Annotated in this window: 34 protein-coding genes; 16 read left to right on the top strand and 18 right to left on the bottom strand. The window is 74.6% G+C overall.

Annotated features, from left to right (window positions below; all coding sequences use genetic code 11):
* Positions 1-54 precede the first annotated feature (54 nt).
* From V9U69_RS10385 to V9U69_RS10415, 7 genes are all read right to left on the bottom strand, one after another.
* Positions 55-885: a hypothetical protein gene (locus V9U69_RS10385; RefSeq protein WP_337061686.1), complete on the bottom strand. Its 831-nt coding sequence runs from the start codon at positions 883-885 to the stop codon at positions 55-57.
* Positions 882-2,936 carry an alpha-galactosidase gene (locus V9U69_RS10390; protein WP_337061687.1) on the bottom strand — a complete coding sequence of 685 codons (2,055 nt, stop codon included), beginning with the start codon at positions 2,934-2,936 and terminating at the stop codon, positions 882-884. The genes V9U69_RS10385 and V9U69_RS10390 overlap by 4 nt, the downstream gene beginning before the upstream one ends.
* Positions 2,933-3,808 (bottom strand): carbohydrate ABC transporter permease, encoded by an 876-nt coding sequence (locus tag V9U69_RS10395; protein ID WP_337061688.1) that lies wholly within the window; start codon positions 3,806-3,808, stop codon positions 2,933-2,935. The genes V9U69_RS10390 and V9U69_RS10395 overlap by 4 nt, the downstream gene beginning before the upstream one ends.
* Positions 3,805-4,686, bottom strand: coding sequence for a carbohydrate ABC transporter permease (locus V9U69_RS10400; RefSeq protein WP_442907720.1), 882 nt, complete (start codon positions 4,684-4,686; stop codon positions 3,805-3,807). The genes V9U69_RS10395 and V9U69_RS10400 overlap by 4 nt, the downstream gene beginning before the upstream one ends.
* Positions 4,687-4,787: 101 nt before the next feature.
* Positions 4,788-6,089, bottom strand: a complete 1,302-nt coding sequence (locus V9U69_RS10405; RefSeq protein ID WP_337061691.1) for an ABC transporter substrate-binding protein — start codon at positions 6,087-6,089, stop codon at positions 4,788-4,790.
* Positions 6,086-7,450 carry a cellulase-like family protein gene (locus tag V9U69_RS10410; RefSeq protein ID WP_337061692.1) on the bottom strand — a complete coding sequence of 455 codons (1,365 nt, stop codon included), beginning with the start codon at positions 7,448-7,450 and terminating at the stop codon, positions 6,086-6,088. Before V9U69_RS10410 ends, V9U69_RS10405 begins: the two co-directional genes overlap by 4 nt.
* Positions 7,447-10,884, bottom strand: coding sequence for a DUF5107 domain-containing protein (locus V9U69_RS10415; RefSeq protein WP_337061693.1), 3,438 nt, complete (start codon positions 10,882-10,884; stop codon positions 7,447-7,449). The genes V9U69_RS10410 and V9U69_RS10415 overlap by 4 nt, the downstream gene beginning before the upstream one ends.
* 106 nt (positions 10,885-10,990) lie before the next feature.
* Here V9U69_RS10415 and V9U69_RS10420 point away from each other — a divergent pair, with 106 nt between their 5' ends.
* From V9U69_RS10420 to V9U69_RS10465, 10 genes are all read left to right on the top strand, one after another.
* On the top strand, positions 10,991-11,860 hold the full coding sequence (locus tag V9U69_RS10420; RefSeq protein WP_337061694.1) for an AraC family transcriptional regulator: 870 nt from the start codon (positions 10,991-10,993) through the stop codon (positions 11,858-11,860).
* A gap of 253 nt (positions 11,861-12,113) precedes the next feature.
* Positions 12,114-12,833 (top strand): GntR family transcriptional regulator, encoded by a 720-nt coding sequence (locus V9U69_RS10425; RefSeq protein WP_374115801.1) that lies wholly within the window; start codon positions 12,114-12,116, stop codon positions 12,831-12,833.
* An 83-nt stretch (positions 12,834-12,916) separates the two neighbouring features.
* Positions 12,917-14,644, top strand: coding sequence for a GH39 family glycosyl hydrolase (locus tag V9U69_RS10430; protein ID WP_337061695.1), 1,728 nt, complete (start codon positions 12,917-12,919; stop codon positions 14,642-14,644).
* Positions 14,641-15,495, top strand: a complete 855-nt coding sequence (locus tag V9U69_RS10435) for an aldo/keto reductase (RefSeq protein WP_337061696.1) — start codon at positions 14,641-14,643, stop codon at positions 15,493-15,495. Before V9U69_RS10430 ends, V9U69_RS10435 begins: the two co-directional genes overlap by 4 nt.
* A gap of 12 nt (positions 15,496-15,507) precedes the next feature.
* Positions 15,508-16,494 (top strand): carbohydrate ABC transporter permease, encoded by a 987-nt coding sequence (locus V9U69_RS10440; RefSeq protein ID WP_337061697.1) that lies wholly within the window; start codon positions 15,508-15,510, stop codon positions 16,492-16,494.
* The gene (locus V9U69_RS10445) at positions 16,491-17,381 is read left to right on the top strand and encodes a carbohydrate ABC transporter permease (protein WP_337061699.1); all 891 of its coding nucleotides are present in this window, start codon (positions 16,491-16,493) and stop codon (positions 17,379-17,381) included. Before V9U69_RS10440 ends, V9U69_RS10445 begins: the two co-directional genes overlap by 4 nt.
* Positions 17,382-17,432: 51 nt before the next feature.
* Positions 17,433-18,881 (top strand): ABC transporter substrate-binding protein, encoded by a 1,449-nt coding sequence (locus V9U69_RS10450; protein ID WP_337061701.1) that lies wholly within the window; start codon positions 17,433-17,435, stop codon positions 18,879-18,881.
* Positions 18,882-18,967: 86 nt separating this feature from the next.
* Positions 18,968-19,732, top strand: coding sequence for an SDR family NAD(P)-dependent oxidoreductase (locus tag V9U69_RS10455; protein ID WP_337061702.1), 765 nt, complete (start codon positions 18,968-18,970; stop codon positions 19,730-19,732).
* Positions 19,733-19,808: 76 nt separating this feature from the next.
* On the top strand, positions 19,809-20,510 hold the full coding sequence (locus V9U69_RS10460) for a nucleotidyltransferase domain-containing protein (protein ID WP_337061704.1): 702 nt from the start codon (positions 19,809-19,811) through the stop codon (positions 20,508-20,510).
* Between the two features lie 77 nt (positions 20,511-20,587).
* On the top strand, positions 20,588-20,917 hold the full coding sequence (locus V9U69_RS10465; protein ID WP_337061705.1) for a hypothetical protein: 330 nt from the start codon (positions 20,588-20,590) through the stop codon (positions 20,915-20,917).
* Between the two features lie 68 nt (positions 20,918-20,985).
* Here V9U69_RS10465 and V9U69_RS10470 read toward each other — a convergent pair whose 3' ends face one another.
* Positions 20,986-22,776: an ABC transporter ATP-binding protein gene (locus tag V9U69_RS10470; protein ID WP_337061707.1), complete on the bottom strand. Its 1,791-nt coding sequence runs from the start codon at positions 22,774-22,776 to the stop codon at positions 20,986-20,988.
* Positions 22,773-24,677 carry an ABC transporter ATP-binding protein gene (locus V9U69_RS10475; protein WP_337061708.1) on the bottom strand — a complete coding sequence of 635 codons (1,905 nt, stop codon included), beginning with the start codon at positions 24,675-24,677 and terminating at the stop codon, positions 22,773-22,775. The genes V9U69_RS10470 and V9U69_RS10475 overlap by 4 nt, the downstream gene beginning before the upstream one ends.
* A gap of 129 nt (positions 24,678-24,806) precedes the next feature.
* On the opposite strand from V9U69_RS10475, the gene V9U69_RS10480 reads away from it, so the two are divergent.
* Positions 24,807-26,186, top strand: a complete 1,380-nt coding sequence (locus V9U69_RS10480) for an ATP-binding protein (protein WP_337061709.1) — start codon at positions 24,807-24,809, stop codon at positions 26,184-26,186.
* Between the two features lie 56 nt (positions 26,187-26,242).
* Positions 26,243-27,658: an ATP-binding protein gene (locus V9U69_RS10485; protein ID WP_337061710.1), complete on the top strand. Its 1,416-nt coding sequence runs from the start codon at positions 26,243-26,245 to the stop codon at positions 27,656-27,658.
* A 47-nt stretch (positions 27,659-27,705) separates the two neighbouring features.
* Here V9U69_RS10485 and V9U69_RS10490 read toward each other — a convergent pair whose 3' ends face one another.
* The 6 genes from V9U69_RS10490 to V9U69_RS10515 form a co-directional block, all read right to left on the bottom strand.
* On the bottom strand, positions 27,706-29,247 hold the full coding sequence (locus tag V9U69_RS10490; RefSeq protein WP_337061711.1) for a plasmid pRiA4b ORF-3 family protein: 1,542 nt from the start codon (positions 29,245-29,247) through the stop codon (positions 27,706-27,708).
* 78 nt (positions 29,248-29,325) lie between these two features.
* Entirely contained in the window at positions 29,326-30,570 is a 1,245-nt protein-coding gene (locus V9U69_RS10495) for a TIGR02679 family protein (RefSeq protein WP_337061713.1), read from the bottom strand.
* The gene (locus V9U69_RS10500; protein WP_337061715.1) at positions 30,567-34,667 is read right to left on the bottom strand and encodes a TIGR02680 family protein; all 4,101 of its coding nucleotides are present in this window, start codon (positions 34,665-34,667) and stop codon (positions 30,567-30,569) included. The genes V9U69_RS10495 and V9U69_RS10500 overlap by 4 nt, the downstream gene beginning before the upstream one ends.
* Positions 34,664-35,863 carry a TIGR02678 family protein gene (locus V9U69_RS10505; protein ID WP_337061717.1) on the bottom strand — a complete coding sequence of 400 codons (1,200 nt, stop codon included), beginning with the start codon at positions 35,861-35,863 and terminating at the stop codon, positions 34,664-34,666. Before V9U69_RS10505 ends, V9U69_RS10500 begins: the two co-directional genes overlap by 4 nt.
* On the bottom strand, positions 35,860-37,428 hold the full coding sequence (locus V9U69_RS10510) for a TIGR02677 family protein (RefSeq protein WP_337061718.1): 1,569 nt from the start codon (positions 37,426-37,428) through the stop codon (positions 35,860-35,862). The genes V9U69_RS10505 and V9U69_RS10510 overlap by 4 nt, the downstream gene beginning before the upstream one ends.
* The gene (locus V9U69_RS10515) at positions 37,425-38,327 is read right to left on the bottom strand and encodes an EamA family transporter (RefSeq protein ID WP_442907721.1); all 903 of its coding nucleotides are present in this window, start codon (positions 38,325-38,327) and stop codon (positions 37,425-37,427) included. Before V9U69_RS10515 ends, V9U69_RS10510 begins: the two co-directional genes overlap by 4 nt.
* Before the next feature lie 112 nt (positions 38,328-38,439).
* Between V9U69_RS10515 and pdxR the strand changes: the two genes are divergently transcribed.
* Complete coding sequence (gene pdxR, locus V9U69_RS10520; RefSeq protein WP_442907718.1) at positions 38,440-39,963, top strand: MocR-like pyridoxine biosynthesis transcription factor PdxR; 1,524 nt, start codon at positions 38,440-38,442, stop codon at positions 39,961-39,963.
* Positions 39,964-39,998: 35 nt separating this feature from the next.
* On the opposite strand, the gene V9U69_RS10525 is transcribed toward pdxR, so the two are convergent.
* Both V9U69_RS10525 and V9U69_RS10530 read right to left on the bottom strand, forming a co-directional pair.
* Positions 39,999-41,756, bottom strand: a complete 1,758-nt coding sequence (locus V9U69_RS10525) for a putative bifunctional diguanylate cyclase/phosphodiesterase (protein ID WP_337061721.1) — start codon at positions 41,754-41,756, stop codon at positions 39,999-40,001.
* Positions 41,753-42,592, bottom strand: coding sequence for an alpha/beta fold hydrolase (locus tag V9U69_RS10530; protein ID WP_337061723.1), 840 nt, complete (start codon positions 42,590-42,592; stop codon positions 41,753-41,755). The genes V9U69_RS10525 and V9U69_RS10530 overlap by 4 nt, the downstream gene beginning before the upstream one ends.
* A 169-nt stretch (positions 42,593-42,761) precedes the next feature.
* On the opposite strand from V9U69_RS10530, the gene V9U69_RS10535 reads away from it, so the two are divergent.
* The 3 genes from V9U69_RS10535 to V9U69_RS19315 all read left to right on the top strand — a co-directional run bounded on the left by V9U69_RS10535 (position 42,762) and on the right by V9U69_RS19315 (position 44,671).
* Complete coding sequence (locus V9U69_RS10535) at positions 42,762-43,028, top strand: hypothetical protein (RefSeq protein WP_337061725.1); 267 nt, start codon at positions 42,762-42,764, stop codon at positions 43,026-43,028.
* 35 nt (positions 43,029-43,063) lie between these two features.
* Entirely contained in the window at positions 43,064-43,909 is an 846-nt protein-coding gene (locus V9U69_RS10540) for a hypothetical protein (RefSeq protein ID WP_337061726.1), read from the top strand.
* 105 nt (positions 43,910-44,014) lie between these two features.
* Positions 44,015-44,671: a helix-turn-helix domain-containing protein gene (locus V9U69_RS19315; RefSeq protein WP_442907719.1), complete on the top strand. Its 657-nt coding sequence runs from the start codon at positions 44,015-44,017 to the stop codon at positions 44,669-44,671.
* Here V9U69_RS19315 and V9U69_RS10545 read toward each other — a convergent pair.
* A complete protein-coding gene (locus V9U69_RS10545) occupies positions 44,589-45,734 on the bottom strand; it encodes an NAD(P)/FAD-dependent oxidoreductase (RefSeq protein WP_442907722.1) in 1,146 nt (381 codons plus the stop codon). The two genes, V9U69_RS19315 and V9U69_RS10545, sit on opposite strands and share 83 nt — an antisense overlap.
* Positions 45,735-46,006 lie beyond the last annotated feature (272 nt).

Below are 46,006 nucleotides of genomic sequence, written 5' to 3' on the forward strand. Positions count from 1 at the left end.
GACAGCATGGCCCATCAGCACCGACATCTGAAACAGTCACTAAGAGGTTGGCTATCAGCCCTCACGGTGCGCGGTGAGCGTCAGCCGCCACGTGAGCCGGCCGCCGGCGTCGAGCACGCCGGTCTCTCCGGGGCCCGCGGTCGCCAGGTCCGCGGTCGCGCCGAGCAGCGGTTCGACGCCTACGGACCGGTAGGGCGCCGCCTGCGGCCACCCGCGGAGGTTGCGCCACACCACGAGGGACACCGGCCCGGTGCCGCGCACCACCTGCCACCGCAGGGTCAGCCGGTCGGTGCCGTCGAGGACGTCGAGGCGGTCGGTGGTGACGACGGCGCAGCGGGCGGTGCCGTCGTCGGGGCCGAGCGCGTCGAGCGTCACGCCTGCGCCGTCGGGCCAGGTGGTCCGCGCCACCTCACCGGGCGCCGGCTGGTCGAGCACGCTCACCGGCGGCGCGCCGGGGACGAGGAGGCGGGCGGCGGGGGAGAGGTCGAGGAGGGCGTGCACGGCGTACAGCACGGGCGCGCCGGGTGGGCCGGTCACGTCGTAGGTCGCGACCACCGCCCCGTCCTGCACCGACAGCGACCGCCGCAGCGACAGCGAACCCGTGCGCACGGACGCGCACCCCGGTTCCGCGGAAGTCCACAACCGCGACCACACGTCGCCGTGGTCGGGTGCGCCGCGCAAGGTGGGGAAGCACTCCTCCACCCCGCCCGCGTCGACGAACGCGTCACCTGGGCGGACGGCGGCGCGCGCGGCCGCGGGCACGGCGGGGTTGCGCCACAGCCACTCGCGCTCGGGCGTGCGCAGGGACGTCCACCGCCCTCCGTGGGTGTCGTCGGTCTCCACCACCAGCGGCCGCGGCCGCCAGTCGTTCACACCCTCGCTCACACGCGGTCCAGCACGATCACGTCGCAGTCGCCGCGCGACCACGTCACCACCAGCCCGTCCTCCACCGCGAACACCGTGGAGGGCGCCGGGCCGCCGCCACGTGCACGCAGCCGGGTGCCGGCGGGCAGGTCGCCCAGCGGCACCCGCCAGTCGGCGGGGCGGCCCGGCCGCGCCCACGCCAGCACGACCACCGCCGCCTCGCCCGTGTACTGCACCGCGTACGCGGGGTCCGCGGGGGTGCCGTGCCGGCGCACCAGGCCGCCGTGCAGGACGTGCCGCACGCAGCGGTGCAGCGCGACGAGTTCGCGCACCCGCTCCCGCTGCTCGGGGCTCCAGCGCAGCAGGCCCCCGCCCAGGCCCATCACCCCGGCCATCGCCACGACGCACCGGAAGTCGACGCTGGCGGGCACGCGGTCCAGCACGTCCGGTTCGTCGGTCACCCACGAGCTCATCACCCACGCCGGGTAGGCGGACAGGAAGCCGTGCTGCACGGCCAACCGGTCGCGCGGGCCGGTCTCGTCGCTGGGCCACACCACGTCGGTGCGGGCCAGCACCGCCAGGTCGATGCGGCCGCCGCCGCCCGCGCACGCCTCCACGGTGACGTGCGGGAACTCCGCCCGCAGCACGTCCAGCACGCGGTGGTACGCCTGGGTGTGCCGCCAGGACCAGTCGTCCCCGCCGGGTACGGCGGCGCCGCCGTCGGTGATCGCGCGGTTCATGTCCCACTTCAGGTAGCTGATCTCGTAGCGGGTCAGCAGCCGGCGCAACTGCGCCAGCACCCACGCCTCCACCTCCGGCCGGCCCAGGTCGAGGACGAGCTGGTGGCGCAACCGCACCGGGTCCCGGCCCGGCGCGCGGTGCACCCACTCCGGGTGGGTCCGGTACAAGTCGCTGTCCTCGTTGACGGCCTCCGGCTCCACCCACAGCCCGAACCGCAGGCCGCGCTCGCGCACGCCCGCGACCAGCGGCTCCAGCCCGCCGGGGAACTTCGCCTCGTCCACGTCCCAGTCGCCGAGCCCGGCGCGGTCGCAGGTGCGGCCGCGGAACCAGCCGTCGTCGACGACGAAGACCTCCGCACCCAGGTCGGCGGCCACCTCGGCCAGCGCGAGCTGGTGCTCCACCCGCACGTCGAAGCCGGTGGCGTACCAGGAGTTCGCCACCACCGGCCGGTGCTCGGGGCCGGTGGAGCGGGCCAGGGTGCGCTGGTACGCGTGCCACGCCTGCGCGGCCTCGTCCGGGCCGCCGGGCACCCACAGCCCGGCCAGTTGCGGGGTGGTCACCGACCCGCCAGGCGGCAGCGTCACCACGCCCGTCTCGTCGTCGGGGCCGTCGGCCACGCGCACGTGGTCGGTGAACGGCACGGCCTCCACCTGCAGCCGCCACGAGCCGCTCCACGCGAGCGCCACCGCGTACGTGCCGGCGTCCCGGTCGTCGCGGGCGCGGACGGTGACGACGGGGGAGGCGCCGTGCGAGGTGACGCCCTGCCGGCTGCCCAGGCTGAACGTCCCGACCGGCAGGTCCACGACGGCCTCGGTGAACTCCCGCGACCACGCGCCCGTCAGCGTCCCCACGCGCGCGCCCGGCCCGACCGGCGGGGTGAACGCGCCGCCCCAGCAGCGCAGCAGCTCCACCGCGTGCCCGGAGCGGTTGCGCACCACCGCGTGCTTGGTGACCACGTCGTGGGCGGTGCTGCTGCGCAGCACCAGCTCCACGTCCACCTCGGCGACCTCGTCGGTGAACGGCGCGCGCAGCTCGTGCACCTCCCCGCCGACCGTCAGCGTCACCTCGCCGGCGGCGCGCAGCCGGACACCGCGCAGCCCGTCGGCGCGGCGGGCGACGAGCTCGGCGGCGTGCGCGGAGCGGGTGCCCAGCGCGGTGGCCTCCAGCGGCAGCAGGTCCAGCGGCGTCTCGAAGGACGTGCGCCGCGGCGCCGGAGCCGGCTGCGCACCGCCGCGGGCGCCCCAGTGCACGCGCACCAGACCCGCCCCGTCCGGGGCGAGCGCGACGACGTGCTCCCCGGAGCGGGTCGGCATCGTCCACGAGCCGCTCACTTGTTCGAGCCCACCAGCAGCCCGGAGACGAACTGCTTCTGGAAGAGGAAGAACACGACCGCGGTGGGGATCGCCGCGACGAGCGAGGCCGCCGCGATGACGTTCCACGCGCTGGAGTAGCCGCCCATGAGGTTCAGCAGCGCCGCCGTGATCGGGAACTTCGACTCCGAGCGCAGGACCGTCAGCGCCCAGATGAGGTCGTTGAAGATCCACGTCGTGGCCAGGGCCGCCAGCGCCGCCATCGCCGGGCGGCTCAGCGGCAGGACGATCCGCAGGTAGATGCGCCCCGCGCCCGCCCCGTCCAGGCGGGCGGCCTCGAACAGCTCCTCCGGCAGCCCGCGCATGAAGCCGTGCAGCACGAAGGTGTAGAAGCCGATGCCGAAGCCCACCTGCACCGCCACGAGCGCGAAGAGGGTGTCGGCGATGCCGAGGGACTCGCTGATGCGCGCCACCGGCACGAGCAGGATCTGCGGGGGCAGCAGGTTGCCGGCCAGCATCGCCAGCAGGATCGTCTTGCGGCCCGGGATCGCGAAGCGGCTCAGCGAGTACGCCGCCCACGACGACAGCACCAGCGAGGCCAGCACGGCGCACGCGGTCACGGCGATGCTGTTGCCCAGCGCCCGCACCAGCCCGCCGCCGCTGAAGGCCGTGGTGAAGCCGTCGAGCGTGAAGGACGCCGGCAGCGCCGCCAGCCCGCGGGCGGCGATGTCGTCGAAGGAGCGGAACGCGATGAGCCCGACGTAGACGACGGGGCTCAGCCACAGCAGGGTCAGCGGCACCATGACCACGTGCAACCACGGCGAGCGGGCTCGCCGCGGCCGCCGCAGTGGCGGTGTGGCGGCGCTGCCGGGGGCGAGGGTGGTGGCGGTCACGACTGCTCCTCCGCGCGGGCCTGGCGGGCCAGGTAGGTGATGATGAAGCCGATCGCCAGGACGAAGATGACGACCGCGATCGCCGAGGCGTAGCCGAGGTTCCCCGACGTGAACGCCTGCTGGAACATGTACGTGCTCAGCAGTTGCGTCGTGTTGTAGGGACCACCGCGGGTCATCGCCCACACGATGTCGAAGGTGCGCAGCGAGTCGATGACGGTGACCGCGAAGACCACCGTGTTCACCCCGCGCAGTTGCGGCATGACGATGTGCCAGAAGCGCTGCCAGGCGCTGGCGCCGTCGACCGCCGCAGCCTCCTCCAGCGTCGCGTCGCAGCCCTTCAGCCCGGCCAGGTACAGCACCATGATGTAGCCGACCTGCCGCCACACCGCGGCCACGAGGATCGCCGCCAGCGCCACGTCCGGGTCGGCCAGCCACTGCCGCTGCAGCGAGCCCAGCCCCACCGCCTCCAGGCCGGCGTTCACCGGGCCGCCCGGCTGGTACATCACCCGCCAGAACAGGCCCGTCACCGCCATCGAGACGACCATCGGCAGGTAGATCGCGCTGCGGTAGAAGCCCACCCCGCGGCCGGGCTTGTTGAGCGCCACCGCCAGCGCCAGGCCGCCCACCACGGACAGGACGCCGAAGCCGAGCACCCACAGCGCGTTGTTGGTCAAGGCCGTGCGGAAGATCGGGTCCTCGGCCAGGTCGGTGAAGTTCTGCAGGCCCACGGGCTCGGCCGGGCTGATGCCGTCCCAGCGGGTGAGCGAGAGGGAGAAGGAGTTGGCGGCCGGCCAGAAGACCCAGAACAGCTCCACCGCCAGCGGCAGCAGCAGGAACACCCACACCAGCAGCGGCACCCGCCGCAGCCGGGCGCCCAGCGAAGGGCCGCCCGGCCGGGCGGGGCCGCGGGCGTCGCCGGCGGGACGGGGGCCGTCGGACCCCCGCCGCGCCGGCCGCGCCGCGGCCCTCACGTCGCTGCTCACTGCCCGAAGACCCCCTCCGCGGCCCGCTGCCACTCCTGAAGGATCCGGTCGCGCGAGCCCGGGTCGGCGAGGAACTGCGTCAGCGCGGTGTCCGCCGTCGTCTGCAGCGCGTCGGAGGAGTCGCGGTTGAAGAACTGGGTGATCTCCTCCGTGGAGTTGAGCAGCTCGATGCCCTTCTGCACCAGCGGGCTGAACTGCGAGGTGTCGACGTCCGGGGACGTCGGCAGGTTGGAGGACCCGGACTGCTCGATGAAGGCCTGCTGCTGCTCCGGGGCGGCCAGGTAGGACAGGAAGGCGATCGTGGCGTCGGGGTCGGAGGTGCCGGCCGCGGCGAAGTATCCGTCCGTCGGGGCCTCCTCGGCCGTCGGCACGTCCGGGTTGATCACCGGGACGGAGAAGAAGTCCAGGTCGTCGCGCTGGTCCTCGGGGAAGTACTGGGTGACGAAGGCGCCGATGAGGTACATGCCGGCCTGGTCCTGCGCCATCGGCACGGACGCGTCCTGCGCCGAGTACGAGCCCATGTTCGGGTCGAAGTAGGGGATGAGCCGCTCGTACTGCTCCATGACCGCGACGACCTCCGGGTCGGTGAAGGAGTGCTCCCCGGCCAGCAGCTCGCGGTGGTACTGCGCCCCGTTGATGCGCAGGTCCAGGTAGTCGAACCAGCCCGACGCCATCCACGGGGTGGAGCCGATGCCGTTGGCCAGCGGCGCCACACCCTGGCCCGAGAGGTTCTCGCACAGCGCGAGGAACTCGTCCCACGTCGTCGGCGGCTGCACGCCCCAGCGCTCGAAGGCGCTCTTCTTGTAGAAGACCGACCACCAGTAGTAGTTGGTGGGGACGAAGATCTGGGTGCCGTCGTCGGCGCTGGACAGGTTCTTCAGCGCCTCGGAGAAGCCCGCGCACGCGCCGTCGCCCTCCCACATGCTCGACACGTCCAGCAGCAGGCCCTGGGCGGCGTAGTCGCGGGCCACCGACCCGGCGTACCAGCTCATGACGTCCGGCGGGTCGTTCGAGCGCAGGTAGTTGGTCAGCTGGGCGCGGAACTGCTCGGTGGCGACCGAGTTCATCGTCACGTCGCCGTCGTAGCTCTGCACGATCGCCTCGAGGGCCGCCTTGGGGGCGGTGTCCTGGATGGAGTTCTGGAAGACGATGCCGCCACCGCCGCCCCCTCCACCGCCGGCGGCCGCGCCGCCGGACCCGCCGGAGCCGCTGGTGCCGACGCAGCCGGTCAGCAGGCCGGCGCCGCCGAAGCCGGCCGTGGCCGCGAGCAGGCTGCGCCGCGAGAGTCGGGAGTTCATCGTCGAACCTCCTGTGCGCCGTCGTCGGCGCGGTCGTGGTGGGTGGTGCCGGGCCCGTCGGGCTGATCGGGCCGGTCGGTGGGGGTGGTGCCGGTCAGGAGGGCCGCGCACTCGCTCTGCAGGGCGACGTCGGCCCACATGCTGTGCTGCGGCGCGGCGTTGGAGCAGACCACCGCGCCCCACGCGCCGAGGCGGTGCGCGTCGCGCACGGCGCGGCGGCACAGTTCCGCGCCGACCGGTCCCTCCTCGAAGCGTCCGCGCTTGGGGGTGTAGCCGACGTAGCCCTCCCCGAGCACCAGCGGGACCCCGCGCGCCGCGGCCCAGTCGGCGGCGACCTCCAGCCACAGCGTGAGCTTCTGCTCCACCGCCAGGCGGTGCTCGCCCCAGCGCTCGTACAGCCAGCGGTCGAAGGCCTCCGGGTCGCACCAGTCGTGCACGTACACCTCCGGCAGCGAGACGACCGTGGCGTCCAGCTTCCAGGCGTTGTCCTCGCCCGGTCCCCAGTCGGCCACCTCGGGCGCGCCCGGGCGCAGCAGCGGCGCCGCCCGCTCGCGGGAGAACTCCTCCACGGGCGCGCGCAGGCCGAACACGTCGATGAGCTCCTGCAGGTTGCCGTAGGCGTAGGGGTGCACGACGAGGACCTCGGCGCTGGGCGGGACCGCGCTCAGCGCGCCGACCGGCACCCCGGCGTAGTTCACCGTGCACAGCCGGTCGGGGTGGCGTTGCTTGAAGCGGCGGATCCCGCGCTCCAGCCTGTCCGTCAGCGCCGGCACCGCCGCCTCGCCGCGTTCCACGCCCAGGCCGTCGACGAGGAAGCCGATCTGGACCTCGTTGTGCAGCTCGGTGAACAGCACCCGGTCGTCCAGGCCCTCGGCCACCAGCAGGTCGATCAGGTCGGCGTGCGCGTCGGCCAGCACCTCCGCGCGCTGCTCGGGGTCCACCGCGTGCAGCGCCTCGTACCAGTCCGGGTCGAGCGCGAACGACGGCGACTGCTGGTACTCCCAGCTGGAGACGATGACGTGCACGCCGTGGCGCTGCGCGGCGCGGAAGAACGCCAAAGTGTGCTCGCGCGCGTCGATCGTCGTCTCGTGCGCCACGTCGTACCAGCGCACGCCCTGCCCGTACTCCCCGCCGAGCGGACCGAGCCGCAGCGCGGAGGTGTCCACGCCGGAGCGGAACAGCAGGAACGGCATCGCGCAGATCCGCACCGCGTTGTAGCCGCGCTCCACCGCCTGGGCGAAGGCGGCGTCGAGGTCCTCGAACGGCTCGCCCGGCCCGGTGCGCACGTACCAGGAGAAGTCCCACAGGCTGATGACGAGCTTCTCCGGCGCACCGGCCGGCAGGTTCCGCGTCGCGGTCATCGGGCCACCTCCTCGATCCGGGTGACGGGTCCACCGGGCTCGGCGGCGGGTACGCCCAGCAGCTGCGGGTGGGTGGCCAGGGCGTGCGCCAGGTCGGCCGCGTGCCGGCTGGCGGCCAGCCGCGGGTCGGCCAGCAGCTCGCGGGCGCGCCCGGCGTCGCCGTCCAGCAGGGCCAGCTGCGCGTCGAGCACCACCACCCGACGGTCGCGCACCACGAGCGGGTCCTCCTCGAACAGCAGCAGGTCCGGCAGCGAGGTGGCGAAGTAGTCCACCACCGGCACCGCCGCCGCGAACGCGTCGCGGAAGCGGCGCAGCGAGGCGGTCAGCGGCCCGTCGTCGCGGCCCAGCCGGCGCAGCGCCAGCACCGAGGAGAACGTCGCCTCGCTGTGCTCCTGCGTGCTCATCCCCAGGAAGTCCCCGCGGTGCTCGGCGGCCGCCCCCCACGCCGCGTGCGCCGCGCCCGCGTCGCCGGCCGCGGCCAGCGCGTCGCCCAGCAGCAGGTGCAGCTGCGCCGTCGCCGCCAGCGGGTGCCGCGCCTCGCCCAGGCACGCCGGGCTGTCCAGCGCCGCCCGCAGGTGCGCCACCGCGGCGGCCGGGTCGTCCGCGAGCGCCTCCAGGGCCAGGCGGGTCCGGGCGCGCTCCCACGCGGAGAGCACCTGACCCTCCCCGCCCTCCCACGGCTGGAACGTGCGGGTGGTCAGCAGGTGCACGGCCCGCGCCGCGCCGCCGGTGCTCACCAGCAGGTGCGCGACCTCCACGAGGGCGTCGTCGCGCTGCTCGGCCAGGTCCCAGCGCTCCCGCCAGCGCGCCAGCCGCTGCTGCGGGTCCACGCCGCGCAGCGCGTCCAGCTGGTCCACCTCGAAGCGCAGCCGCGCCTCGTCCGGGGCGGCCTCCTCCGCCCGCGCGTACGCCGCGCGGGCGGCCTCGAGGTCGCGGTGGTCGTTGACCAGCGCCAGGCCCAGGTTGCGGTGCGGCACCGGGTCGCCCGGTGTGCCCGCCGCGCCGGCCCGCCAGTCCGCGACGGCGTCGGCGTGCCGGCCCGCCGCGTACAGCCAGTGCCCGCGCAGGGTGCGGGCCCGCGGGTCGGCGGCCGAGGCGCTCAGCGCGGCCACGTCCTCGCGCCGGCCGGGGAAGCACCACGTGGTGTCGCGCGCCGCGGCGTCGGCGCGCGCGGCGGCCGCCTGCGCGCTGCGGCCGAGCCGGTCCAGCACCAGGGCCCGGTGGTGCGCCAGCAGCGGGCCGGCCGCCGGCTGCCCCGCCGCGCGCAGCGGCTCGCGCTCCTCGGCCTCGTCGAGGACGCGCAGCGCGTCCTCCAGCTCCCCGACCCCGGCCAGCTCCAGCGCCACGTCCAGGCAGGTCTGCGCGTCCGCGCTGGCGGGCAGGCCGTCGAGGTGGCGCAGCCACGCGTCCAGCGGGTCCAGGGCGCGCGCGGCGGCCAGCACGCCGGCCGCCGCGCCGGACGCCGTGGCGCCGAGCCGCCGCCGGCACACCACCTCCAGCGCGGCGGCCTGCAGGTGCTCCGGCTCCACCCGGCGCACGTCGGCCAGCCGGTGCAGGGCGGCCTCGGTGCGCCCGGCGCGCGCGTCCAGCCGCGCCATCCGGTACCCGGCCGGTCCCCGCCACGCCCGCGCCCACGACGCGCGCCCGTACGCGTCGTAGGCGTCGTCCTCGCGCCCGCGGGCCTCCAGGACCACGCCCAGCAGGTACAGCGCGGTGGTGTCCCGCGGCGTGGGGTGGCGGGAGGTCAGGCGGTCCACCGCGCGGCGCAGCAGCTCCTCGGCCTCCTCGTCCAGGCCGGCGCGGTAGGCGCGCACCGCCAGGCCCACCAGGCTCGGCACGTGCCCGGGGTCGCGGGCCAGCGCCTCGCGCCAGTACGGCTCCGGGGAGCGGGTGGCGTGCCGGTAGAGCTCCAGGTGCTCCGCGGTCAGCGCCAGCTCCTCCACGCTCGCCACCTCCCGCGGCGCGGGCGGTTCGGTGGCGGGGCCGGGGACCTCCCCGATCCCCGCGCGCTCCTCGGCGGTGCTCCAGCGCACCAGCTCCCGGCCCTCGTGGACGACCGAGACCTCCACGTCCGGCGACCCCGCCTCGCCGGCCGGCACCTCGTGCACGCGCAGCAGCGCCGCCGAGGGGTCCAGGTCGACCGTCTCGCTCGCCACGACCCGCCCACCGGCGCGCAGCTCCACCCGCACCCCGGCGCGGGGGCGGGTGACGACGACGGCCAGCCGGACGCGTGCGGGGTCCTCCTCGCGACGCAGGCTGACGGCCGCGTCGACGCTCGCCCGGTCCAGCGGGCCGCTGTGCCGCACCGGGTACCAGCACTGGGTGAACACCTTCGTCTCCCCGGGTGCCAGCACCGAGAAGTCCGGCTGGTTGTCGGTGAACACCCCCGCCATCAGCTCCACGTAGTGCGCGCCGTCGTCGGAGAGGTTCGCGTCCCACGCGTGCCCGAAGGGGGAGTTCCCCCACGTCCACTGCTTCTTGCCGACGGCGACCTGGTGGTCGGCGACGTGCACGAACCCCACCCCGCGGGCGTGGTCGTAGCCGCCGAAGAAGTCCTCCCGGCTGCCCAGGCACATGTACGACGTCGGCACGGGGATCGTGCGGTACCAGTCGATCCGGTCGCCCGTGCCGCGCGCGCCGTCGGCGGCCGTGAACACCTCGCCGGCGCGGGCGGGGTAGTCCACGCCGTAGTAGTGGCGGTCCGCGGCCGGGTAAGCGGTCACGGCGCGCTTGGCGTGGTCGGCCACCACCGTCACGTCGTGCGGGAAGAACGACTGGTAGTCCTCGTCGACGCGGGCGGCGACGTTGGCCCACCACAGGAACGACTGCGGCAGTTCGGTGCGGTTGGCCAGGCGCACCTCGAGCTCCAGCACGGAGCTGCCCGGGCGCAGCCGCAGCGCGTGCGTGCCGCGCATGCGGGTGAACGGGTCGTGGTCGGAGCAGCGCACCACGACCGCGCCGTCCTCCTCGGTCACCGCCTCCCAGTCGGTGGGCAGGTAGGTCGCCGGGCGGTGGTGCTGGGGCCAGTTGAACTCCACGCCGCCGGCGATCCACGGGCCGGCCAGTCCCACCAGGGCGGGTTTGACCACGGGGTTGGCGTAGAAGAGGTCCACCCCGCTGGTGCGGTCGCGCACCACGTGCACGCGCCCGCCCAGCTCGGGCAGCACCACCACGTGCAGCCACTCGTTCTGCAGGTGCACCGCCGTCCAGGCGTGCTCGACGGGGTCGGTGGCGATGCGGTGGTGGAACGGCAGCGGGTACACCCGGCCCGAGGAACCCTGGTAGACGCGGCGGTCCAGGTAGGCGGGGAACACCTCCGGCGGCAGCGGGTGGTAGGTCGGCAGCGTCAGCGGCGCGCTCCAGACCGCGGCCGGGGCGTCCGCCAGGGCGGCGGGCCGGGCCGGCAGGCCGAGCTGCGTCTCGTCGTCGAGCATGCGGTGACGGTAGGCCGGTGATCACCGCGCCGAGAAGAGACGATCCGACGCTGCCACCTGGACGATCCGACGGTCAGGACCACCCGGACGGCGCTAGCGTCACGGCGTGCGCATCCGCGAGGGGTTCCCCGGGCAGCGGCTGCGGGTCCTGCCCGCCGACGTCGCCCGCACCGCGGCCGCGTCCGGGCCGACGTCCCGGCTGCTCGTCACCGACGCCGGGTACTTCCCGCACGCCCACCACCACGGCCGCACGCGCCGCCGGGGTGCCAGCGGCACCGTCGTCATCGTGTGCGTGGGCGGTCGCGGCTGGTGCCGCACCGCCGGCGGCGAGGTGGCCGTCGCCCGCGCCCAGGCCCTCGTCCTGCCCGCCGGCCTGCCGCACGCCTACGGCGCCGACGACGCCCACCCCTGGACGATCTGGTGGCTGCACGCGGCCGGTCCCGACGCCCGCTCCTTCGACCGGCAGCTGGGCGGGGACCCGCCGCGCCCGGCCGTCGTCGACCTGCACGACGTCCTGGAGGTGCAGCGCGACGTCGAGCGCGTCGTGGAGCACCTGGAGATCGACGAGACCGGGCCCACGCTGCTGCGCGCGGCCGGCGCGGCGTGGTCGGTGCTGGCGCAGGTGGCAGCCGACGCCGCCGCCGGCAGTCCCGTGCGGCGCGAGCCGGTGCGCCAGGCCCAGGAGCACCTGCGCGCCCACCTCGACGCCCCCGTCTCCGTCGCCGCCCTGGCGCGCGAGGCGGGCCTGTCCACCTCGCACTTCACGGCGCTGTTCCGTGCCGCGACCGGGGGAGGGGTCGTGGAGTACGCCAAGCGGCTGCGCATGGCGCACGCCTGCGAGCTGCTGGTGACCACCGACCTGCCGGTGGCCGAGGTCGCCCGCTGCGTCGGCTACGCCGACCCCTTCTACTTCGCCCGCCACTTCCGCGGCGTGCACGGGTGCAGCCCGACGGCGTTCCGGCGTCGGGAGGAGTGATCGGGCGGGGCTGTCGGGCCCGCCCGGCGTTCCGCCGGATCAGGAGTGCTGCGCCGTCGGGCCCGGCCCGGGGTGGTGCAGGCGGGGGCGTCGTCGTCCGGCGCACCGAGCGAGAACCGAAAAGCCCCTTGACCGTCGATCGTGCACGATCTACGGTCTACGACATCAGCTCACCGATGAGCCGATGCTGAGGAGGTGCTCGTGTCCCCACCCGGTCCGCGATCTCTCAACCCGTCCGAAGGGCCTGTCTACGATGGTGCTCGTGGAGCCGACGACGACGCGACGCTCACTGGCGTCGAGCCGGCAGATGCTCGCCGACCACGTGTACGACGCCGTCCTGGACCTGCTGATCGACGGCGAGCTGAAGGCCGGGCAGGCCCTGGGCATCGACGGGCTCGCCCGCGAGTTCGGGGTGTCGCAGACACCGGTGCGCGAGGCGCTGGCGCGGCTGGAGTCCACCGGGCTCATCCGGCGCGTCGCGCTCAAGGGGTACCGGGTCGCTCCCGTGGCCACGCCGGAGGAGCTGGTGCGGCTCATGCAGGCGCGGCTCCTGCTGGAGCCGGCGCTCGCCGAGCTGGCCGCGCACCACCTCACCCCTGACGTCCTCGAGCAGCTCGAGCAGGCCGTGCACGACCTGGCGACCGCACCCCTCGGGCCGTCGTTCCACGAGTTCCGGCAGTACTGGGAAGCGGACGAGCGCTTCCATCGCATCATCGCCGAGGCGACCGGCAACGAGTTCCTCCTCGGTGCCTACACCGCCCTCGGCGGGCAGATCCAGCGCTTCCGCCTCTTCGGCGGCGGGGGCGTCACCGACTCCGACCACTGCGTCGCCGAGCACACCCGCGTCCTCGAAGGGCTGCGCACCGGTGACCCGGCCACGGCCCGCGCGGCCATGGCCGCCCACATCACCGAGGCGCGCGACCGCGCCCTGCAGGCGTACGAAACACCCGGCACCGCCGCCGCGGAAGCCTGATTCCCCGCTCCCCAGCACCACCCGGCGGCACCGCCCGTCCTCCTCGCACCGCTGCGAGACCACCCAGCCGAGAGGCCACCGTCGTGTCCACCGACACCACTGCCCACAACCCCGGGCTGTCCACCGACCAGAGCCACTTCCCGCGCTCCGCCCCCAGCGACCCGTCCGCGCCGCACGTCACCAGCGCCACCGTCACCGTCGACGCGTCCAGCGACCGCGGGCCGCTCACCCGCATCTGGGAGAGCATCGGGTACGACGAGATCAACTGGACGTACACCCCGACCGGCAAGCAGCTCCTGCGCACCTTCGCGGAACTGTCGCCGCGGCCGTTCCACGTGCGCCCCCACTACGTCTTCTGCTCCGGGTCCGGGTTCGGCATCCCGCACTGGGGCAACGGGAACGTCTACCACGAGGACGCCGACGGGAACCCGCACTACGACTTCACCATCGTCGACCAGACCTACGACGCCATCGTCGGCGCCGGGCACCACGTCCTCGTGGAACTCGCCTTCACCCCGCGCGACCTGCTCCCGCCGGAGGCCGACGAGCTCAAGGTCGTCCCCAGCCCCACCGTCTACAGCAACTACGAGGCCGGCGCGTGGGCGTACCCGCCGAAGGACTACGAGAAGTGGCGCGGTCTCGTCGCCGCGCACGCCCGGCACTGCCTGGAGCGCTACGGCGCCGAGGAGGTGCGCACCTGGCTGTGGGAGTTGTGGAACGAGCCCGACATCTTCTACTGGAAGGGCACCACGCAGCAGTTCTGCGACCTCTACACCGTCACCGCCGAAGCGGTCCGCAGCGTCCTGCCCGACGCCCAGGTCGGCGGCCCCGCCGTCACCGGTGGGGGAGTGCAGTTCATGCGTGACTTCCTCACCCACACCTCCACGAACGACGTTCCCCTCGACTTCGTCTCCTTCCACACCAAGGGTTCCGCATTCACCCCCTGGCGGGTCTACGGCCCCACGGGGGGCCCGGCGCCGGAGAAGCAGAACCCCTCGGCGCACAAGATGCTGTTCGAGATCCGCCGCATGCTGCGGGTCATGGCGGAGTTCCCGCAGTACCACGACCTGCCTGCCATCGTCGACGAGTGCGACGCGGGTGTCCCCGCCCACTACAGCGTCTACGACAACGCCAACTTCCAGTTCCAGAACACCGAGTACTACCCCGTCTTCCAGGTCAAGCTGTTCAAGAAGATCCTCGACCTCAACGACACCGAGACCGCCACCGTCACCCAGGCCACCTCGTGGAGCTTCTACTTCGAGGGTGAGCGCTACTTCGAGGGCACCCGCGCCTTCCTCACCGCCGGCGGCGTCGAGAAGCCCCTCCTCAACGCCTACCGGATGGTGTCCCGGCTCGGCGGGCGGCGTGTCGACGCCACGTCCACCGCCGCCAGCGACCCGGCCGAGCTCGACGCCGGTGACGGGCGCAGCATGGGGGAGGAGGTCGACGTCCTCGCCTCCTCCGACGCCGCCGGCCGCGTCACCGTCCTCGTCTGGCGGCACACCGACGACCAGTACCAGACCGACGAAGCCGCCACCCCCGTCGACGTCCGCATCAGCGGCCTCACCGCGTCGGAGTACTCCGTCAGCCACTTCCGCATCGACGCCGACCACAGCAACGCCCACACCGCGTGGGTCGCCCAGGGCAGCCCGCAGGACCCGACAGCTGAGCAGCTCGCCGCCGTCAAGGCGCGGCAGGGCCTCGAGGAGCTCGAGCCGGCCCGGTCGGTGACCCCCCGGGACGGCGCCGTCCAGCTGGACGTCACGCTCCCGCTGCCGTCGGTGTCCATGCTCGTCCTGGAGCCGAAGTGAACCGCACCGGCGTCAGCGACGTCGCCGACATCGCCCTCAACAACGGTGTCACCGTCCCCCAGCTGGGCCTCGGTGTGTTCCAGGTCCCCCCGCAGGAGGCGCAACGCGTCGTCGAGGAGGCGCTGGAGGTCGGCTACCGGCACGTCGACACCGCCGCCGCCTACGTCAACGAGGCCGGTGTCGGGGCGGCGCTGAGGGCATCGGGCCTGCCGCGCGACGAGGTGTTCATCACCTCCAAGCTGCGCAACGGCGACCAGGGGTACGACGAGGCGCTGCGGGCCTACGCCGACACGTGCGAGCGCCTCGGGGTCGACGCGCTCGACCTCTACCTCGTGCACTGGCCCAACCCGTCCGCGGGCCGCTACGTCGACAGCTGGCGCGCCCTGGAACGCCTGCACTCCGAGGGGGCCGTCCGCGCCGTCGGGGTGTCCAACTTCCTGCCCACCCACCTCGACGACCTCGCCGCCGCCACGGGGCTCGTGCCCGCCGTCAACCAGGTCGAGCTGCACCCCACGTTCCAGCAGCGCGACCTCGTCGAGGACAGCCGGGACCGCGGGATCGTCGTCGAGGCCTACTCGCCGCTCGGGCAGGGCGCCGACCTCGACGCACCCGCCGTGCTCGCCGCGGCCCGCACCCACGACGCCACCCCCGCCCAGGTCGTGATCGCCTGGCACCTGCAGCGCGGGCACGTCGTCATCCCCAAGTCCAGCCGCCGCGACCGGCTGGAGGAGAACCTGGCCGCCGCCGGCCTGCACCTCGACGACGCCGAGGTCGACGCCATCACCGCGCTGGAGCGCGGGCACCGCATCGGTGGCGACCCCGCCACCTTCGCCCTCAGCCAGATCCGTTAGGAGGTCCACCCGATGGCGAGATCCCTCACCTCCGAGCCCGCCCTCGCCGCCGCACCGCCGCAGGGGAAGGTGCTGCGGACACCGCCGAAGGGCCAGCGCGTCGGTACCCGCAAGCAGACGCTGTGGATCTGGCTGTTCCTGATGCCCACGATCGTCCTGTACGGCGCCTACACGCTGTACCCGATCATCGCCAGCTACTGGTACTCCCTCGTGGAGTGGAACGGTTTCCAGGCCGACCAGCGCTTCGTGGGGATCGACAACTACCGCGCGGTCATCGCCGACCCGGCGTTCTGGTCGTCGGTGAAGATCACCCTCGTCTTCATGCTGCTGGTCGCCCCGGCGCGCATCCTGCTCAGCCTCTTGCTCGCCATCCTGCTCAACTCGCCCAAGCTGCCGTTCCGCAACCTGTTCCGGACGGTCTACTTCCTGCCCGTCGTCACCACCACCGCCATCGTCGGGGTCGTCATGCAGTTCGTCTTCGATCCCAGCAGCGGACCCGTCACGGCCATGCTGCGAGTGGTGGGCGTCGAGCAGGGCATCGACTTCCTCGGCGACTCCGGCACGGCGCTGACCACCGCGGCGGCCGTCTACGTCTGGAAGTTCTTCGGGATCACGATGGTCTACTGGATGGCCGCGCTGCAGACCATCCCGTCCGAGCTGTACGAAGCAGCGCGCATCGACGGTGCCGGAGCGGCCAAGATCTTCCGGCACATCACGCTCCCGCTGCTCCTGCCGTTCCTGCTCATCATCACGGTGCTCACCGTCGAGGACACCTTCCACGCGTTCGACCTCATGCAGACGATGACCGGTGGTGGCCCGTTCTTCTCCACCGAGATCATCGAGATCTACATCTACCGCTGGGCGTTCAGCGCCACCATCCCGCAGCTCGGCTTCGCCTCGGCGGCCGCAGTCCTCTTCGGCGTCATCGTCATGCTCGTCGGGGTCCTCCAGGCCTGGGCGCTGTACGCCGGCCGCAAGAACAGGAAGGCGCTGTCGTGACCACCACCACCCCCAGCCGCCCCGTGAGCGCGCCACCCCGCCTGTCCTTGGCTCGGCGCGCCGCTCAGCGGGCACCCTGGTGGCTCGCCGTCGTCCTCCTCATCGGTGTCGGGGTTCTGTGGATCTACCCGTTCGTGTGGATGGTGTCGGCCTCCCTGAAGAGTTCGATGGAGGTCTTCACCGCCGGCCTCACCCTCATCCCGGAGAACTTCGCCTGGGAGAACTACAGCCGGGCCTGGACCGACGCCGGCTTCGGCCGGTACATGATCAACACCGTCATCGTGACACTCGCGACCGTCGCCATCGTCGTCGTCCGCTGCGCGCTGTGCGGGTACGTCCTCGGGCGCTACTCCTTCCGAGGGTCCAAGGTCATCATCGGCATCCTCGTCCTCACGCTGTTCGTGCCGACCGGTTACACGATCATCCCGATCGTCAAGCTGTCCATGGAGCTGGGCGTCCTCAACTCCCTGACCGGCATGGTGCTCGCCCTTTCCGGATCAGCCAACGTCTCGGCGATCCTCATCTACGCCGGCTACTTCCGGCAGCTGCCCAAGGAGCTGGAGGAGGCTGCTGTCGTCGACGGGGCCGGGTTCCTTCGGGTCTTCTTCCGCATCATGCTGCCCCTGTCCATGCCCGTCACCGCGACCGTCGGGCTGCTGACGTTCCTCTTCACCTGGAACGCGTTCTTCCTGCCCTTGGTGTTCTCGTTCAGCAGCCCCCAGCTGCGCACCCTCAGCGTCGGCATGCAGGCCTTCGTCGGGGAGAACGCCACCGACTGGTCCGGCATGGCGGCAGCCGGCGTCGTCTCGATCCTGCCCATCGTCGCGCTCTTCCTGTTCCTGCAGCGGTTCTTCGTCGAAGGCATCGCCGGGGCCGTCAAGTCCTGAGCACCACCTACCTCCAGTCCTGCACCACACCATCTCGATGAGGAGATCGTCATGGCACGCATCACCCGCCGCTCGCTGCTCGCCGGCAGCGGTGCGCTCGTCGGCACCGCCGCCCTCGCCGCCTGCGGAGGTGGTGGCGGGGAGAGCGGCGCTTCCGCCGGCGCCGGCACGTTGCGCTGGTGGGACCACTTCAGCGCCCTGCAGAAGTTCCACGCCGAATGGGCGGCCCAGCAGTCGCAGGAGCTCGGCGTCCAGGTCGACTACACCTACAACGACGTCAGCCGGGCCCCCGAGGCCCTGCAGTTGGCCAACCAGAGCAACCAGTTGCCCGACCTCTACTCCAACATCTTGGCTCTTCCGCTGTCCGCGCTGGTCGCGGAGGGCTGGGTCCACGAGCTCGAGCTGGACGGGGACCAGCTCGCGAGCCTGCCCGAGGGCTCGCTGACGGAGGGCATCACCAGCCTCGACGGCAAGGTCTACGGACTGCCGCTGTTCAGCTACCAGCAGTACTCCGCTGCGCACTGGTTCAACACCGACATCATCACTGCCGCCGACATCGACCCGGACGACCCGCCCACCACCTACGACGAGTACCGCGCCAACCTCGAGAAGATCAAGGCCAAGAACGACGGGGCCGCGCCCATGATCCTCGCCCTGGGTGGAACCGCCCGGATGGGGGAGCAGATCGACGACATCGCCCAGGTCGCCGGCTTCCCCGGGTTCCAGGGCATGAAGTACCACACCGGCGAGTACGCCTACGACGACGACACTTACGTCAACGCCATCGAGTTCTGGAAGGAGCTCAACGACTCCGGCCTCATCCTCGCCGGCAGCGGTGGGCTCACCGTCGCCGACGCCCGCAGCCGCTGGGGTGCCGGGGTGGCCGGCTACTTCCCCGACGGTCCCTGGTGCGCCGGCGGCGTGAGGAACGTGGCGCCGGAGTTCATGGACAAGCTGGGGGTCGGCCCCATCCTCGTCCCCCAGGCTGGGGTCCCCGTGATCACCTACCGCGGTGCACCGGCCGCCCAGTTCTTCGTCGCCGGATCCAGCGCCGACCCGGCCAAGGCCAGTCAGCTCGCCGCGTCGATGATGACGAACGAGTACCAGAAGGGACTGGCCGGCGGGATGGACCAGCCGCCCCTGGACCTCTCCGTCGTCCAGGAGGCCGACGTCGTCGAGCCCTACCGCAAGCTCGCCGAGTGGTTCGAGGAGACCGTGCGCCGCGGCCCCGAGGCCGTCGTCGCCAACCCGCAGATCGCGAAGGTGGAAGCACTGTCCAAGCCCATCAGCCCGCAACTGGGGGACATCGTGCAGGGCTACCTGGGTGGGGACATCACCGACTTGCGGGGGGCGCTGAAGTCGCTCAGCGACGCGTACGCCGCCGACCGTGAGCAGGCGATCGCCGCCGCGACCGCCGCTGGGGCGCAGGTGTCGCTGGACGACTACGCCTTCCCCGAGTGGGTTCCGGGGCAGGACTGGACGCCGCCCTCCGCTGGCTGACCGACCGCGCGACGCGCAACACCCCGCCGGCCGGGCGGACCCCGCCCGGCCGGCACCACCGAGAGAACCGTCGAGGAGACCTGCTGATGACCGTCCCGTTCCCCGCCGCGCGCACCGCCGTCGTCACCGGTGTCGGAGCACCCCGCGGCATCGGCCGCGTCGTCGCGCGCCGGCTGGCCCGTGAGGGCTGGAGCCTCGCGCTCGTCGACGTCCGGCCCGACGGCGTCGCGGAGATCGCCGAGGAGCTGCGCGGCACGACCGGCGTGCTGGGCGCGCCCGCCGACATCACCTCGCCGGAGGAGGTGCGGGCGGTGTTCGACCGCGTCGACGACGCGCTGCCGCCCGTCGTGGGCCTGGTCAACCTCGCCGGCACCGCCTGCCCGACCCCCCTGCTGGAGCTGACGGTGCAGGAGTGGAACACCAGCTTCGCCGTCAACGCCACGGGGTCCCTGCTGATGATCCAGGAGGCGGCGCGGCGCATGGCCGCCGTCGGGGTCGGCCGCATCGTCAACACCTCATCGATCACCGCCCTCGACGGCGGCGGCACGTTCTCCAAGACCGCGTACGCCGCGTCGAAGGCCGCCGTGCTCGGGCTCACCAAGGGCGCTGCCCGGGAACTGGGCCCGCTCGGCATCACCGCGAACGTGCTGCTGCCCGGCCCCGTGGACACCGACATCATGGGTGGGCAGCTCACCGAGGAGCGCAAGGCCGGGATGGCCGCGGGCATCCCGGTGGGGCGCGTCGGTCAGCCGGACGACATCGCCGCGGCCGTCTCCTTCCTGCTCGGTGAGGAGGCCGGGTACGTCAACGGTGCCAGCTTCCAGATCGACGGCGGCAAGCTCATCCACTGACGCGGATCAGCGCTCCGCCTCGCAGACCGCGGATCCGGTTCAGCGGATCGATCGCGCCCGTGCTCGCGTGTCACCGATGGGATCCACCGCATCGGACGGCAGCCTCAGCTGGCTGGTATTCCATACAGACGGCTCCTATAGTGGCCAGATGCACTTGGCGCACCCCATCCGCAGCGTGGTGCCGTCCCTGGACGGTCCGGTTCTCGTCGCCCTGGCCGGATCCGCTGCTCCCCTCTCCGGCCGGGAGATCGCTCGGCTCGTGGGGAAGGCCTCCCACGCCGGTGTGCAGCGGGTCCTGGCTCGCCTCGCCACCGAAGGCGTGCTCCACGCGGAACGGCGCAGCAGCGCCGTCTACTACAGCGCCAACCGCGAGCACCTCGCGTGGCCGGCCGTGGAGGTCCTCGTCGGCCTGCGCCGGGAGCTGCTGCGGAGGATCACCGAGGAGGTGCAGGACTGGTCCGTGCCGGCGCAGTCGGTGGCCGTCTTCGGTTCCCTCGCTCGCGGGGAGGGCGACACCGACTCCGACGTCGACCTGCTGCTCGTGCACGCCGACGGCCTGCCTGACCGGCAGTCGCAGGTCTGGGAGGGGCAGGTGGACTCCCTGGTCGCCGCCGTCGAGTCGTGGACCGGCAACCGGACGCAGCCGTACGACGTCTCCGTGCAGGAGTTGCGGGCGCACGTGCGGGCAGCTGAACCCATCGTGCAGTCCTGGCGGCGAGAGGCCATCACCCTGGCCGGTCGGGACGTCAGCACCCTCTTGCGCAGCGTGGCCCGATGAGCCCGGCTGGACGCACCAGCGCATGCTCGCCCGCTGAGGGCCGCGTCCGGCTCGAGCAGGCGCGAGCCTTCCTGGAGGTGGCCGAGCTGGTCCTCGACGAGGCTGACGACGGACTCGCCACTCCGCAGGTCGCCGCGTCGCTCGCCGTGCTGTGCGGCATCGCGGCGTCCGACGCGGTCTGCTGCAGCCGGCTCGGGCGTCGCTCCCGCGGCCAGGACCACCGCCAGGCCGTCGATCTGCTCGCCACCGTTCGCCCGGACGGCCCTGCCATGGCGAAGGACCTTCGGCGACTGCTGGAGATCAAGGATCAAGCGCACTACGCCGCGACGATGGTTTCCGCCGCACGTGCTGAACAGGCCGTCCAGTGGGCGCGTCGTCTCCACGACCTCGCCGTTCGCACCGGTTGAGTCGCGACCCGGCCTCCCTCCGGTGATCAAGGAAGTGACAACTTCCTTGATCACCGGAGAGGTCGGGATCAGCTGTGCTGGGCGGTCCAGGCCGCGTGCAGCCGCGAGTACGGCCCCCCGGCGTGCGCCAGCTCCACCGCCGGCCCGACCTCCACGACCCGCCCGGAGTCGACGACCACGACCACGTCGGCGGCCTCCGCCGTCGAGAGCCGGTGCGCGATGGCCACGGACGTCCGCCCGCTGAGCACCCCCTCCAAGGCCCGCTGCAACCGCACCTCGGTGGCGGGATCGACGGAGGACGTCGCCTCGTCCAGCACCAGCAGGTCCGGGTCCGCCAGGTGCGCGCGCGCGAGCGCCACGAGCTGCCGTTCCCCGGCGGACAGCCGCTCACCGCGCTGGCCGACGGGGGTGTCCAGCCCGTCGGGCAGCCCGTCGAGCCAGCCGGCCAGGCCGAGGTCCTCGAACGCCGCCCGCACGTCCTCCTCCGTGGCGCCGGGCTTCCCGCGGCGCACGTTCTCGCCGACGGTCGCGTCGAAGAGGAACCCCTCCTGCGGAACCGCGACGACGCGGCGGTGCAGTTCGCGGCTGGGCAGGTCGCGCGCGTCCACGCCGCCCAGCAGCACCCGCCCGGAGGCGGGGTCCACCAGGCGGGTCACCAGCCGGGCGAGGGTGGTCTTGCCGGAGCCGGTCTCACCGACGACGGCGGTGCGCGAGCCGGCGGGCAGGTGCAGGGTGACGCCGCTCAGGACGACCTTGTCGGTGCCGGGGTAGGTGTAGGCGACGTCCTCGACGCGCACGTCCACCGGACCCGCCGGCAGTTCCTTCACGCGCTCCTTCGGCGGTTCGGGGACGGTGACGGGGGTGTCGATGAGATCGACGACGCGGCGCCAGCCGGCGAGGGCGTTCTGGAGCTCGTTGAGCACCTCGGTCGCGGCCTGCACCGGCCCCACCCACAGCTGCGCGAGGAACAGGAACGCCAGCAACCGCCCCAGGGTGATGTCGCCGTCGACGCCCAGCAGGGTGCCGACCACGATGACGAGCGCCACCACGAGCCCGGAGACGAACACACCGGTGGTGAACGTCGCCGCGGTCGCCACCTGCGCCTTCACGGCCTGCTTGCGGTGCGCCTCCACGGCCGCGTCGACGGTGCGGCGGGAACGGGCCTCGGCGGCGTGCGCGCGGATCACATCGGCGCCCACGACCGTCTCGGAGACCGCGGCGAGCATCTCGCCCATCCGCACCCGCACCCCGGCGTACGCCTGCGCCACCGGCCGCTGCAGCTTGTTGCGGATCAGCACCAGCGGCACGAAGCAGCCGAGCACCACGAGCGCCAGCTGCCACGAGTAGAAGAACATCACCGCGGTCGCCAGGACCACCTGACCCAGCGAGAGCACCAGCACCAGCATGCCGGTCTGCAGGAACGTGGAGATCGTGTCGACGTCGCTGGTGACGCGGCTGACGAGCGCGCCGCGCCGCTCCCCGGACTGGGTGAGCACCGCCAGGTCGTGCACGTGCCGGAACGCGCGGGTGCGCAGGCTCGCCAGCCCCGCCTCCGTGGCACGGAACAGGCGCACGTTCACCACCCACGCGGTGACCACGGTGAGCAGCACGACGACGGCCGCGAGCGCGCACAGCACCGCGACCCGCCCCACGTCCGGGCCACCCTCGGCCAGCACGCCGGTGTCGACGGTCTGCTGCACCGCGATCGGCACGACGAGCTTGCCGACCGTCGTGGCCGCCGCGATGGCCAGGGTGACGCCCAGGCCCTCGGCGATCTGCGGGGTCAGCTCCCGCGCGCGGCGCAGCACACCGCCGCGCCCGGCGGAACCGGCCGCCGCCCCGATGGTGGTCGCGCTCACGCCATCCCCGCCTTGTTCGCCGTTTCGTCCGCCCGGTCGCGCGCCGCGCGCGCGTACGCCGTCACCAGGTGCCGGTAGCCCGCGTCGCGGGCCTCGACCTCCGCCGCCGGCCCCCGGTCCACGACCCGGCCGCGTTCCAGGTGCACCACCTCGTCGGCCAGCGCGATCGTCGCCGGCCGGTACGCCACCACCACCACGGTCGTGCCGGAACCCGAGGCCGCCAGCCCGTCCAGCACCGCCCGCTCCACCGCCGGGTCCAAGGCGCTGGTGGCGTCGTCCAGGACCAGCAGTCGCGGTTTGCGCACCAGCGCCCGCGCCAGGGCCAGGCGCTGCCGCTGCCCGCCCGACAAGGTCGAGCCACGCTCACCGACCAGCTCGTCCAGCCCGTTCGGCAGGGACTTCACGAACTCCTCGGCGCGCGCCAGGCGCAGCGCCTCCCACACGTCGTCGTCGTCCACGCGCCGCTCGGCGGGCACGTCGTCGGCGTCCAGGCCCAGGGCGATGTTGCCGCGCACCGTGTCGTCGAACACGAACGTCGACTGCGGCACCAGTGCCGCCGCGCCCGCCACCTCGCCGGCGGCCAGGTCGCGCACGTCCACCCCGTCGAGGAGCACCTGCCCGGACGTGGGGTCGACCAGGCGCACGAGCATCCCCGCCAGCGTCGACTTGCCCGACCCGGTGCCGCCCACGACCGCCACCGTCGTCCCGGCCGCCACGTCGAGGGTGACGTCCGCGAGCGCCGGGGCGGCCTCGCGCCGGGGCGCGGGCGCCTCGTCGCGGCGCGCGAACTGCCCGGGGACGTCGGGGCGCTCGGCCAGCGGGTCGGTGGCGGGTGCGGGGTGGCGGTAGGTGAGGTCCTTCGCCGCGACCGCCAGGGGACCGGTGCCGGGGGCGGGGCGGTCCCCCCACGGGGTCGTCGCCTCCTCCTGCAGCACGGCCTGCACGCGCGCGTCCCCGGCGACGGTGCGCGGCAGTTCCGACAGCAGCCAGCCGAAGGAGCGCACCGGGAACGCCAGCAGGCCCAGCAGGTACGCGATCTGCACGAGGTCGCCGACGCCCACCGCCCCGTTCGCGGCGCGGACCGTGCCGACCACGAGGACCGCGAGGGTGCCCAGGTTCGGCAGGGCGTCGATCACCGGGTCGAACGTGCCGCGGGTGCGACCGGCGGCCACGTTCGCCGCGCGCAACCGGTCCGCGTCGGCCGCGAAGCGCTCCACCTCCTCGCCGGCCAGTCCGAGGGTCTTCACCACGAGGGAACCCTCGAAGCTCTCGTGGGCGGTCGCGGAGACCTCCCCGCGCAGCTGCTGCACGCGCGTGACCCGCGGGGACATGCGCCGCTGGTAGACGACGTTCGCGGCCACCAGCGCCGGCAGCACCAGCAGAGCCACCGCTGCCAGCACCGGGTCGGCCGCGGCCATCGCCACGCCCGCCACCGCGATGAGGACCACGACGCCGAGCGCGAACGGCAGGATGAACATCGCCTGCCAGGTGGCCTCCACGTCCGAGCTGGCCGTCGCCAGCAGCCTCCCGGCCGGGTGGGCGTGGTGCCAGGACAGGGGCAGTTCCAGGTAGCGGCGCGCCAGGGCCCGGCGGTAGCGGGCCTGCAGGGCGAAGGCGACCATGCCGGCCCAGATGCGACGCACGAGGATCGCTCCGACCGTCACCAGGGTGACGGCCATCAGCGTCGCCCCGGCCAGCCACACGTCCGCCGTGCTGACCGACCCGGAGCCGGTGACGGCGGGCACGACGACCCGCTCCGTCACCCGCCCCACGAGCCAGCCGCTGGCGGCCGTGCCCACGCCGTACAGGGCCGAGCCGATGATCGCGATGGTGAAGAGGCGTCGCTCTTCCCGGGCGCCGCGGGCCATGGTGCGCATGCCGCTGACGAAGGTGCCGCTCACTGGATGAAGCCTGGCACGGGTGCGTGCGCGGTGCTGGACGAGGCTTTCCCGATCAACCTGCGCACCTCCTTCGACTGCCGCTACTTACCTCACTCGTAAGTTGCGTCTGACGTAAGTTACGGTGGGGCCGTGGTCCCCTTCGTGCACCGCGACTCCGAACTCGCTCAGTTGACCCGCTGGTGGAACGACCCCGCAGCGGGAGCGGCACTGCTCTGGGGACGCCGACGCGTCGGCAAGACGGCCCTGCTCCAGCGGTTCTCCGAGACGACCGCGCCCGTTCGGACGATCTTCCACACCGGTGCCGGCAGGCCCGCCCGCGCCGAGCTGCAGCAGCTGTCCCGCGCGGTGCCCCCGGCGCTGCGGGGAGTGCGGGACCTGGCGAGCCGCCCCTTCGCCGACGCCGACGACCTCTTGGACCACCTCGCCCGCGAGGCGCAGGACGAGCCCGTCCTCCTCGTCCTCGACGAGTACCCGGAACTGCTGCGCTCGGTGCCGGAGCTGTCCGGGGTGCTGCGCGCCTTCCTCGACCGGCCAGCCGGCCGCGGTGTGCGGGTCCTGCTGTGCGGGTCGGCGGTGCGCAGCATGGCGGAACTGCAGGAAGAGCGTTCGCCGCTGTTCGGGCGCTTCGGGCTGCGCCTGCAGCTGCACCCCTTCGCCCCGCACGAGGTCCCCGCCCTGCTGCCCGGCCTCACCCCCGCCGAACGGGCGCAGGTGTACGCCCTCCTCGGCGGCATGCCGCTGTACCTGTCCTGGTGGGACACCGCCGACGACCTCGCCGGGAACCTGAAGCGGCTCGCGACCCGGCCCGGCGGCCTGCTGCTCACCGAGGGCGACCTGCTCCTGGCCACCGAGGTCGAGCGCGGCGACCAGCCGGCCGCCGTCCTCCAGGCCATCGCCACCGGCAGGACCAAGCACCAGGAGATCAAGGCGTGGGTCGGTGCCGAACCCAGCCGCACCCTCGAGAAGCTCATCGAGCTGCGCCTCGTCGAGCGGATCGTGCCCGTCACCGAAGACCCCCGGCGCACCCGGCGGCGCAGCTACCGCATCGCCGACAACTTCCTCGCCTTCCACCTCGGTCTGCTCGGCCGGTACCGCCCGGAGATCGAACGCGGCCTCGGGGAATCGATCCTGCCCGTCCTGCTGGACAGCCTCGACGACGCCAGCGGCCCGGCGTGGGAGGTCACGGTGCGCGACCACGTCCGCCGGCTCGCCGCCGCGGGGGAGTTCGGCGACGAGGTGGTCGCCGTCGGGCCGTGGTGGCGCGGCGACGGCACCGACGAGATCGACGTCGTGGCGCTCGCCGGCCGGCAGCGCCGGCCCGTGCTGGTCGGCGAGGTGAAGTGGCGGCGCGAGGTGGACGGGGACCGGCTGGTGCGGACGCTGCGCGCCAAGGCCGCCGGGCTGGACGTCGACGTGGAGGAGCTGCGGTTCCTCGTCGCCGCGCGGGAGGACGTGCGGGTGCGGGCGGAGGAGCCGGTGGTCGTCACGGCGGCGGACGTCTTCGCCTGATGAGCGCTCACCGGTCATGAGGCATGCATCTACTCTTAAAATGTTAGAGTAGATGCATGGAGCGAGTGGACGTCGACCGTGCCCTGGCGTCGCCCCTCGAGGACGTCGGTCGCGCTCTGAGCGTGCTCCCGGAAGACCAGTGGTTCGAGCGCAAGAGCGCCCGCGTGAGCCCGGCGAAGCTGAGCCAGGCGGTCGTCGCCTTCGCCAACGCCGAGGGCGGCACGATCGTCGTCGGTGTCCACGACGGCCGGGTCGAGGGCACCGACGCAGACCCGAGGCACCGCAACGAGCTGCAGCAGGTCCACGTGCAGCACGTCCAGCCGCCCGCCCGCGTCCACACGCGTCTGGTGCCGTGCCGCACCGACGGCGGCCGCGACGACCACCTCCTCGTCGTGGACGTCAGCCCCGGGGACGACGTGCACGCCACCACGAGGGACGACGTGTACCTCCGGCTCGGCGACGAGACGCGACGGCTCACCTACGTGCAGCGGCGTGAGCTGTTCTTCGACCGCAGGCAGGCCGGCTTCGAGTCCGAACTCACCCTGATCCGCCTCGACGACACCGCTGCCGTCGACGTCGAAGCCGCGGAGGAGTACGCCACCCGCGTCGGGCACCCGCACTGGCAGGGCCTGCTCGCGGCGCGCGGGCTGGCGCGCGACGGGCGCCTCACCGTCGCCGGCCTCCTGCTCTTCGGGCGGCACCCCGGTAGCGAACTGCCCAACGCCCACGTCCGGGCCACACGGTTCGCCGGCCGTGAGCGCGGGACGGGTGCGCGTCAGCAGGTCGTCTCGGACCGGCGGTTCGAGGGAGCCCTGCCGCGGCTGCTGGCCGAGGTCTTCGACCACGTCCGGCAGGTCCAGCCCCGCCGTCGGGCGCTGGCCAGGGGCGGGCGCTTCGAGGACGTCCCAGCCGTTCCCGAGGACGCCTGGCTGGAGGCCGTCGTGAACGCCGTCGTGCACCGGTCCTACAGCCTGCAGAGCGACCACGTGCACGTGGACGTCTTCGACGACCGCATCGAGGTCGAGAGCCCCGGCCGGTTCCCCGGGCTCGCCGACCTTCGGGACCCGCTGTCCCTGCACCGCTTCGCGCGCAACCCCCGCATCGCCCGGGTGTGCGCGGATCTGGCCTTCGGGCAGGAGTTCGGCGAGGGGATCCGCCGCATGTTCGACGAGATGCGCCTCGCAGGTCTCCAGCCGCCCCTCTACCGGCAGACGGAGGGCAGCGTCCGGCTGACGCTGTCCGCCGACCTCGGTGCACAGCCCGGCGACGACCGGCTGCCGGAGGAGACCCGCCTGGTCGTCACGGCGTTGCGGGAGGCGGGACGGTTGGGGACGCGCGACCTCGCCGAGGTCATGGGGCGCACGCGCCCGACCGCGGTCAAGAAGCTCGCCGAGATGCGCGAGCGGGGCGTCATCCGCTGGAACGGTCAGTCCGCCCGAGACCCCCGGGCCTACTGGGACCTGCCGGGGTAGCACCTGCGGGTGCACGTCGAGGGACGCGTGCGACGGAGCTCCCCGGATCAGCCGCCCGTCAGGGCCAGCCGGGCCAGCGCCACCACCTCGGGTGGTTGTGCGCCGGTCCCCGCCACCGGCGCCGTCGTCGCGGCACCCAGCTGGACGAGGACCTCGGCCGTCATCCGGCCGGCCTCGTACACGTCGGCGCTGCGCAGCGGCCCGTCGGTGCGTGCCCACCCGAGTTCGTGCAAGACCTCCACGGCGAGCGCGACGTCCCGCTGGGCGTGCACCGGGCGGCCTGCCGCGACCCCCAGCAGCAGGACCAGGCCGGCGACCCGCTCGTACTCGGCGGAACCGGCGGGCAGCCTGTCGGCCAGGTGCCGCAGCAGGGCGAGCGGGTCGTGGCGGACCTTCTTCGCCGCCGCTGTCAGGAGCAACCGGCCACGGTTCTTCCGGAGCAACCCGCTGCCCTGCAGCGCCGAGCGCAGGATCACGAGCGGCACGGCGTCGGCCTCGCGGGGTTTCGCGCCGCGCCCGCGCCAGATCCGGTCGATGGTCAGCACGTCGAACGCCGCGGCGACCACGGCCGGCGGCAGGTACCCGGCCTGCGTGAGGACGATGCCGTCGTCGCCGACCTGGTCCAGCAGCCAGCGGATCCCCGCGGTCTGCCGGGCGGCGGTCCCCTCCTGCGGAACCCCGGTGAGGTGCTGGTGCGGCAACGCCTCGCGGGCGAGGGCGACGAGGCGCTCGGCGAGGTCCGGGGAGATCCGCGGCAGGACCGCCACGAGCGCGGCGGGCACCCCGGTGGCGTCCACCCCGCCGGTGACGTCGTCGGGGAACAGCGGCCCGGCCGGCCCGGCGGCGAGCGCCTCGTCGGTCTCCTGCACCGAGAAGCCTTCCGGGTCGCCCAGCCCGTAGTACGCCAGGCGCTCGCGGTCGTCCTCGTCCAGGGCCCGGCCCGCCTGCTGCTCCGCACGCAGGTCCAGCAGCGACTGGTAGCCCCACGGCCCGCCGCAGTCCTCCGGTGGGCACGCCCGCCGGCCCGCCACGCAGCGCGGCCGCGGGTCGTCGCGGGCGGGGGTGACGGCCTCCAGCTTGATCGTGTGGTCCCAGCCGTCACCGAAGTCGTACGTGTACAGCAATCGGTCGCCGGGTTCGCCGAGCACCTGGTCGAGGCGCACGTCCGCCTCCGCTGCGCCCTGCTCGCCCTCGGCGACGTCGAACGCGGTGAGCAGTTGCGGTTCGAAGCGGTCGGCGGGGCCGGTCAACCGGCGGCGGAACGCGTGCAGGTGGCTGTTCGTCCAGCCCATCGCGGTCTGCAGCACGTCGTGGAAGGCGTCCAGGAGCAGGTCCGAGGACACCTCGAGGCGGCGCCAGATCGGCGGGCGGACGTCGTCGAGGTCGACCCGGACCCGGTACGTCACCACCTCGGGCCGCGGTGGCAGCAGGGTGGGCTGGGGGGTGGGGAACAGCCCGGGGAACAACAGGCCCCTCACCGCGGCGGCCTTGTCCGCGAGCGAGCCGTTCAGCAGGGCGTCACGCACGGCCGGTGGCAGATCGGTGTTCGGGTCGGCGTTCGGGTCGTCGTCCGGGGGCCGTCGGGGCATGCGCCCAGGGTAGGTGCGCGTCGGGTGTCCACGACCCACCCCGCCCCTCGGTGATCAAGGGAGTGGCAACTTCCTTGATCACTGAGGGAGGTGGGTGGCGAGGTCGGTGAGGAGTTCCTCCAGCACGGCCTCCTCGTCCACGCCGAGGCCGGTGCGCTCCACCTCGGCGGACAGTTCCGGGTCCCACGGCGTCGCCACCGGGTTCCCGCGCAGCGGCCGGCCCGCCGAGCGGACGGCACGGCGGTAGTCGTCCACGCCGAGCCGCCACGGTTGCGCGCCCATCGCGATCACCGAGGCGGCGATCGACAACCCGCCCCGATCCAGGTCGCCGTGGTAGCGCAGCATCGCGCCCGAGGCGAGCAGCGAACGCACCAGGAAGACCCCGGCGGCGCTCGGCCGCCCCGCCAGGCACACCAGCGAGGGAGTGCGCGCACCGAACCGCTCCAGGGCGGCGCTGAGCACGACGGGGTTCTCGCACGCGTGCACCACCCGCCCGGCCACCGGGAACTCCGCAGGTTCCGCGGTCAGGTGCCGCAGGGTGAGGACCGTCGGCAACCCGGCGGCCCGGAACGCCTCCAGCGCGCAGCCCGTGGCGGTGCTCCCCCCGGGCAGGCCGGCGACCAGGACCGTCGAGGAGACGTCGTCCAGCGCGACGCCCACACCCGCCCACACCGCACGCCGGTCCGCTGCCGAGGTGGGGGAGGGGGAACCGGTCAGCGTTGCCGCCGCGGACAGCACCAGTCCCGCCAGGGGACCGGCGTCCAGGCCGTGCGGATCGCGCACCGCGCGCTGGGCGAGGGAACCCAGCGCCTCGCCGGACGAGGGCAGCGCGGCCAGCACCGCGCGCAGGTCCGCGACGAGGCGGGCGGGGTCGTCCGCGCCGTTCAGCGCCCGCCGCAGGGACGGTGCGCTGCGCACCGACGACCACCACGGCCCCCACCGGGCCTCGCGCTCCACCAGGTCATCCAGTGGGCGGACCAGTCCTGCCCACGCCTGCCGTGCCGCGGCTGCGGCATCGGCGCGCACCACCACCGGGCCGTCGAGGTGCTGCACCGCCGACGCCAGCCCCTCTGGCCAGGCGCCGCTGCCGCGCAGCACCGCGTCGACGTCCGCCAGCCGCACCGACAACCCACCGGAGTTCCGCGGTGCTCGCCCCAGCAACCGCTCCGCCGCGGAACGCTCCGCAGCGGTGGGCTCGCGCAGCGACGCGGTCCCCGCCAAGGGTTTGCCCGAACTCAGCCGTTCGCGCACCCGCCGCCGCAGCCACGCCGTCTCCGCGCCGCCCAGCAGGGACCGCAACCGCGCGTCGCCGGGGACGTTCACGAGAACAAGTCGTCCTGCTCGACCCCGGGGTGCGTGCGGGGTGCCGGGGCGACGGCCGGTGTCGTGGGACGGGGCAGTTGCTCACGGGCGCGGCCGTCCCAGCGGAACGACGTCACCAGCACTGCGTCGATCCCCTCCCGCCGGGAGAGCTGGCAGATGCCGATGCCGGGGACCTGCGGGTAGCAGGCCCACTCCCGTTCGCTGGTCATCACCACGTCCAGGTCGAACTCGGCGAGCAGACCCAGGTAGTCGGCGCGGGCGGTGTCGTCGACGCCGGCGAACGCCTCGTCCAGGGTGATGATGCGCGGGGCGTGCGGGTTCCCCGCGGAGCGGTAGTGCGCGGAGGCGGCGGCGAACAGCGGCACGCTCGCGGCGAGGACGCGCTCCCCGCCGGATGCCGGGCCGCTGGCCGGGCGCCACTGGCCGTTCTGGTGCCGCTGCACGGCGAACCGGTGCCAGTGCCGGTAGTCCAGCGCGGTCGTCAGGTGCTCCAGCCACGTCCCCGCGGTGCTGTCCTGGCGCACCGCCTGGATGCGGCGCTGCAGGAACTCCCCCACGGCGGTGCGGTCCTCCGCCGACCAGGCGTCGGCGCTCTGCCGCAGCAACCGGCGCCGCGCCTCTGCCAGGCCCGCGGGACCGTCCTCCACCGGCAGCCACTGCATCCGCAGCCGCATCCCCGTGCTGGTGGGCCGCTGCTCCAGTTCGGCGTTCATCTGCAGCACGTGCTGCTCGGCGGTGCGGATGAGCTCCTGCAGCTGCGCGGCGACCTCCGCGACGAGGTGGTTCTCCAGCACCTCCCGCTCGCGGGCGTCCAGCAACCGCTGCCGCTGCCCGGCGTCGGCGTCCAGGTCGGTGCGCAGCTCGTGCACGGTGGTGGAGCGGCCGGCGAAGCGCACCTCCACCACGACGGCGCCCTCCGCCACGGACAGCAGCGCGGAGTTCCCGCGGCGCGCCAGGGTGTCGTTGAGCTTCTTCACCTCCGCGCCGACGGCCGCCTGGGCGCGCTCGAACTCCTTCTCGTCGAGCTCCTCGGGGATCGCGGTGTCCAGGCGGCGGGCGAACTGCACCGCCGGGCTCGCCGCCCACGGCGCCTCCCGGCCGGGGGCGTCGACGCCTGCGCCGGTCGCGGCGACGACACCGGTGCCGGTGAACCGCTGCAGGGCCGCCACGGCGGCGTCCCGGTCGGCCTCCGCCTGCGCCGACTGGCCGGTCAGCTGCTCGTGACGGCCGCGTGCCGCACCGAGGGCGAGCGTGGCGGTGGACCGTTCCGCGTCCGCCGCCGTGAGCTGCCCGGCCAGGGCCTCCAGGGCCGCGCGCACCTCCCCGAGGCGGCGCTGCAGGTCCGCGACCTCCGCGCCCGTGGTGCTGCGCAACGCTTCCAGCCGGGCCTGTGTCGCCGCACCGGCCTGCTCCCGCTCCCGCTGCACGGCGGCGGCCCGTTCCGCCTCGTCCGCGGCCCGCTGCGCCTCGGCGCGGGCGCGCACCAGTTCCGCGTGGGCGCGCCCCGCCTCCCGCAGCCGGGACCGCAGGTCGCCGGCGCGTTCGCGGAACTCCGCGACCGCGGACAGCACCGCCTCCACCGCGGTGCGTTCCGGTACCAGCCGCACGTCGCGAGCCTCCCCGGCAGCGCGCAGCTCGGCCTCCCGCACGACCGCGACGGCCCGTTCCAGCGCGTCACCGGCCCGGGTGACCGCCTCGGCGGCTCGCCGCGCCTCGCCCTCCGTGGAGGTCCGGGTGGCGTGCGCGGCGTGCAGGGGTGCCTCGTCGGGCAGCGCACGGCGTTCCGCGGCCAGCACGTCGCCGCGCCGGTCGATCCGCACAGCCTCGGCCTGCGCGTCAGCGACCTCGACGGCGAGCGCGGCCAGTTCCGCGTCCACGGCGGCCAGGCGCTCGCGCCGGGCGCTCTCCCGGGCGCCGCGCCCGACGAACTCCGCCCGGTGCTTCCCCCACCGGCCCGTGAGCACGCCGAGGCGGAACGACCCGTCCACCCCGACGGCGGTGCCCGCGCCGTCCGCGGAACCCCGGGCGATGCCGGCGAGCGCGGCGGCCACGACGTCGTCGCTCAAGGTCGCGGCCTGCGCGTCGGCGCGGTCCACGGCCGGCACGAGCACCCCCAGCAGGCTGTCCCCGGCCACCACGGCACCGGCCGTGAGCAGCACGTCGCCGTCCGGGGCGGTGCGCAGCGAGGCGTCCGGGCAGATCCAGGCGTCGAGCAGGCCGGCGGCCTCCAGGGCCGCCTCCAGCCCGGCCCGCTCGCCCTCGGGCAGGTCCGGCGCGAAGTCGACGACCTGCCACAACGGTGCTCCCGGCCGGTGGCGCCGGTCCGCGGGACGGGTGCGGGGGACGTCCGGTGCGGTGCCCTCCCCGGCCAGCAACCGCTCCCGTTCCGCGCGCAGGTCGCGGACGCGGCCGGTGAGGTCGCGCACGTGCAGTTCCGCCGCAGCCCGTGCCGCCGCCAGTTCCCGCGCGGCACGCTCGTGAGCGGTGTCCGCGGCGATCCCCAGCGGGGAGCGCCCGTCCAGCGTCGCCGTCCACCACCGCGTCTCGTCCAGGACGCCGGCGGGGTCGTCGAGGACGAGCTCGGTGGCGGTCTCCAGGGCGGCGCGGGCCGCGTCCAGGTGGGCGGTGGCGGCCGCCTCGACCGCGTCCTGCGCCTCGGTGGCGCGGGCGGCGGCGGCGTCGGCGTGCGCGGTGGCCCGGTCGTGCTCGGCCTGCCCGGCGGCGACCCGTGCGCGCGCCGCGTCCAGTTCCCGCAGCAGCACGCGCACGTGCTCGGCCTCGGTGCGCCGCCGCTGCGCCACCTCCAGCAGCACGGCGTGGTGCGCCTCCGCGTCGACGTCCCCGGCCGCGGGGTCGGGGGTTCCCGGGTGGCGGGGAACGCCGGCGTCCGTGGCCGCAGTGCGCAGCGCCTCGTCGGCGGCGGCCAGTTCCGCGCGGGCACGCTGATCGGTGCCCTCCCGCTCGTCCAGCCGGGCCCGGGACGACGTGGAGCTCGCCGCGGTGGCCTGCGCGGTGCGCCGGGCGTCGGCGGCCGCGGTCGCCGCCAGCCGCGCGGAGTTCTCCGCCTCGGCCAGTTCGCTGATGCGGGTGTCACCGGCGAGGACGCGGTGCTCCTCGTCCAGGCGCGTGCGCTGCCGCTGCATCTCGTGCAGGTCGCGCTCAGCGGCCACCAGCCGCGCGTCGGCCTCCTCGCGGTCGGTCGCGGCGCGGCGCAGGTCGCGGCCGTGCCGCTCGTAGCGCGAGTGAGCGGTGAGCAGTTCACGCGTGCGGCGCTTCGCCGCGGCCCGGGCGTAGCGGCGGTAGTGGTCCTCGAACGCGGCGGCCGCGTCGCGCGCCTCCAGCACCGCCCGCAGGTCGTTCCGGTCGTCGTCGAGGGTGCGGAACGCCTCGGCGACGTCGGCGAGCACCCCCGCGTCCACCGGCGGCAGCGCCTCGGTGAGCGCCGCCGACAGCGCCCGCTCGTCGGGGCGCTTGGTCAGCTGCGGCTGGCGCAACTGGATCAGCAGGTCCACCAGGGCGCCGTAGCGGTCCTCCCCCAGTCGGAAGAACGTCTCGTCGACGTGACGGCGGTACGCACCTCGCGAGTCGAACACGGTGCCCGACGCGCCGAGGGCGTCGACGAGCCGGTCGCGCGGCAGTGCCGTGCCGGTGCGGTCCACCAGGTGCAGGTCCTCCCCGCAGCGCGCGGTGGTGGAGAAGAACCAGTGCCGGGCGACGCCCCTGCCGGTGACGGCCTTCATGCCGCACCCCAGAGTGCGGAACTCCTCGGTGCCGTCCGCGCGGACCCGCCCCAGTTCCAGCCAGGTGTACCCGGTGCGCTCGGTGTGCGGGTGCGCCCCGCCGAGCAGCAGGTTCCACTCCATGCGCTTGCCGCGGTCGCCGTCCGGCTCCACCCGGTGCGCGGACAGGTCCGCGTCCAGCAGGAACGGCAGCGTCAGCGCCAGCACCTTCGACTTGCCGGCGCCGTTGTTGCCGCGCAGCAGCAACCGGCCGTCGTGGAACCAGAACTCCTCGAGGTCGTAGTGGTACAGGTCCACCAGGCCCGCGCGCAGCGGCTGCCATCGTGAGCGCGACGGTCGGGGCGGTGCGGGGTTCACGGTTCCTCCGGAGGAGCGGGGGGCGGGGGAACGGGACCGCGCAGGGCGTAGCGGTGCAGCGGCGGCAGGGCGCTCACCGCGCCCGGCACCACCCGCACCAGGCGCAGTGCCGCGAGGCGGTCGACGGCGTCGGCCACCAGGGCGATCTCCGCGCCGGGGTCGGCCGAGCCCTTGCGCCAGTTCGGGCGGTTCTCCTGCGCGAGCCGGTGCACGTGCCGGCGCAGTCCGTCCAGGGAGACCGGCTCCGGGTCGCGCGCTGTGAGCAGCTCCGCCACCAGCAGGGCGACGTGACCGCCGGTGCCGTCCTCGGGCATGCGCAGGTCGGTGAGCTCGTCCGCCGGATCGACCATCGCGATGCCCTCCGCGCGCACCTCCGCCACCAGCCCGGTGAACTCCTCGATCCGCCGGCACAGGGCTGTGCGCTGGCTCGTCAGGTACGCGGCCTCCTCGGCGTCGAGGTCGGTGTGCAGCAGCACCGGGTCGTCCAGCAACCGGCGGGTCAGACGGTGCCGCACCGCGCGGGTGCGGGCCTCCTCCGTCAGCGGTGGCGGTGCCGCGATCAGCGCCTCGAGCCGTTCTCCGGGGTCGGTGGCGGGAACGGTGGAGGGTCCGCGCTCGGCGGCGAGCAGGCTCGCCAGGACGCGCCGGTCCACGTCGTACAGCACGTCCCCGGTGGCGCGCACGAACGTCTCCTCGTCACCGCTGACGCGCCGGACCACGCCCATCTCCAGCAGGGTCCGCGCGACGGCCGCCAGGTCGCGGCGCTCCTCGGCCGTCTGCAGGGAGAACTCCACCCCGGTCGCGGCGAGGTCGGGGTCCGCGGCCTGCAGCAGCACCTCGTCGGCCAGCACGCCCAGGGTGACCTGCGCCTCGGAGCGGGACAGCACCGCCAGCGCCAGGCAGAGCAGCACGTACCGGCGCCGGGAGAACGGCCGCTTCTGCCCGTCCAGCAGCGGGCGGGTGCCGTCGCCGGGGTCGGCGGGAACCTTCTCCAGGCGGGCCAGTTCCGGGTCCACGATCAGGCGCCAGCCGGTGTTCACCTCGAACCACGCGCGCAGGACGTCGGCGTGCCGGCGCACCAGGGGGAACTCGTCCTCCGTCGGGCCCAGCAGGGGCCGGCGCAGCAGGGCGCGCGCCGCGCGGCGCTGCTCGTGGACCCGTTCCGCCTCCAGGCGGTCCAGCAGCGGCCCGCTCACACCGGCGCCGTCCCCGGGGCAGGCCCCGCAGCGGCTTCGGCGATCTCGACGAGGCCGTCCGGCAGGTGCAGCGTGCCGTGCTCGGTGCGCACCGCGACGACGCCCGCTCCCGGCAGCAGGGTCAGCCGCACCCGCAGCGAACCGTCCGCCGACGTCACCTCGCTCACGGCACCCGCCTCGCCGGGTCGGCGCGCGGCGACCGCCCGGCCCAGCAGGTCCAGGAACACGGGGAACGCCGCGCCGGACAGTTCCGGCAGGTCCGACAGGCGCCGTTCACCGGACGTCAGCAGTTCCGCGCGCGCCGCCAGCAGCTGCTCGTGCTCGGCGGCGGCCAGCTGCAGCAGGTGCCGCCGCCGCGCCGAACGGTCCTCCACGCGAGCGGGGCGCCCGCGGCGCTCGTGGTGGCCGGTGCGGCGGAACTGCGGGCTGATGCGCAGCGGCTCGGCCTGCGCCCACGGCAGGACGGTGCGCGACGGGTCGGCCTCCCTCGCGGTGAGCGTCTCGCCGTCGATGCTGAGGTGCCGGGCGGGCGCCAGGGCGAAGGCGCTGCGCCACAGGCGGTGCCGCGCTTCGTCGTCGGGAGCCTGCGCGAACCACAGCGCCAGCCGGCGGAAGTCCGCCGAGCGGTCGGAACGGCCCGAGCGGCGCTCGTTGAGGGTCGTGACCGCGCGCAGCAGTTGCGGAACCGCGGAACGGGCCCGCCCGCGCAGCAGGTCCTTCTGGCTGGGCGTCTCGCGCGAGCCGACGAACCACCCGTGCAGTCCGCGCCAGCGCCGGTGCCACGCCTCGTGCACCCGGTTCACCTCCCGGGCGCGCTGGAGATCGGCGTCCGTACCCTCGCCCGGCGCCAGGTCCGCGGCCTCGCGCGCCGCCACCGCGTCCAGCAGGTCCCGCACCCCGGCGTCCTCCGCGGTGGCGACGAGGCCGCTGATCTCCGAACCCGTGGTGACCAGGTCCGAGACGAAGCGCTCCAGGTACTCGATCAGCCGGTCCTTGTACGCGACGAACGCGTCCGTGTCGGCGTCCTGCAGGTCGATGGAACGCTGCATCGACGCCAGGAACTCCGAGGCGTTCTGCGCCAACGACTCCAGTCGCTGCATCAGCGCCGCCAGCAGGTGCGCGGCGCGCGCCACGTCCGTCGCGTCCTCGCGCAGCAGCACGACCAGGGCGCGCAGGTGCTCGGCGATGTCCTCCAGCGCCACCGCCTGCAGCGCACCGCGCCGGCCCAGCGCCTCCTCGTACACCACCAGCGCCCGCTCGGCGGCCTGACCGGCGGGGGTGAGCTGGTAGAGGTAGCGGGCGCGGTGAAAGTCCTCCACGCTCGTCACCCGCCCCGTGTCCGGATCGGCGCGCAGGTTGCCCCAGCCGACCAGCTGGGTCAGGGCGCTCTCCACCGCCTCCTGGCCGGGACTGCTCCCGGTGCGGTCCAGCTCGGTGTGCACGTCCTCCGGGCGCAGGTGCAGCGCGTAGCGCTCACGGGCCTCGGCGAAGACGCCCAGCACGGCGCGGTAGGTGGAGGCGTTCTCGGCGGCCAGGTGCGCGAAGGGGCGTGCGGTCCCGCTCATCCGGCCTCCCGTGCTCGAGGATCGCCATCGACCCTACGTCGTCCGCGCGGGTGGGGAGCCGGGTCCTCGCCGACGGCGGGTGCCGCGGTCGCGAGGTCCAGCACGAGGCCACCGACAACCACGACCACCCCGGCCCACACGAGCACCCCGGGCACCGGCCCGCCCAGCAGCACCCCGCCGCCCGCGGCCGCCACCGGCGCCACCCCGGTGAGCAGCCCGGCGCCGCCCGCGCCGAGGCGCCGGACGGCGGAGTACCAGAGCACGAACGCCACCGCGGTGACGCCGACGGCGAGGTGCGCGGTGGCGAGCAGGTCCGCGGTGGTGAGCCCCAGGACGGCGCCCGGCTCGTCGACGAGCACCGCGAGGGCGCCGAAGCCGAGCGCCGCCATCCACGTGGTGTGCACGGACACGCCCCACGCGCCGTGCCGGCGCAGCACCGGGACGGCCAGCAGCGTGAAGGCCGCCTCGCAGGCGAGCACCACGAGCGCCCACGCCAGCCCGGCGCTGTCGCTGCGGCCGAACCCCTGCACCAGCGCCGCCCCGGCGGTGACGACGGCGGCCGCCACCACGGCGCGGGCCCGCGGACGGCGGCCCTCCAGCAGCGGGCCCAGCACGGCCAGCAGCAGCGGCACGCTCGCCACCGCGACGCCGAGGACGGCGGGTTCGGCGTGCTGAGCGCCCCGCACCAGCGCCACGTTGAACAGCACCAGCCCGGCCGCGCACACCGCCGCCAGCCACGCCCACTCGCGCCCGCGGGGACGGTGCGGGCGGCGCCCGACGGCACGGGCCGCGGCGAGCAGCAGCGCGGACGCGGCGGCGTAGCGCACGGCCTGCACCGTCCACAGCGGCGCGTCCCCCAGCGCGCCGGAGACGGCGGCGCTGCTGCCGACCAGCGCCATCGCGGTCGCCCCGGCGAGCACCGCGGGCCACCGGCGCGCGGGCCGGCGCCCGGCGGTTCCCCGGGTGTCGGGTTCCGGGTGGGGAGCGTGGGCGGGAGCGGTCACGGGTGGGATGCTGGCCGCGCGGTGGACCTCTCGACAGGTCCGATCGCGATCGGGTCGAGTGGACCGGTGGTCGAGCCGGCCGGTGAGCGGAGCGGTGGTGGACGGGGCGGGTTCGGACTTCCTGTCGCTGGACGTGCGCGCCGTCCCGCGCGGGCGGATCACCGAGGAACTGGTGCGGCGGTTGCGGGAGGCGGTCGCCGACGGCCGGCTCGCGGCGGGCACCGCGCTGCCGTCGACGCGGGTGCTCGCCGCGGACCTCGGCGTCTCGCGCGGCGTGGTCGTCGAGGTGTACCGGCGCCTGGCCGACGAAGGGCTCGTCGCCGCGCGCACCGGGTCGGCGACGCGGGTGCTGGGCGGTGCCGTCCCGCAGAACCCGGTCCCGGCCGTACCTCCCGCAGGCCGGGAGCTCCCCGCGCAACCCGCCCGGTTGCCGCTGGCGGGCTCCGGCACCGAGTTCAACCTCGCGCCCGGGCTCCCCGACGTGTCGGCGTTCCCGCGCGCCGCGTGGCTGCGGGCCGAGCGCGCCGTGCTGCGCGGTGCCACCACCGCCGACCTCGGCTACGGCGATCCGCGCGGCCACCCGCGCCTGCGCGCGGAACTGGCCGGGTGGCTCGCCCGCACCCGCGGGTTGCGCGTCGGCGCCGAGGACGTCGTCGTGGTCACCGGGGTGGCGCAGTCCCTCGCACTGCTCGCGCAGGTCCTGCGCGGCCGGGGGCAGACGCGCATCGGCGTGGAGGACCCGGGTTCGCGCGGCGCCCGCGACCAGCTCGCGCACTGGGGTCTGCAGCCGGAACCCGTCCCGGTCGACGCCGACGGCGTGCGGGTCGACGCGCTCGCCGCCAGCGGTGCCGGAACGGTGCTGCTCACCCCCGCGCACCAGTTCCCCACCGGGGTGGTGCTCGCCCCGCACCGCCGCCGCGAACTCCTGCGGTGGGCCCGTGCCGGGAACCTCGTCGTCGAGGACGACTACGACGCCGAGCACCGCTACGACCACGCGCCCGTGCCGGCGCTGCACGCCTCCGCCCCCGAGCACGTCGCCCACACCGGCAGCACCTCGAAGACCCTGGCGCCCGGTGCACGGATCGGCTGGCTCGTCGCACCGCACCGGTTGCGGGCGGACCTGGTGGCGGCCAAGCACGCCGCCGACCTCGGCAACCCCGCCCTGCCGCAACTGGTGCTCGCCGAGCTCATCGCCACCGGTGAGCTGGAACGGCACGTGCGCCGGGTCCGCACCCGTCAGCGACTCCGGCGCGACGCGCTCCTGGCGGCGCTGCACCGGCACCTGCCCGGTGCGCGGGTGCAGGGGATCGCGGCGGGCCTGCACCTGCTCGTGACGCTGCCGCACGCGGAACCCGGCGCGGACGTGCGGATCGCTTCCCGCGCCGCCGAGGCGGGGGTCCTCGTGCATCCGCTGTCGTGGCACCGGGTGCGGCCGGGGCCACCCGGGCTGGTCCTCGGCTACGCGGCGAGCACCCCCGACGGGCTGCGCGAGGCGGTGCGGCGGATCGCGCCGCTCGTCACCGCACCCTGAACCGGGCCACCACCCCGCCCGGTTCCGCCCGGGGTTCAGCGCGAGCGCACCCACTCCTGAAGCGCCTGAACCGTCAGCGGCCGCGAGAAGAAGTACCCCTGCACGTAGTCGCACCCCATCGCCGCCAGGGCGTCGAGCTGCGCCCGCGTCTCCACGCCCTCCGCGACGGCGCGGACCCCGACGCCGTGGGCGAGCTGCACGCAGGTGCGCACGATCGCCGTGTCGCCGTCGTTCACGCCCAGGCCGGTGACGAACGAGCGGTCGATCTTCAGCTCGTCGACGGGGAAGCGCTGCAGGTACGTCAGGCTCGCGTACCCGGTGCCGAAGTCGTCCACGGCGATGCCGACACCGAGGTCCTTCAACGCGGCCAGCGTCGCCGCGGCGGCCTCGGGGTCGTTCACCAGCGCGGTCTCGGTGACCTCCAGGACCAGCAGGTGCGGGTCCAGGCCGTGGCGGTTCAGCGTCGCCGTCACGGAACCCACGAGCCCGGGGTCGGTGAGCTGCCGGGTGGACAGGTTCACCGCCACCTCGATCGCGGGGGTTCCCGGGTCGCGGGCCCAGCGGGCCGCCTGCTCCACCGCCGTGTCGAGGACCCGCGCACCGAGCTCGCGCACCAGGCCGGACTGCTCGGCCAGGTCGATGAACTCCACCGGGGCCAGCAGGCCGCGCACCGGGTGCTGCCAGCGCACCAGCGCCTCCACGCCCGCGACGGAACCGTCGTGCACGGCGACCCGCGGCTGGTAGTGCACCCGGAGCTCACCGTCGGCGATGCCGCGGCGCAGCTCCCCCAGCAGGCGCAGCCGGTCCACGGTCGCGTCGGTGCGGTGCGGGTCGTGCACCTCGACGCGGCCGCGGCCGCGGGCCTTCGCGCGGTGCATCGCCACCCCGGCGTCGTGCAGCGCCCGCTCCGCCGAACCCGGTCCCGGCGCGGCGACCACGGCACCGATGCTGGCGGAGACGACGACCTCCAGGCCGTCGAGGACGACCGGGGCGGTCAGCGGTTCCAGGAGCCGTTCGGCCAGTTCCCGGGCACCGTCGGCGTCGCAGCGGTCCACCACCACGAACTCGTCCGCGGACAACCGCGCCACCGTGGCGGACTCGCGCACCGACGTGCGCAACCGCTGCGCCACCGTCACCAGCAGCTCGTCACCAGCGGGCGTCCCCAGGCTCTCGTTCACGACGGTGAAGTGGTCCAGGTCCACCACCAGCACCGCCACGGGAGAACCCGGCCCGGCCAGCGCCGACGCCAGGTGCCCGGTCAGCCCGGCGCGGTTCGGCAACCCGGTGAGCGGGTCCTCCAGCGCGCGCCGGCGCGCGTCCGCTTCCGCGGCGGCGCGGCGGTCGTCGGCCTCCTCCACGCGGTGCAGCGCCGCGATCAGCTCCTGCTCGTGGGCGCGCCGCTCCGGGGCGCTGAACACCACGATCCGCACCTCCGCCTCCGCCCCGCCCCGCGCGGGGACGCGGGTGGCGGTGACGAGGGCGGGCAGGCGGGAACGGTCGGCGGCGACGACCTCGACGACGACCTCGCTGACGCCCCCGGTGGTGCCGAGCTGCGGCGCGGAGTGCGTCGACCACAGGATCCGGTCGCCCACCGGCAGCAGGCGCCCGAACGCCGAACCCACCAGGTCCTCGCGCCGGTGCCCCGACCAGGTCAGGAACGTCTCGTTGACGCGGGTGACCACCCCGCCGTCCGTCGTCGTCAGGTACCCGCAGGGGGCGTTCTCGAACAGCGCCTCGAAACCGCCGGGGAGGCCCTCGGCGGGTGAGGAGGTGGGGGTGTCGACGGCCGTCACGGGCGGCCGGGCAGGTGCGCCAGGACCACCGACGCCGTCTCCGCGGGCGCGCTGACGTGGGGGCAGTGCCCGGACGCGTCCAGGTCCACCAGCGTCGCGCGCGGCAGCCGTGCGGCGACCTCCCGGGTCGCCGACTCCGGGGCGAGGGCGTCGTCGCGGCACTGCAGGACCAGCGTCGGGACCTGCACGCGGGTGAGCAGCTCGCGGGAGTCGGCGAGGAACGTGGCCCGGGCGAAGTCGCGCGCGGTGCCGGGGTGCAGCCGGCGGAACGATCCGGCGAACTCCTCACCCAGCTCCGGACGGTCCGGGTTCCCCATGATCATCGGCCCGACGGCCGCGGTCCACGCCAGGTAGTTGTGGTCCAGGGAGGCCAGCAGCTCCTCGACGTCCTCGGTGGAGAACCCGCCGTCGTAGCCGGTCGCGGGGTCGTCGGTGTACCGCGCCGACGGGGCGAGCATGACGAGCTGCCGGAACCGCTCCGGGGCGCGCAGGGCGGCGCGCGCGGCGATCATCGAGCTGACGCTGTGCGCGACGACGACGACGTCCCGCAGGTCCAGCTCCTCGCACACGTCCACGAGGTCGTCGGCGTACCCGTCGAGGGTGGAGTACCGCTCGCGGTCGTAGGTGCCGGCGTCGAACCGTCCGGCACCGGCCTGGTCGACGAGCACGACGCGGTGCTCACCGGTGAACGCCGGCAGCAGCGGCCGCCACACCTGCTGGTCCGATCCGAACCCGTGCACGAGCAGCACCACCGGGCCGTCGGGGCGGCCGTGCACGGTGACGTGGTGGCGGGCGGCCGCGGAGCCGGAGACCGCAGCGGCGGGGGGAGTGCTCACGACGGCGTCCTTCACGGAAGGTGGTGGGCGGCGCGGGGTCCCGGCCGACCCACCCGGTGTCGGCCGATCAGCGCCGCGACTTGAGCGGCGAACGGGGAAGCGGGGGCGGCCCCGCGGCGTTGAGAGGAGTGGCGGTGCTCTGCCGCCGTTCCCCAGCCAGGAGGCACCTGTGAAGGGCGATCGCGTGGAGGTCGTCGTCGACGCCGGCGGCGACACCCGGACCTACGAGGTGGCGGCGACCCGCGCGGGCCGTCGCGTGGAGGTCGCGCACGGCCGCGGCCTCGTGGAGGTCACGGAGGTGACCCGGGGCGGCACTGCCGTGCGGACCGCCCGGTTCATGGCGGCGCGCGTCATCGCGCTCGTCGAGCACCCCTCGCCGCGCGCGGCGGCGGAGGACGACGACGAGACGGTGACCCCGCTGCGGGTCACCGCCTGAACGCACCGGCCCGCCGCGGCGGCACCCGGGCCGGGGTGCTCGCGGCCGCCGTGCTCACCGTCGCCGCGGCGGGCGTGGTCCACGCGGTGACGGCGGAACCGCCCGCGCGCCGGGTGCGCTGCGGGGAGGTGCTCACCGCCGACGTGCGCCTGGCCGCCGACCTGCGGTGCGACGGTCCGGGCGGTCTCGTCGTGGCCGCCGACGGGGTCGACGTCGACCTCGACGGCCACGCGGTCACCGGCCCCGGCCTCGTCACGGGCCGCTCCTCCGCCGCGCACGGGATCTCCGTGCGGGCCCGCGGCGCCACGGTCCGCGACGGCCGCGTCGACGGCTGGGACGTCGGGATCGACGTCGTGGCGCGCGGTGCCACCGCGGCCGTGCGGGACGTGCGGCTGGAGGCGGACGGCGTGGGTGCGGCCGTGGGCGAGGGCAGTTCCCTGTACGTCACCACCTCCCTGCTGCGGGGCAGCAACACCGGCGCCACCGCGCAGGGGACCCTCGTCGTCGACCGCTCCCGCGTCGAGGAGAACTTCACCGGCGTCGCCGTCCAGACGGGCGAACCGGGCGGGCCGGTCACGCTGCGGCGCACCCTCCTGCGGCACAACCACATCGGCCTGCTGTGCCACCGCCCGGGTTTCCTCGTCGAGCGCAGCGCGTTCGCCGCCAACGACACGGCGCTCGTCACCAGCGACTGCGCGCCGTGGACGGTGCGCGAGTCCGCCTTCACCGGCAACGCGCTGCACCTGTGGCTGGACGAGTCGCGCCCCTTCACGTTCGCCTGCACCTCCTTCACCCCGCGGGACGTGCCGCAGGAGGTGCGGGTGCAGCCGTGCGCGGCGCGCACCGGCGCGGTGCTCCGGGCGGGGACCGCTGGCGGGTGAGGTCCGGCAGGACCACCGCCGTCGATTCCGAGGGACCCCACTTATCGCTGTGCCGAGAGGTGATCCGCGGACCTGACCAATCCGCTGCGCACCGTCGCGCAGACCGTGGACGCCGACGTCCTGCTCGCGCTCAGCCGTGCTCGACGGCCGCTGAGCGGTGCGGCGGTCGCTCGCCTCGCCGGTCGCTCCCACGCCCGGACCCGGTCCTGCCTGCACCGCCTCGTCGAGCACGGGCTCCTGCTCGCGGAGGACACCGGACCAGCCGTCCTGTACCGCCTGAACCCCGATCACGTCCTGGCCGGCCCCGACAGCGACGTCGACCTGCTGCTGGTGCGCAGCCACGGTGTGGACCCGGACGGGGCCTGGGGGGAGCAGGTGCACAGGACCGGATCGGAACTGGAAGCCCTCACGGGGAACGCGGTGCAGTTCGTGCAGGTCACCGACCACCAGTTCGCCGAAGCCGTGCGCCAGGACCAGCCGCTCGTCGCGAGCCTGCGTGAGGACGGCCGCGTCCTCGTCGGCCTGTCCCTCTCCGAACTGCTCCTGCGGGAACGCCGACGTGAGCGCGCGCACGACCCGCACCGCCGTCCTGCGGCGTGCGCAGGAGCTCGTCGACGCTGCGAGGTCCGCGGTGCGGTGAGCCCGCTCCACGGCTTGGAGCGCTCCGCTCCGGCACCCCTCAGCGCGTGGTGGCCGCGAACCGGTCCGGGCGGAACGGCTCCAGCAGCGGAACGCGCTCGCCCAGCACCTCGCGGGCGGTGAACTCGCCCAGGACCAGCCCGAGGGTCGCGCCGCTGTGGGTGAACAGCACGTGCAGGCCCGCCACGCCGGGCACCTCGCCCGCGACGGGCTCGCCGTCGCCCGGGATCGGTTTCGGGCCGACGCCCCGGCGCGTCACCTCCAGCCGCGGGTTCCCCGCCAGCACCCGCGACGCCTCCGCGAGCAGCCCGTCGACCGTCGAGGCCGCCACCGCGTAGTCACCCTCGCCGCGCACGACGACCTCCTCCTCCGACCAGGCGGAGTCCAGCACGAACGTGCCGTGCGGGGTGGGGCGGATCGCCACCCGCGGGGTGTTCAGGACCGCGCGCAGCGGGTGGTCGATCCGCTGCGTCTCCAGCAGCAGCGCGACGGGGGAGGCGTCGGGCAGTTCCACGCCCAGGGCGGCCAGGTCGCGCGGTACCCGCGCACCCGTCGCCCACACCACCGCGTCGGTCCCGAAGGTGCGCCCGGAGGCGGTCTCGACCCCGCTCACCCGGTCGCCCGAGACCACGGGGCGGGCACGGCCGACGCCGGTGTGCACCTCACCGCCGGCGGCGCGCACCTGCTCCAGCAGCGCCTCGACCAGCAGCGGCAGGTCCACCCACCCCTCGCCGGGGTTGAACACCGCCCCCTCCTCGGCGACGGCGGTGACGTCCACGCCCGGCGCCCACGCGGCGACCTCGTCGGGCGCCAGCCACACCGAGTCGTAGCCGGTCGAGAGCTCGTGCGCGTGCCGCTCGCGGTGGCTCTCGCCCGGTCCGGCCCACGTCAGCCCGCCGTCGAAGCGGACCCGGTCGTGCAGGCCCGTGCGGACGGCGAACGTGCGGTAGCGGTCGATGCCCACGGTGCGCAGCCGGTGGTAGGCGTCGCTGCGCGCGCCGGCGGAGTTCAGCCACGACAGGGAGCGCCCGCTGGCGCCGGAGGCGATGCTCGCCTCGGTGACCAGGTCGACGCGAGCGCCGGCGCGGGCCAGGTGGGCGGCCGTCGAGATGCCCAGGACACCCCCGCCGACGACGACCACGCGCGGGGAACCACCGCGGGTGGTGGCCGGGAACGCGGTGCTCACCGCGGCCGGGCGGGACGAGGAGGGCGTCTCGGTGCTCACCACCCCATCCTCACCCCTCCCCGCAGCACCCCACCCCCCTCGGTGATCAAGGAAGTTGCCACTTCCTTGATCACCGAGGGGGAGGGTGGGCGCAGGTAGTTGCGCTTTGAAGGAAAGAGGGGCTATGGTCGACCTAGAAGTTGAACACTCAACGACCTGGGGAGACCACCATGGCCTGGTTCGGCCGCAAGAACGACACCACGAGCACCGCGAACGGGGCGGCCACCGCCACC

It is taken from the genome of Kineococcus sp. G2, assembly GCF_037154035.1.
GTDB lineage: Bacteria > Actinomycetota > Actinomycetes > Actinomycetales > Kineococcaceae > Kineococcus.

Coding starts and splice junctions, on each gene's coding strand:
- V9U69_RS10515 (WP_442907721.1), bottom strand. CDS start 38,327: ATGGCGCTGGTCGGCAGCAGCGCCGCCGTCTCCGGCGCGCTGGGGGAC.
- V9U69_RS10405 (WP_337061691.1), bottom strand. CDS start 6,089: ATGAACTCCCGACTCTCGCGGCGCAGCCTGCTCGCGGCCACGGCCGGC.
- V9U69_RS10455 (WP_337061702.1), top strand. CDS start 18,968: ATGACCGTCCCGTTCCCCGCCGCGCGCACCGCCGTCGTCACCGGTGTC.
- pdxR (WP_442907718.1), top strand. CDS start 38,440: ATGCTGGCCGCGCGGTGGACCTCTCGACAGGTCCGATCGCGATCGGGT.
- V9U69_RS10485 (WP_337061710.1), top strand. CDS start 26,243: ATGGAGCGAGTGGACGTCGACCGTGCCCTGGCGTCGCCCCTCGAGGAC.
- V9U69_RS10460 (WP_337061704.1), top strand. CDS start 19,809: ATGGGATCCACCGCATCGGACGGCAGCCTCAGCTGGCTGGTATTCCAT.
- V9U69_RS10415 (WP_337061693.1), bottom strand. CDS start 10,884: ATGCTCGACGACGAGACGCAGCTCGGCCTGCCGGCCCGGCCCGCCGCC.
- V9U69_RS10425 (WP_374115801.1), top strand. CDS start 12,114: ATGGTGCTCGTGGAGCCGACGACGACGCGACGCTCACTGGCGTCGAGC.
- V9U69_RS10450 (WP_337061701.1), top strand. CDS start 17,433: ATGGCACGCATCACCCGCCGCTCGCTGCTCGCCGGCAGCGGTGCGCTC.
- V9U69_RS10490 (WP_337061711.1), bottom strand. CDS start 29,247: ATGCCCCGACGGCCCCCGGACGACGACCCGAACGCCGACCCGAACACC.
- V9U69_RS10510 (WP_337061718.1), bottom strand. CDS start 37,428: ATGAGCGGGACCGCACGCCCCTTCGCGCACCTGGCCGCCGAGAACGCC.
- V9U69_RS10410 (WP_337061692.1), bottom strand. CDS start 7,450: ATGACCGCGACGCGGAACCTGCCGGCCGGTGCGCCGGAGAAGCTCGTC.
- V9U69_RS10440 (WP_337061697.1), top strand. CDS start 15,508: ATGGCGAGATCCCTCACCTCCGAGCCCGCCCTCGCCGCCGCACCGCCG.